The sequence below is a fragment of the Allobosea sp. genome (genome assembly GCF_017308015.1).
Classification (GTDB): domain Bacteria; phylum Pseudomonadota; class Alphaproteobacteria; order Rhizobiales; family Beijerinckiaceae; genus Allobosea.
On the sequence record NZ_JAFKFW010000015.1, the window covers coordinates 54,875 to 110,760 of the forward strand.

General features: G+C 66.4%; 52 protein-coding genes (1 of these 52 cut by a window edge). 24 read left to right on the forward strand and 28 right to left on the reverse strand.

Translation table 11 applies throughout. The features are described 5' to 3' along the window. The 4 genes from J0I42_RS14020 to J0I42_RS14035 all read right to left on the reverse strand — a co-directional run. Positions 1–61: the beginning of an alpha/beta hydrolase gene (locus tag J0I42_RS14020; RefSeq protein ID WP_291655612.1), read on the reverse strand. 779 nt of this gene lie to the left of the window's left edge; only the first 61 of its 840 coding nucleotides appear in the window; it begins with the start codon at positions 59–61; the stop codon falls past the left edge of the window. 7 nt (positions 62–68) lie between these two features. Next, entirely contained in the window at positions 69–2,267 is a 2,199-nt protein-coding gene (locus J0I42_RS14025) for a TonB-dependent siderophore receptor (RefSeq protein ID WP_291655614.1), read from the reverse strand. A 164-nt stretch (positions 2,268–2,431) separates the two neighbouring features. Then, a complete protein-coding gene (locus tag J0I42_RS14030; RefSeq protein WP_291655615.1) occupies positions 2,432–3,295 on the reverse strand; it encodes a helix-turn-helix transcriptional regulator in 864 nt (287 codons plus the stop codon). Positions 3,296–3,427: 132 nt separating this feature from the next. Then, the gene (locus J0I42_RS14035; RefSeq protein WP_291655617.1) at positions 3,428–4,006 is read right to left on the reverse strand and encodes a cupin domain-containing protein; all 579 of its coding nucleotides are present in this window, start codon (positions 4,004–4,006) and stop codon (positions 3,428–3,430) included. A 344-nt stretch (positions 4,007–4,350) separates the two neighbouring features. Here J0I42_RS14035 and J0I42_RS14040 point away from each other — a divergent pair, with 344 nt between their 5' ends. From J0I42_RS14040 to J0I42_RS14070, 7 genes are all read left to right on the forward strand, one after another. Then, positions 4,351–5,973, forward strand: coding sequence for an amidohydrolase (locus J0I42_RS14040; protein ID WP_291655618.1), 1,623 nt, complete (start codon positions 4,351–4,353; stop codon positions 5,971–5,973). Between the two features lie 15 nt (positions 5,974–5,988). Further along, positions 5,989–6,930, forward strand: a complete 942-nt coding sequence (locus tag J0I42_RS14045; RefSeq protein ID WP_291655619.1) for an ABC transporter permease — start codon at positions 5,989–5,991, stop codon at positions 6,928–6,930. Continuing rightward, positions 6,930–7,853, forward strand: coding sequence for an ABC transporter permease (locus J0I42_RS14050; protein ID WP_291655620.1), 924 nt, complete (start codon positions 6,930–6,932; stop codon positions 7,851–7,853). Before J0I42_RS14045 ends, J0I42_RS14050 begins: the two co-directional genes overlap by 1 nt. A gap of 42 nt (positions 7,854–7,895) precedes the next feature. Then, a complete protein-coding gene (locus J0I42_RS14055; protein ID WP_291655621.1) occupies positions 7,896–9,485 on the forward strand; it encodes an ABC transporter substrate-binding protein in 1,590 nt (529 codons plus the stop codon). A gap of 73 nt (positions 9,486–9,558) precedes the next feature. Continuing rightward, a complete protein-coding gene (locus J0I42_RS14060) occupies positions 9,559–10,992 on the forward strand; it encodes an amidohydrolase family protein (protein WP_291655622.1) in 1,434 nt (477 codons plus the stop codon). Between the two features lie 108 nt (positions 10,993–11,100). Continuing rightward, positions 11,101–11,277, forward strand: a complete 177-nt coding sequence (locus tag J0I42_RS14065; protein WP_156367053.1) for a hypothetical protein — start codon at positions 11,101–11,103, stop codon at positions 11,275–11,277. Between the two features lie 93 nt (positions 11,278–11,370). Further along, positions 11,371–11,967 (forward strand): SCO family protein, encoded by a 597-nt coding sequence (locus J0I42_RS14070; protein WP_291655626.1) that lies wholly within the window; start codon positions 11,371–11,373, stop codon positions 11,965–11,967. Here J0I42_RS14070 and J0I42_RS14075 read toward each other — a convergent pair. From J0I42_RS14075 to J0I42_RS14085, 3 genes are all read right to left on the reverse strand, one after another. Continuing rightward, positions 11,912–13,828, reverse strand: a complete 1,917-nt coding sequence (locus tag J0I42_RS14075) for a glycosyltransferase family 2 protein (RefSeq protein ID WP_291655628.1) — start codon at positions 13,826–13,828, stop codon at positions 11,912–11,914. The two genes, J0I42_RS14070 and J0I42_RS14075, sit on opposite strands and share 56 nt — an antisense overlap. Before the next feature lie 124 nt (positions 13,829–13,952). Further along, positions 13,953–15,170 (reverse strand): tryptophan synthase subunit beta, encoded by a 1,218-nt coding sequence (gene trpB / locus J0I42_RS14080; RefSeq protein ID WP_291655630.1) that lies wholly within the window; start codon positions 15,168–15,170, stop codon positions 13,953–13,955. Continuing rightward, the gene (locus J0I42_RS14085) at positions 15,167–15,850 is read right to left on the reverse strand and encodes a phosphoribosylanthranilate isomerase (protein ID WP_291655631.1); all 684 of its coding nucleotides are present in this window, start codon (positions 15,848–15,850) and stop codon (positions 15,167–15,169) included. The genes trpB and J0I42_RS14085 overlap by 4 nt, the downstream gene beginning before the upstream one ends. A 98-nt stretch (positions 15,851–15,948) precedes the next feature. On the opposite strand from J0I42_RS14085, the gene J0I42_RS14090 reads away from it, so the two are divergent. After that, on the forward strand, positions 15,949–17,250 hold the full coding sequence (locus J0I42_RS14090) for a TAXI family TRAP transporter solute-binding subunit (protein WP_291655632.1): 1,302 nt from the start codon (positions 15,949–15,951) through the stop codon (positions 17,248–17,250). A gap of 154 nt (positions 17,251–17,404) precedes the next feature. Then, entirely contained in the window at positions 17,405–19,228 is a 1,824-nt protein-coding gene (typA, locus tag J0I42_RS14095) for a translational GTPase TypA (RefSeq protein ID WP_291655634.1), read from the forward strand. 46 nt (positions 19,229–19,274) lie between these two features. Here the strand turns inward: typA and J0I42_RS14100 are convergent, their stop codons facing one another. Next, positions 19,275–20,114, reverse strand: coding sequence for a universal stress protein (locus tag J0I42_RS14100; RefSeq protein WP_291655635.1), 840 nt, complete (start codon positions 20,112–20,114; stop codon positions 19,275–19,277). 200 nt (positions 20,115–20,314) lie between these two features. Here J0I42_RS14100 and J0I42_RS14105 point away from each other — a divergent pair, with 200 nt between their 5' ends. Next, entirely contained in the window at positions 20,315–21,253 is a 939-nt protein-coding gene (locus J0I42_RS14105) for an aldo/keto reductase (protein ID WP_291655636.1), read from the forward strand. A gap of 9 nt (positions 21,254–21,262) precedes the next feature. On the opposite strand, the gene J0I42_RS14110 is transcribed toward J0I42_RS14105, so the two are convergent. Next, positions 21,263–21,928: a nitroreductase family protein gene (locus J0I42_RS14110; protein WP_465247680.1), complete on the reverse strand. Its 666-nt coding sequence runs from the start codon at positions 21,926–21,928 to the stop codon at positions 21,263–21,265. A gap of 94 nt (positions 21,929–22,022) precedes the next feature. Here J0I42_RS14110 and polA point away from each other — a divergent pair, with 94 nt between their 5' ends. The 5 genes from polA to J0I42_RS14135 all read left to right on the forward strand — a co-directional run bounded on the left by polA (position 22,023) and on the right by J0I42_RS14135 (position 28,379). After that, positions 22,023–25,067, forward strand: coding sequence for a DNA polymerase I (polA, locus tag J0I42_RS14115; RefSeq protein WP_291655637.1), 3,045 nt, complete (start codon positions 22,023–22,025; stop codon positions 25,065–25,067). A 515-nt stretch (positions 25,068–25,582) separates the two neighbouring features. Beyond that, positions 25,583–26,002: an AI-2E family transporter gene (locus tag J0I42_RS14120; RefSeq protein ID WP_291655638.1), complete on the forward strand. Its 420-nt coding sequence runs from the start codon at positions 25,583–25,585 to the stop codon at positions 26,000–26,002. 118 nt (positions 26,003–26,120) lie between these two features. Continuing rightward, the gene (locus J0I42_RS14125) at positions 26,121–26,480 is read left to right on the forward strand and encodes a DUF883 C-terminal domain-containing protein (protein ID WP_291655639.1); all 360 of its coding nucleotides are present in this window, start codon (positions 26,121–26,123) and stop codon (positions 26,478–26,480) included. Between the two features lie 2 nt (positions 26,481–26,482). After that, on the forward strand, positions 26,483–26,908 hold the full coding sequence (locus J0I42_RS14130; RefSeq protein ID WP_291655640.1) for a hypothetical protein: 426 nt from the start codon (positions 26,483–26,485) through the stop codon (positions 26,906–26,908). A gap of 79 nt (positions 26,909–26,987) precedes the next feature. Then, entirely contained in the window at positions 26,988–28,379 is a 1,392-nt protein-coding gene (locus J0I42_RS14135) for a sensor histidine kinase (RefSeq protein ID WP_291655641.1), read from the forward strand. 10 nt (positions 28,380–28,389) lie between these two features. Here J0I42_RS14135 and J0I42_RS14140 read toward each other — a convergent pair whose 3' ends face one another. Beyond that, positions 28,390–28,770 carry a response regulator gene (locus tag J0I42_RS14140; RefSeq protein ID WP_291655643.1) on the reverse strand — a complete coding sequence of 127 codons (381 nt, stop codon included), beginning with the start codon at positions 28,768–28,770 and terminating at the stop codon, positions 28,390–28,392. A 163-nt stretch (positions 28,771–28,933) separates the two neighbouring features. Continuing rightward, complete coding sequence (locus J0I42_RS14145; RefSeq protein ID WP_291655644.1) at positions 28,934–29,368, reverse strand: DUF992 domain-containing protein; 435 nt, start codon at positions 29,366–29,368, stop codon at positions 28,934–28,936. Positions 29,369–29,600: 232 nt separating this feature from the next. On the opposite strand from J0I42_RS14145, the gene J0I42_RS14150 reads away from it, so the two are divergent. Next, positions 29,601–29,780 (forward strand): hypothetical protein, encoded by a 180-nt coding sequence (locus J0I42_RS14150; protein WP_291655645.1) that lies wholly within the window; start codon positions 29,601–29,603, stop codon positions 29,778–29,780. 5 nt (positions 29,781–29,785) lie between these two features. On the opposite strand, the gene J0I42_RS14155 is transcribed toward J0I42_RS14150, so the two are convergent. The 3 genes from J0I42_RS14155 to J0I42_RS14165 all read right to left on the reverse strand — a co-directional run bounded on the left by J0I42_RS14155 (position 29,786) and on the right by J0I42_RS14165 (position 31,743). Then, on the reverse strand, positions 29,786–30,535 hold the full coding sequence (locus J0I42_RS14155; RefSeq protein ID WP_291655647.1) for an extensin-like domain-containing protein: 750 nt from the start codon (positions 30,533–30,535) through the stop codon (positions 29,786–29,788). A 107-nt stretch (positions 30,536–30,642) separates the two neighbouring features. Then, positions 30,643–30,807: a hypothetical protein gene (locus tag J0I42_RS14160; protein WP_291655648.1), complete on the reverse strand. Its 165-nt coding sequence runs from the start codon at positions 30,805–30,807 to the stop codon at positions 30,643–30,645. Between the two features lie 141 nt (positions 30,808–30,948). After that, entirely contained in the window at positions 30,949–31,743 is a 795-nt protein-coding gene (locus tag J0I42_RS14165; protein WP_291655650.1) for a response regulator, read from the reverse strand. Positions 31,744–32,000: 257 nt separating this feature from the next. On the opposite strand from J0I42_RS14165, the gene J0I42_RS14170 reads away from it, so the two are divergent. From J0I42_RS14170 to J0I42_RS14180, 3 genes are read left to right on the forward strand one after another with little or no spacing between them, the layout of a single operon-like run. Continuing rightward, positions 32,001–32,201: a NepR family anti-sigma factor gene (locus J0I42_RS14170; protein WP_291655651.1), complete on the forward strand. Its 201-nt coding sequence runs from the start codon at positions 32,001–32,003 to the stop codon at positions 32,199–32,201. Then, complete coding sequence (locus J0I42_RS14175; RefSeq protein ID WP_291655653.1) at positions 32,188–32,802, forward strand: sigma-70 family RNA polymerase sigma factor; 615 nt, start codon at positions 32,188–32,190, stop codon at positions 32,800–32,802. The genes J0I42_RS14170 and J0I42_RS14175 overlap by 14 nt, the downstream gene beginning before the upstream one ends. Further along, complete coding sequence (locus J0I42_RS14180) at positions 32,802–34,454, forward strand: histidine kinase dimerization/phosphoacceptor domain -containing protein (protein ID WP_291655654.1); 1,653 nt, start codon at positions 32,802–32,804, stop codon at positions 34,452–34,454. The genes J0I42_RS14175 and J0I42_RS14180 overlap by 1 nt, the downstream gene beginning before the upstream one ends. 75 nt (positions 34,455–34,529) lie before the next feature. On the opposite strand, the gene J0I42_RS14185 is transcribed toward J0I42_RS14180, so the two are convergent. Then, entirely contained in the window at positions 34,530–34,817 is a 288-nt protein-coding gene (locus J0I42_RS14185; protein WP_291655655.1) for a hypothetical protein, read from the reverse strand. A 183-nt stretch (positions 34,818–35,000) separates the two neighbouring features. Here J0I42_RS14185 and J0I42_RS14190 point away from each other — a divergent pair, with 183 nt between their 5' ends. The 3 genes from J0I42_RS14190 (at position 35,001) to J0I42_RS14200 (ending at position 38,012) form a co-directional block, all read left to right on the forward strand. After that, positions 35,001–35,756 carry a Crp/Fnr family transcriptional regulator gene (locus tag J0I42_RS14190; RefSeq protein WP_291655656.1) on the forward strand — a complete coding sequence of 252 codons (756 nt, stop codon included), beginning with the start codon at positions 35,001–35,003 and terminating at the stop codon, positions 35,754–35,756. A 124-nt stretch (positions 35,757–35,880) separates the two neighbouring features. Further along, complete coding sequence (locus J0I42_RS14195; RefSeq protein WP_366509834.1) at positions 35,881–36,675, forward strand: class I SAM-dependent methyltransferase; 795 nt, start codon at positions 35,881–35,883, stop codon at positions 36,673–36,675. 143 nt (positions 36,676–36,818) lie between these two features. Further along, complete coding sequence (locus tag J0I42_RS14200; RefSeq protein ID WP_291655657.1) at positions 36,819–38,012, forward strand: GGDEF domain-containing protein; 1,194 nt, start codon at positions 36,819–36,821, stop codon at positions 38,010–38,012. Positions 38,013–38,015: 3 nt separating this feature from the next. Here the strand turns inward: J0I42_RS14200 and J0I42_RS14205 are convergent, their stop codons facing one another. After that, entirely contained in the window at positions 38,016–38,531 is a 516-nt protein-coding gene (locus tag J0I42_RS14205; RefSeq protein WP_291655658.1) for a hypothetical protein, read from the reverse strand. Positions 38,532–38,669: 138 nt separating this feature from the next. On the opposite strand from J0I42_RS14205, the gene J0I42_RS14210 reads away from it, so the two are divergent. Further along, positions 38,670–39,599 carry a glutaminase gene (locus tag J0I42_RS14210; protein ID WP_291655660.1) on the forward strand — a complete coding sequence of 310 codons (930 nt, stop codon included), beginning with the start codon at positions 38,670–38,672 and terminating at the stop codon, positions 39,597–39,599. Positions 39,600–39,607: 8 nt separating this feature from the next. On the opposite strand, the gene J0I42_RS14215 is transcribed toward J0I42_RS14210, so the two are convergent. From J0I42_RS14215 to J0I42_RS14270, 12 genes are all read right to left on the reverse strand, one after another. Continuing rightward, the gene (locus J0I42_RS14215) at positions 39,608–41,230 is read right to left on the reverse strand and encodes an ABC-F family ATP-binding cassette domain-containing protein (RefSeq protein ID WP_291655661.1); all 1,623 of its coding nucleotides are present in this window, start codon (positions 41,228–41,230) and stop codon (positions 39,608–39,610) included. A gap of 126 nt (positions 41,231–41,356) precedes the next feature. Then, positions 41,357–41,830 carry a Cys-tRNA(Pro) deacylase gene (gene ybaK / locus J0I42_RS14220; RefSeq protein ID WP_291655663.1) on the reverse strand — a complete coding sequence of 158 codons (474 nt, stop codon included), beginning with the start codon at positions 41,828–41,830 and terminating at the stop codon, positions 41,357–41,359. Between the two features lie 19 nt (positions 41,831–41,849). Next, positions 41,850–44,288, reverse strand: coding sequence for a DNA topoisomerase (ATP-hydrolyzing) subunit B (gyrB, locus tag J0I42_RS14225; RefSeq protein WP_291655664.1), 2,439 nt, complete (start codon positions 44,286–44,288; stop codon positions 41,850–41,852). A 143-nt stretch (positions 44,289–44,431) separates the two neighbouring features. Further along, positions 44,432–46,270, reverse strand: coding sequence for a DNA helicase RecQ (gene recQ, locus J0I42_RS14230; protein ID WP_291655666.1), 1,839 nt, complete (start codon positions 46,268–46,270; stop codon positions 44,432–44,434). A gap of 60 nt (positions 46,271–46,330) precedes the next feature. Then, entirely contained in the window at positions 46,331–46,690 is a 360-nt protein-coding gene (locus J0I42_RS14235; RefSeq protein WP_291655667.1) for a hypothetical protein, read from the reverse strand. Then, a complete protein-coding gene (locus tag J0I42_RS14240; protein ID WP_291655668.1) occupies positions 46,691–47,305 on the reverse strand; it encodes a LysE family translocator in 615 nt (204 codons plus the stop codon). It lies immediately after the preceding gene. Between the two features lie 76 nt (positions 47,306–47,381). Continuing rightward, positions 47,382–48,509, reverse strand: a complete 1,128-nt coding sequence (gene recF / locus J0I42_RS14245; RefSeq protein ID WP_291655669.1) for a DNA replication/repair protein RecF — start codon at positions 48,507–48,509, stop codon at positions 47,382–47,384. Positions 48,510–48,519: 10 nt separating this feature from the next. Beyond that, positions 48,520–49,635 (reverse strand): DNA polymerase III subunit beta, encoded by a 1,116-nt coding sequence (gene dnaN / locus J0I42_RS14250; RefSeq protein WP_291655670.1) that lies wholly within the window; start codon positions 49,633–49,635, stop codon positions 48,520–48,522. Positions 49,636–49,786: 151 nt separating this feature from the next. Beyond that, the gene (gene dnaA, locus J0I42_RS14255; RefSeq protein ID WP_291655671.1) at positions 49,787–51,277 is read right to left on the reverse strand and encodes a chromosomal replication initiator protein DnaA; all 1,491 of its coding nucleotides are present in this window, start codon (positions 51,275–51,277) and stop codon (positions 49,787–49,789) included. Positions 51,278–52,086: 809 nt separating this feature from the next. Then, positions 52,087–52,353, reverse strand: coding sequence for a 30S ribosomal protein S20 (gene rpsT, locus J0I42_RS14260; RefSeq protein ID WP_047581773.1), 267 nt, complete (start codon positions 52,351–52,353; stop codon positions 52,087–52,089). A 181-nt stretch (positions 52,354–52,534) separates the two neighbouring features. After that, positions 52,535–53,518 carry a threo-3-hydroxy-L-aspartate ammonia-lyase gene (locus tag J0I42_RS14265; RefSeq protein WP_291655672.1) on the reverse strand — a complete coding sequence of 328 codons (984 nt, stop codon included), beginning with the start codon at positions 53,516–53,518 and terminating at the stop codon, positions 52,535–52,537. Between the two features lie 108 nt (positions 53,519–53,626). Continuing rightward, positions 53,627–54,400: an enoyl-CoA hydratase gene (locus J0I42_RS14270; RefSeq protein ID WP_291655673.1), complete on the reverse strand. Its 774-nt coding sequence runs from the start codon at positions 54,398–54,400 to the stop codon at positions 53,627–53,629. 1,006 nt (positions 54,401–55,406) lie between these two features. Between J0I42_RS14270 and J0I42_RS24025 the strand changes: the two genes are divergently transcribed. Beyond that, entirely contained in the window at positions 55,407–55,715 is a 309-nt protein-coding gene (locus J0I42_RS24025) for a YbhB/YbcL family Raf kinase inhibitor-like protein (protein ID WP_366509835.1), read from the forward strand. The last annotated feature ends 171 nt before the right edge of the window (positions 55,716–55,886 follow it).

The following is a 55,886-nucleotide window of genomic DNA, read 5'->3' on the forward strand; positions in this document are numbered from 1 at the left end:
GCCAGGCCTGCGGCAGCGTAACGGGGTCGAATGTGAGGTTGGCACGGCTTTCCGGCTGCATCGTCGCGTCACCAGCGATAGGACAGCGTCGCAAGCACGGTGCGGCGCAGGCCGAAGGAGCACTGCGTCGTGCCATAGCAGCCGGAGATATACTCCTTGTCGAACAGGTTCTGGGCGTTGACCTTTACCTTCCAGCCCTTGAGCGCAGGATTGGCGGCTGCGAGATCGTAGCTGATCGCGGCATCGACCAGCGCGTAGTCCGACGTGAAGAACGTGTTGCCGGGGTCGCCTGCGCCGCCGCCGATATAGCGCACGCCGGCGCCGAGCCCGAGGCCCGAAAGCATCCCCGTCCGGAAGGTGTAATGCGCCCAGAGCGCCGCGGTGTGGCGCGGCACGACCGGCGGGCGCTTGTGCAGGTCGACGCCGTTGCTCTTGGTCACCTCGGCATCGGTATAGGTATAGGCCGCGATGAGATCGAGATTGTCGAACACGGTCGCACGCGCCTCGACCTCGACGCCCCGCGCCCGGATCTCGCCGGTCTGGATCTGGAAGGTCGGGTGCGCGAGGTCCGTCGTCGTGACGTTGCTCTGGGTCAATTGATAGACCGCAGCCTGCATGAAGGCATTGGTGCCCGGCAGTTCGTATTTGAACCCGGCCTCGTATTGCTCGCCCTCTGTCGGCTTGAACGGGGTGCCGCCGAAGGCCGTGCCGGCTTGCGGCTCGAATGAGGTCGAATAGCTGGCGTAGGGCGCGAAGCCGTTGTCGAAATTGTACATCAGCGCGACGCGGCCGGTCCGCGCCGTGTCGTCCTGCTTGGTCAGGATGCCGGTCGTCAGCGCGCGGGTGCGGGCCTCGGCCCGGTCGAAGCGGCCGCCGACGAGGAGCGAGAGCCGGTCGAGCTTGATCTGGTCCTGCAGGTAGATGCCGTACTGGGCAGTCGTCTGCGTGGTGCTCGGCACGACGGGCAGGACGAAGGGCAGGCGCCCGTAGACCGGATTGGTGAAGTCGAGCGACTGCACCGTGCCGCCGGCGCCGGTGGCGGCCTTGGCGTCGGTCCAGTAGCCGTCGACGCCGAACAGGACCTTGTGGCTCAGCGGGCCGGTGCGGAAATCGGCCTGGAGCTGGTTGTCGATGCCGGCGGTGCGGGCACGTTCGTTCGAGATCGTTGCACGGCGCGTCAGCGTCTTCTGGTCGGCCGCGATGCCGCCAACCGCGACCGTGCGATTGCGCGATTCGAGATCGGAGATGCGGACGTTCTGGCGGAAGGTGAAGATGTCGTTGAAGCGGTGCTCGAAGGCGTAGCCGAGATTGGCCTGGTTGCGGCTATAGCCCTCGAAATTCGGCTCACCCGGGAAAAACTCGCTGCGGATGCGCCCGGCCCGGCTTGGCAGGACGGTGCCGACAGCCGGGATGAAGCCGTAGAATCCGGTTTCCGGATCGCGCTGGAACGAGGCCATCAAGGTGAAGGTGGTCGCTCCGTTCGGTCGGTAGGTGAGCGAGGGGGCAATGAAGATGCGCTCTTCGCGGGTATGGTCGACCTGCGTGTCGGCGGCCCGGCCGAGCCCGACGACACGGTAGAGCCAGGTCTTCTCCGGGTTGACCGGTCCGCCGATATCGAAGGCCATCTGGGCCCGGTTGTGGCTGCCGAGCTGGAACTGCACCTCGCCGTGCCGCTCCTCCTTCGGCCGCTTGCTGACCATGTTGACGATGCCACCGGGCTTCACCTGGCCGAACACCACGGAGGACGGACCGCGCAGCACCTCGACCCGTTCCAGCCCCCAGGATTCGTAGGTCGGAACCAGGAAGTTGATGCCGCGCTGGTAGCGCAGGCCGTCGAGATTGTTGACGAAGCCGGCCGAGCCGCCCGAGCCACCGAAACCGCGGATGAAGACGCTGTCATAGCGGCCCATCGAGAGGCGGGTCTCGCCGAGCACGCCGGCGGTATAGCGCAGCGCCTGGCTGACATTCTGCGCGCCCTGATCGTCCATCTGGTCGCGGGTGACGACGGTGACCGACTGCGGCGTTTCCATCAGCGGCGTATCGGTCTTGGTTGCGGTGTCGCTGCGCCGGGCGACATAGCCGTTGACCGGGCCGCCGGCGCGCTCGCCCTGAACCTCGATCGTGTCGAGGCCGATCGCGGCCGCGGCGCCGGCCTGGGGCGCCGGGGCGTTCTGCGCCAGAGCCGAGCCGGCGCCGGCTGCGATGAGCGCGGCCAGGGCCACGCCGGCCCGTCCCATCGCGCGATTGCTGCTGTTGATCCCGATCATACCCGTAATCCTGCCCCTGGCGCCTGCGCGCCCTCGTCTCCGGGGTTCTTTCAGGAAGGCAGCGGGGCCGGCAACGCGCTTGGCTTTCGATCGCGGCAGTATTTCTTTCGGTCGCGTTTCGAATGCGTCCAAGCAAGAACCAGAGGGCTGATTCATCGCCTGAATCAGCGCAGGGCGCTCGGGGCGATGCCGAAACGCTTGCGGAACAGCCCCGAGAAGTGGGCCGGGCTGTAGCCGACCTGGAAGGCGGCGACGGCTACGCTGGCCTCTCCGCTCGCGATCAGTGCATAGGCCTGCTGCAGGCGCTGCTCCTGCAGATACTCGAAGACGCTGGCACCGAACTCGGTCCGGAAGGCGGAGGTGAGTTTGGTCGGGTTGAGCCCGCTTTCGCGCGCCAGCTCCGCCAGGCTGAGAGGCTCCTGCAGGGTTTCGAGCAGGCGATCGCGTGCCGCGTGGACCTGCTCGCGCAGACGTGGAGCGAGCCGTGCCGGGCGGACAGGTCGCTCGCCGAGCATCCGGTCGAGCACCAGCGCCCCGAGCTCCAGCGCCTTGCCGGCGAGATAGAGCGGGCGCAAGGCTTCGCCGACCGGGCATTCCGCCATCTGCAGTGCGAGCGAGCGGATCGGAGCGTCGGCCGGGCGCACCCAGACGCCGGCATCGTCGGAGCAGGCGAGGCGCGCGGCCTTGGCGACATCCGGCCCGAACTCGCGAGCGACGAAATCGAAATCGAACTGCATCAGCGCGCAGCGCAGCGCGCCGTCGGCAAGGCCGGTCCGTTGCTGCGTATGGTCGCCGCCATTGGCCGCGACGAGGATCGTCGGCCCGTCGAGCAGCACGGCCGGGCGATCGTCGAGCACCAGCGCCTGCCGGCCCTCGAGCATGACCGCGACCTTGAGGCCGGGCCGCATCGGACCGACGATCCGCTGGCCTTCCTCAATCGCGAACGTGCCGGCCGAGAGCGAGAGATTGCGCGAGAACAGCTCCAGGGTCGTCGCGGATTTCTGGACTGAGCTGGAGCCGGCTTGCATCGCGACCTCTGGGGGAAGAGGTGGCTCTATCTGAAGATGCAATAAAAATCAAATAATATCAATAGTTTAAACGAATTCTAAGGTTCAGAGGCATTGCGGTGCAAGTGCCGGCATACCTGGGCCGCCGCCATGTCAGAGATAGGGCGGCGTGCAGGCGCTGACGACGATGCAGCGTTCCGTCCCGATATTGCGGTAGCGATGCGGGATGCGGCTGTCGAAGAGATAGGCATCGCCCGGCTTCAGCACCTTGATCTGGTCGCCGACCGTGACCTCCAGCTCGCCGGCCAGCACGACCCCGCCCTCATGGGAATCATGCTTGAGCATGGCGATGCCGGTATCGGCGCCGGCCTCGTAGGATTCGTGCAGAATCTGCAGATTATGGGCCTGGGCATCGCCGACCTGGCGGAAGGACATCTGACCGCGGCTTTCTCCGCCATTGACCTGATGAAGGCGCGAGGTCAGGTCCAGCAGGTCCGAGGCCTCGAAGAAGACCTTGTCGCGCGGTGTCCGTTGCTCGTCAAAAAAACTCACCATCGTCATCGGGATACCGTCGAGAATCTTGCGCAACGACGCGACGGAGGGACTGTTCCGATTCTGCTCGATCAGCGAGATCAGGCTATGGGTCACGCCGGAGCGCGCCGCGAGTTCGCGTTGGGAAAGCCCGGCCGCGACCCTGATCTCCTTCAGCCTTCCGCCGACGTCAAAGCTCATTGTCGCTCCGTTTCCCCATTCCGCGCGCCTTGTCTTTCCTGCGCGTTACGCAGGGCCGCCTGCTCGGCGGCCCTTGCCATGTTCAATATCCTGAGCAATGCTGACGAAAAGCCAACAAGAAAATGGTGTTACGGGGAACCGGCGGAGCGGCATGTTTTGGCGTTAGAAGCCCACCGTCCAGACTAATCCCCATTCGATACGATACGACCGCATGGACGCGCGCTGCCGCGTGCATGGGGCAGGAGATGCTTGCCGAAGACTATCGTCTCGCCAATGCCTCGCGGCGAGAATTCAACAGGGAAAGCAGGGTAATCCGGGCGATGACGCATGCTGAGACCGTTTTGTTGAATGGCCGCATCTTCTGCGGCTTGGCGGAAGGCTTCGTGGAGGCGTTGGCGATCCGGGATGGCAAGGTCCTGGCTGCTGGCACGGCTATCGAGATCGCCGCCTTGCAGGGCCCCGTGACGAAGGTTGTCGACCTTGCCGGCCGCGTCGCCATTCCCGGCCTGAATGACGCGCATATGCATCTGCTGCCGCTTGGCCTCGCCATGAGCGAGGTCAACCTGCGCCCCGAGGAGGGTGTCAACAGCATCGACGAGATTCTGCGCCGCGTCGCTGCGGCTGTTAAGGGCAGGAAGCCGGGCGAATGGGTCATCGGCCGCGGCTACGACCATAACGAGCTGGCCGAGGCCCGCCATCCCACGGCCGAGGAGCTTGACCGCGTCTCGCCGGATAATCCCGTCTATATCAAGCGCACCTGCGGCCATGTCGGCGTCGTCAACAGCCGCGCCATGACGGCGGCCGGCATCGGCCATAACACCCCGAGCCCCGATGGCGGCCTGATCGAGCGCCGCGACAACAAGCTGACCGGCCTCCTGGCCGAAAGCGCCATGCGCCTGGTCGTCCAGGCGATGCCGCGCCCGAGCGCGGCCGAGCTCAAGGCCGCGATCGAGAAGGCCGGGCACTACATGCTCTCGCAGGGCTTCACCAGTGTGATGGACGCCGGCGTCGGCATGGGCGCGGGCATGGCCGAGATCGAGGCCTATGAAGAGGTCGCGCGCGCCGGCACCCTGCCGGTCCGCACCTGGGTCTGCATCTACGGCAATGCCGACGGTATCGGCGACGAGGCCTATGCGGCGGGCTTCCGCTTCGGCCGTGAGACCGGCCTCCTGCGCTACGGCGCGATGAAGGTCTTCGGCGACGGTAGTGCCGGCGGTCTGACCGCCGCGATGAGCGAGCCCTACCTCGTCGGCGACCCCGATAACCGCGGCATCTTCATCTATTCCGATGCCGACATGCATCGTTATCTCCGGCACTACCACGAGCTCGGCTATCAGCTCGCGATCCACGCGATCGGTGATGCCGCGATCGAGCAGGTTCTCTCCGGCATGGAGAAGGCGGACAGCCCCGCGCATCCGATCAAGGGACGGCGCCACCGCATCGAGCATTGCGGCTTCCTCACCGACGGCCAGCTCGCCCGCATGGCCGCCGCCGGCATCGACCCCGTGCCGCAGCCGGCCTTCATCTACGAATTCGGCGATCTCTACGTGATCAATCTCGGCGAAGAGCGTGCCGGCGCCTCCTATCCGATGCGCAAATGGCTCGATGGCGGCCTGCATGCCGCGGCAAGCTCGGATGCTCCGGTCTGCGCCACCGACCCGTTCAAGAACCTCTTCACCATGGTTACCCGCCAGACCAAGCGCCATACCGAGATCGGCGGCGCCGAGAAGCTGAGCATGGAGGAGGCGGTTCACGCCTATACCTTGCTCGGCGCCTATACCCAGTTCGCCGAGGAGAGGCTCGGCCGGCTCGTGCCGGGCCAGTTCGCCGATATCGCGGTGCTCTCGCACGACATCTTCGCGATCCCCGTCGGCGAGGTCGAGAACGATGTACGCTGCGACCTGACCCTGCTCGGCGGCGCGGTCGTCTTCGACCGTCACGGCCAGTTCGCGGCTGCCGCGCAATAGGCGGGGAGCCGCTTCATGCTCAAGCATACGCTGCAAAGGCTGCTGCTGGTCCTGCCGGTCCTGCTCGGCGTGCTGCTGATCGGCTTTCTGCTGATGCAGGTGGTGCCGACCGATCCGGCGCAGGTCCGCGCCGGCCCGATGGCGACGCAGGACGTCGTCGAGGCGATCCGCCAGGAACTCGGGCTGAACCAGCCGCTCTGGAAGCAGTTCGCGATCTATATCGGGCGCCTGGCGCAGGGCGATCTCGGCGTCTCCATCATCAACAATGTCCCGGTTACCCAGGAGCTCGCCAACACGATCGGCCCGACGCTGGAGCTGATGCTGGCCTCGCTGGTCTGGGCGATTCCGCTCGGCATGTTCCTCGGCACGGTTGGTGCCTATTATCGGGGCTCGCTGATCGACCGCGCGATCATGGCGGTCTCGGTCGCCGGTGTCTCGCTGCCGGTCTTCTTCCTCGGCCTCGGGCTGATCTGGCTCTTCGGCTTCTATTATCCGATCCTACCCTTCACCGGCCGCGCCGGCCCGCTCTGGACCTGGGAGGGGCTGCAGGGGATCATCCTGCCGGCGATCACGCTGGGCGGCGTTTTCGTCGGCCCGGTCGCTCGCATGACCCGCACTTCCGTGCTCGACGAGCTCGGCGCCGACCATGTCCGCACCGCCCGCGCCAAGGGGCTCAGTGAGAGCAGGGTCGTGCTGCGCCACACCCTGCGCAATGCGCTCGTCCCGGTCGTCACGCTGATCGGCCTGCAGATCGGCTTCCTGCTCGGCGGCGCCGTCGTCACCGAGACCGTGTTCTCCTGGCCGGGCATCGGCCGGCTCGCGGTGGGCGCCATCCTGTCGAGCGATCTGCCGATGGCGCAGGGCACGATCATCATGCTCTCGCTCGGCTTCATCCTGGTCAATCTCGCGGTGGACGTCCTCTATGCCGTGCTCGACCCGCGCGTGAGGGGCACCTGATGAGCTCCCCCATGAAGCTCGAACGCAATGCGCTCCAGCCCGGCGCCAAGACCGTCGAGGCCGCCGTGAGCGTCGCCGCGGCCGCGCCGGTCCGCCGGAAGACCGTCTTCCGGATGCTCCTCTCCGATGTCGGCTCCTGTGTCGCGTTGGCGCTCGTCGTCCTCGCCATCCTCTGTGCGACCTTCGCGCCCTGGCTCGCACCGACCGATCCCTTCGGCAACGATCTCGCCAACACCCTGAAGCCGCCGGGCGAAATGGGCCTGCTCGGCACCGATGGGCAGGGTCGCAGCATGATCACGCGCCTGCTGTTCGGTCTGCGCACGAGCTTGCTGATGGGTCTCGCCTCTGTCGCCTTCGGCTGCACGATCGGCGGCGTCATCGGTTTCGCCGCGGCCTATTATCCGAAGGCATCGGGCGTGCTGATGCGGTTCATGGACATCCTCCTGTCCTTCCCCGCGATCCTGTTCGGGCTGGCTATTGCCGCGATCTTCGGGCCGGGCCTGCCGGCGGTGATCATCGCGCTGACGATCGCGACGGTGCCGCTGATGGCCCGCGTGGTCCGCGGCTCGGCGCTGGTCGTGCTGCAGCAGGGCTATATCGAGGCTGCACGCTCGCTCGGCCTGAGCGACCTGCGCATCATCATCCGCTATGTCCTGCCGAACTGCCTCTCGGCAATCTTTGTCTTCGTCACCCTGCGCTTCGGCCAGGTGATCCTGCTCGGCGCGGCGCTGTCCTTCCTCGGTCTCGGCGCCCAGCCGCCGACGGCCGAACTTGGCGCCATGGCGGCGGATGGCCGCAACTTCCTGTTCTTCGCGCCGCATGTCTCGGTCCTGCCGAGCCTGGTGATCTTCGCGGTCGTGCTCGCCTTCAACGTACTCGGCGACTCCCTGCGGGACGCCCTCGATCCGAAGCTGCGCAAATAGCAGCCGATATCAACCAAGAAGCGTGAAAAGGGGATTTGCTCGATGCTGAAACTGTCAACTCTGCTTCTCGCGGGCGCGGCCGCCGCGACCTTCGCGGCTGTGCCGGCCGTCGCCCAGCAGAAGGCGCCGCTCTCGATCCTGCGCATCATCGATGCCGACAATTACGATCCGATCCGCTCGACCGCGACGGCGGCGGCCGAGGTCATGTACATGCTGGCCGACACGCTGGTGACGGTCGATTTCGACATGAAGACGATCAAGCCCGGCCTCGCCGAGAGCTGGACGATCTCGCCGGACGGCATGACCTACACCTTCAAGCTGCGCAAGGACGTCAAGTTCTGCGACGGCCGGCCGATGACGGTCGACGATGTCGTCTACTCGCTGAAGCGCTGGATCGACCCGGCCAGCAAGTCGCCTGTCTCCTTCCGCGCCGGCCCGGTCAAGGATATCCGTGTCGATGGCGATTCCACGCTGATCTATGAGCTGAAGGAACCCTATAGCGATCTGATGTTCCAGCTCGCCTTGTCCTTCGCCTCGGTGGTCGACAAGAACACGGTCGAAAAGCTCGGGCCGAATTTCGGTGTTCAGGGCTTCAACGGCACCGGCCCCTATTGCTGGTCGAAATGGACCCCGCGCCAGGAGCTGGTGCTCAAGAAGAACCCGCATTATTCGTGGGGCCCGCCGATCTACAAGGACCCGAAGCCGCAGATCGACGAGATCGTCTGGAAGGTCATCCCCGAGTCGAACACGCTGATGGCGGCGATTCAGGCCAAGCAGGCGGACGTGACCTATTACATGCCCTATATCGCGCTCGACACGATGCAGCGCATCCCGGGCATGACGGTGCAGCGGCAGGAAAACTACATCTACGACGTCTTCATGGGCTTCAAGGTCGACAAGCCCGTCGCGAAGGACAAGGTCATCCGGCAGGCCGCCAACATGGCGACCAACAAGGAGGCGATCGCCAAGGCGATCTTCTTCGGCAAGGGGCAGACCCTGCCCTCGCTGCTGAACCCGGCCGTGCTCGACTACGACAAGTCGTCAGCCGACAAGATGCCGAAATACGACCCCGCCGGCGCTGCCAAGCTGCTGGACGAGGCCGGCTGGAAGCCGGGTGCCGACGGCATCCGCGAGAAGGACGGCCAGAAGGCGACCTTCACCGTCTACGGCATCCGCAACGATTCCAACCCGCGGATTTCCGAGGCGATGCAGGCGGACCTGCGCAAGGTCGGCATCGACATGAAGATCCAGCTCTGGGACGCGACCGTCGCCTGGGGCAAGCTGGCGACGCAGGAATTCGACGCCTTCCTGATGTCCTATCCCTATGTGACGGCGACGGAGGCGATGAGCCTCTACTTCCGCAGCCAGCAGGTTCCGACGCCGAACCGGATGAACTGGAAAGACCCCAAGACGGACGAGCTGCTCAAGTCCGCGGCGACCGCCACGGACGCCGACAAGCGCAAGCAGGCCCTGGCCGAGGTCCAGACCCAGCTCACCGAGGCGAATGTCTGGGTGCCGCTGGTCTCTCAGCCGCTCTGGGTCGTCGCGACCGACCGGGTCGAGGGCGCGCGTGCTCACGGCCTCTATGGAGCCGGCCTCTACAAGGGGCTCGATCTCAAGCTGAAGCGCTAGGCTTCACCGGTGCCGCGCGGCGAGAACCGCGCGGCACGTTTCTGCACGACGCCTGCGGGGGAGGGAAAACACCATGACGATCACGGTCATCAGGAATGCCGACATCGTTGTCGCCTGGGATGCGGAAGCCTCCCGACACGTCTATCTGCACGGAGCCGATGTCGCATTCGAGGACGGCACGCTGCGCTATGTCGGGCCTCGCTACGAAGGGCAGGCCGACGAGACCGTCGACGGCAGCGGGCGCATGGTCATGCCCGGCCTCGTGAATATCCATTCGCATCCGTCCAGCGAGGCGCTGAACAAGGGCTTCCTCGACGAGCTCGGCTCGCCGGCGCTCTACAATTCGTCGCTTTACGAGTTCATGCCGATCCTGCGGCCCGATGCCGAGACCGTGCCGGACTGCGTGCGGGTCTCCTATTCCGAACTGCTGCTCTCCGGTGTCACCACGCTCGCCGATCTCTCGGTCGCGCATCCCGGCTGGCTCGACCTCGCAGCGAATAGCGGCCTGCGCGTCTGCGTCTCGCCGATGTTCCGCTCGGCCCGCTGGTACACCAAGAACGGCCATGTCGTCGAATATGAATGGGACGAGAAGGCCGGCGCCGAGGCCATGGCAACCGCCTTCGACGTCATCGAGAAGGCGCAGAAGCACCCCTCCGGCCGGCTCTTCGGCATGGTCTGCCCGGCGCAGATCGATACCTGCAGCGAAGGCCTTATCAAGGACAGCCACGCCGAAGCGAAGCGCCGCAATCTGCCCTGGCAGATCCACGCCGCCCAGTCGACGGTCGAGTTCCACGAGATCACCCGCCGCCATGGCATCACCCCGATCCAGTGGCTGGAGAAGCTCGGTGTGCTCGGCAAGACGAGCATCGTCGGCCACGGGATCTTCCTGGACGACTATCCGCGCCTCGGCTGGCACAGCCGCCGCGATCTCGCGCTGCTCGCCGAGACCGATACGGTCGTCGCCCATTGCCCGACTGTCTTCATGCGCCGAGGCATCGCGCTCGACGATTTCGGACGCTATCGCCGTGCCGGTGTCCGGATCGGCATGGGTACCGACACCTATCCGCACAACATGCTCGAGGAGATGCGCCATGTCGGCTATGTCGCCCGGCTGATGGCGGAGAACCCGCGGACGCTCACCACCACAGACATCTTCGAGGCCGCGACCACGGCTGGTGCCGCCGCGCTCGGCCGCGACGACATCGGCCGACTCGAAGCCGGCTGCAAGGCCGACCTCGTCATGGTCGACCTCGAGCATCCGATGATGCAGCCGCGCCGCGACCCCGTGCGCAGCATGGTCTATGCCGCCGCCGAACGCGCCGTCGACCGCGTCTATGTCGACGGCAAGCTCGTCGTTCGCGACGGCACCGTGCTGACCATGGACTATCCTGCCGCGGCCTTGCGTCTCCACGAAGGCCAGAAGCGGACGGAAGCGGCCGCGCCGGGCAATGACTGGATCAAGCGCCCGGTGACGGACTATTCGCCGCTGACCTTCCCGGTGAAGTAAGCAGCCGCCGACGATGCGCCCCATTCAGGGGCGCGCATCGCTGCATCGTGAGCCCCTGCGTCACGCCGCCCGCTTTCGGACGGCGTGATCCGGCGATAGGTTGTGCCCATGTCGCAGGCAGACGAGACAACGCAGACAGAGGCCGGCTCTTCGAGCCGTCTTGGCCTCATGCTGATCGGCGGAGGCTTCTTCGCCCTGTTCCTCACCGGCCTGCTGCTCTGGTGGCGCGAAGGTGACCGGCTGTTCACCGACGGGCTGATCGCCGCCATCGTGGCCTGTTTCTAGGCATCGGCCCAAAAAGCGGGAACCGGTTTTCGGACCGGCCGATGCACGGAAAATGATCTATCGCGGCTCGCGCCGCCTGCTGGGAATTGATCCGTGAACCGTCGTCTCGTCCTGCCCCTCGTCGTCTTCCTGGCCGGGGCGCTCGCGCTCGCCGCCGCCGCGATCCTGACCTTCTCGCCCGGCCGCCAGGGCGGTGGCAGCGGCACGGCCAGCGTCGGTGGCCCCTTCACGCTGACGACGCAGGAGGGCAAGCCGCTCTCCGATGCCGATCTGAAGGGTTCGCCCTTCCTGGTATTCTTCGGCTTCACCCATTGCCCTGACATCTGCCCGACCAAGCTCTTCGAGATTTCGGAGGTTTTGCGCGCGGCCGGCGACGGCGCCAAGGCGAAGGGGCTGAAGGCCCTGTTCATCACGGTCGATCCCGAGCGGGATACGCCGGACGCGATGAAGAGCTATCTCGGCTCCTTCGATTCCCGCATCGTCGGCCTGAGCGGCGACCGGCCGGCGATCGACGCCGTCATCAAGGCCTATCGCGCCTATGCCAGGAAGGTTCCGCTGAAGGACGGCGACTACACGATGGACCATACGGCACTGGTCTATCTGATGGGCAAGGACGGCTCGTTCGTCGGCGCCTTCAATATCGAGCAGCCTCCGGCTCAGGCGGCAGCGGAATGGCTGCGCCATTCGTAGGTTCCGCGATCGGCGCGCGCCGGCGCGCCAGCCCGTGCTCCGTCTTGTTCCAGGCGAAGCGGCGGTTGAAATAGTCGTAGAGCGCCATCCAGGCGGCGATGGAGACCAGCGCATAATAGAGCGGCAGCAGCGGCACGAGCAGGAGCAGGCCCGGTGAGCCCCGGCGCAGCGCACCGACGATCGGCGGCGCGAACAGCGCGACGCTGCCGAGCAACCAGACGCCGAGCGCGATGATCGAGGTCAGCGTCGCGGCGGTGCCGACCGGCTCCAAGAGCGAGCCGTCCCAATAGGAGATCAGGGCGGCGACGGCGAAGGCCGGATAGCCCAACGCCGTCGCGACGGTGCCGAAGACAAGCGACAGGAAGGCGAAGGTTGCAGCGAAGCCGGCTTCGCGCACCAGCCGCAAGGGCGCACGCGAATGCGTCACCAGCGTCTGGATATAGCCTTTGATCCAGCGCGAGCGCTGCTTGAGCCAGGCGAGGATCGAAACCGGCGCCTCTTCGCGGGTGTTCGAGGGCAGGTCGCCGATGCGATAGCCCGCGCGCACCAGCCGGAAGCCGAGATCGGCATCCTCGGTGACGTTCCAGGCATCCCAGCCGCCCACGATGCGCAGCGCCTCCGTGCGGAAATGGTTCGATGTGCCGCCCAGCATGATCGGCAACTGGAACTGCAGCAGGCCGGGATTGAGCACCTCGAACAGCCCGGCATATTCGAGCGCGAACAGGCCGGGCAGCACGCCCTCCTCGGCATGGTCGATCACGAGTCTCGCCTGCAGGCAGCCAAGCTCCTTGGGGCCGCCGAGGAAGCGCGCCGCCGCCATGCGCAACTGCTGCGGATCGGGGATATCCTCGGCGTCGAAGATCGTGAAGAGCGCGCCGCGCGCTTCGAGCAACGCCAGGTTCAGCGCACGCGGCTTGGTGCGCGGCATGCCGGGCGGGACAATGGTCACTGAGAAATGCGCAGGCAGCGTCATTTGCGCCAGCGCATTGCGCATGGCGCTGTCGTCGGCTTCGATCAGCAGGCGGATATCGAGCTTGGCCGGGGGGTAGTCGAGCGCGTCGAGCGCATCGGTCAACTGCCGGAGTACGGCCAGCTCCCGATAGAGCGGCACCGCCACCGTGTAGACGGGCAGGCGGGCGTCGTCGATCCGCCAGCGATGGCTGCGCCAGAGGTCGGGCGCGGTGCGCTCGATCGAGGCCGCGAGCCGCAGCAGGATCAGGCCGAGGAAGAGCGGTCCGAGCAGCAGCGCGAGCCCGAAGAAGGTTTCGAGCGGGGCGAAGATGCTGCCGAGCGCGGCAACGGCGACGCCGCAGCCGGTAGCGATCACCTGGCCCCGGCTGGCGCCGGTCCGGGCGCTGTCGCGTGCAAGTCCGGCGGAGTCGAGACCGGCGGCCTGCTCTGCGAGCGTGTCTGCATTGCTGTGACGCAGGGCTTCGGCGAAGCGGCGCGGGGTCGTTACCGCGATATCGCGGCGGTTGCGCGGTCCGGCTTCGAGCATCCGCCGCAGGGCCATGCCTTGGGGCGCGAGGATGAAACGGAAACACCCGTCGTCGTTGGTTGGCGCGATGCCCGCGCGCAGGATCGCATCGTGGCCGCCGCCCGCTTGCAGGCTCGGCGGCTCCGGCAGGAAAGCCAGCTCCATCTCGATGGCCAGCGCGCGGTAGAAGCTGGTTTCGTCGATCAGCGCGAGCGCGATCGCCTCGCGGACGGGCTCGCTGCGGTTGCGCGTCGATCTGGTGGCCGCATCGACGAGGCGCGAAGGTTCGAGGCCATGCCGCATCAGGAAGGCGAGTTCGACCGGCAGGCCGGCTATACCGGTCCGGACTTCGACCGGGATGTCGTCGTTACCGTCGCCCCCCAATGGCCCGGCCCCGCTCCACGCAACAATGCCCGGTGCGGATGCGCCGGAGGCAGCCCATGGTTGTCGTTGACGTAGCGGAAGTCGAGAGGGGCCGCCTAGAACTTTGGGCGTGGCGGCCCGGGCGTCAGCGCGCCGCCAGGATCTCCGCGACCTGCGGGATATCCTTGTCACCGCGACCGGAGAGATTGACCACCATCAGATGATCTTTCGGCTTCTGCGGAGCGAGATCGGCGACGCGGGCGAGCGCATGCGCGGATTCCAGCGCCGGAATAATACCTTCCAGCCGCGAGATCAGCTGGAACGCCTCCAGCGCCTCCTCGTCGGTGGCGGAGAGATAGGTCGCCCGGCCGATGTCATGCAGCCAGGAATGCTCCGGGCCGATACCGGGATAGTCGAGCCCCGCTGAGATCGAATGGGCATCCTTGATCTGCCCGTCATCGTCCATCAGCAGGAAGGTGCGGTTGCCGTGCAGCACGCCGGGGCGCCCGCCGGTCAGCGAGGCCGCATGCAGCCCGCTTGCGATGCCATGGCCGGCGGCCTCGACGCCGTAGATCTCGACCGAGGAGTCGTCGAGGAAGGGGTGGAACAGCCCCATCGCGTTCGAGCCGCCGCCGATGCATGCGATGAGCGAATCCGGCAGGCGGCCTTCGGCCTCCTGCATCTGCTCCCGGGTCTCCTTGCCGATGATCGACTGGAAATCGCGCACCATTGCCGGATAGGGATGGGGGCCGGCGACCGTGCCGATGCAGTAGAAGGTCGTCGCGACATTGGTCACCCAGTCGCGCAGCGCCTCGTTCATCGCGTCCTTGAGCGTCTTCGTACCGGACTCGACCGGCACGACCGTGGCGCCGAGCATCTGCATTCGGAAGACGTTCGGCGCCTGCCGGGCGACGTCGACCGCGCCCATGTAGACGATGCATTCCAGGCCGTAGCGGGCGCAGAGCGTCGCGGTCGCGACGCCGTGCTGGCCGGCGCCGGTCTCGGCGATGATGCGCTTCTTGCCCATGCGCCGCGCCAGCAGGATCTGGCCGAGCACGTTGTTCACCTTGTGGGAACCGGTATGGTTCAGCTCCTCGCGCTTCAGGTAGATCTTGGCGCCGTTGAAATGGTCGGTCAGGCGCTCGGCGAAATAGAGCGGCGAGGGGCGGCCGACATAGTGCTTCAGCCCGCTGGTCATCTCGGCGTGATAGGCCGGGTCGGCCTTGGCGGCTTTGTAGGCCTCTTCCAGCTCGAGGATCAGCGGCATCAGCGTCTCGGCGACGAAGCGGCCGCCGAACAGGCCGAAGCGGCCGTTCTCGTCGGGGCCGTTGCGATAGCTGTTCGGGGTCGAGGGGGCGTTCATGCCGTCAAACCTTCTTGCAGTGCCGCGGCGGCCTTGCGGGCCGATGCGATGAATTTTGCGATCCGGTCGGGATCCTTGACCCCCGGCGCGCTTTCGACGCCCGAGGAGACATCGACGCCCGCCGGCTTCGTGATGCCGATGGCCTGCGCGACATTCGCCGGATCGAGCCCGCCCGATAGCATGAAGCGCTGGGAAGGGTCGAGGCTGGCGAGCAGGCCCCAGTCGAAGGTCTTGCCGTGCCCGCCGGGAAAGGTCGCGTCCTTCGGCGGCTTGGCGTCCAGCAGGATGAGATCGGCGGCATTGCGATAGCCTGCGACCGCCTCGAGGTCCTCGCCCGTCGCGATGCCAAGCGCCTTCATTACCGGTCGCCCCACGGCACGGCGCAGGGCGGTCGTCTGTTCGGGCGTTTCCCTGCCATGGAACTGGAACCAGTCTGGCTTGAGTTCCGCAGCGAGTTCCGCTGCCCTTTGCGCGCTCCAGTCGACGACCAGCGCGACGATTTCCGTTTTGCCGCGCGCGATTGCCGCCAATTCCCTGGCGCGTCCCGGCGGCACGTAGCGCGGGCTCTTCGGGTGGAAATTGAGCCCGATCATGTCGGCGCCGGCCGCGAGCGCAGCCTCCAGCGTCTCGGGCGTCGAGAGGCCGCAGATCTTGATCAGGAAGGGCGAACCATTGGACATGGCCCGGCGTTTAGCACGGTCCGTTCGCGGGCGCATGCCGTACTTGCGACATGATGGCGAAGGAAGCCATTCTGCGGGGACGAAGATGGGGGCGTTGATTGATCCGGCTGGGCATGGGCAGGCGTGGGCTGGCGATGGCGGCAGGGCTTCTGGCCGTGACCGGCCTCGTCGTGGCGGTATTCTACTATATCGGCCAGCCGCGGACACTGCGCCTCGCCGTCGGGCCGCTCGGCTCCGAGGATGCCCGCATGGCTGCCGCCTTCGTGCAGGGTCTCAATCGTGACAAGGCCTCGGTGCGGCTGCGTCTCGTCCTGACGGAGGGCTCCGAAGACAGCGCGAAGAAGATTGATGCGGGCCAGGCCGATCTCGCCATGCTGCGCGCCGACATCGCGATGCCCTCCACCGCCGACACGGTCCTGATCACGCGCCGGACCTTTCCGTTCTTCATCACGCGGGCCGGGACGGCGATCGGCCGCATCGCCGAATTGCGCGGCCGCAGGATCGGGGTTTCGCGCAATCCGGCTGGTAATATCGCCCTGCTGAAGCGGGTGCTGGCGCAATACGAGGTCCGGCCCGAGGAGGTCGAGATCGTCAGGCTCAGCCAGGAGGAGATCGTCCCGGCGGCGAAGGAGAAGCGCATCGACGTCTTTTTTTCGATCAATGCCGTCGGCTCGCACACCAATAACGACAGCTTGCGCCGCCTGCGCGAGGGCTGGGGCAACGACCCCGTGCTGATCCCGGTCCGCGAGGCGGATGCGCTCGCGGCGCACTATCGTGGGATCGAAGCCGGCGAGATCGTGCGCGGCGCCCTTGGCGGCGACCCCCCGCGCCCGGCCGAAAGCCTGCAGACCATCTCGATCACCTCGCGTCTCGTCGCGGCACAGAGTCTCGACGACAACCTCGTCGGCGAGCTGACCAAGGACATTCTCGGCCTGCGCCTTACGCTGGCGTCGGAACTGCCGGCCGTGCAGGCGCTCGAGACGCCCTCGACCGACAAGGATGCGCCCCTGCCGGTCCATTCCGGCGCCGCCGCTTATATCGACGGCGAGCAGGAGAGTTTCTTCGATCGTTATGGCGACTGGTTCTATATCGGCGTGATGGCCTTGTCGGCGCTCGGCACCGGCGGTGCCGCCATCCTCAGCCGTGAAAGTGCCAATCGCCGCCGGCACGCCATGTCCGGCCTCGACGAATTGCTGGAGCTTCTGGCGGTGATCCGCGCCTGCGAGGACGAGGCGGAGCTGACGCGGCTTGGCCGCGAGGCCGACCAGATCCTGACGCGCGTGCTTGCCGATTACGCCAAGGGTGACCTCGATACGGCGGCGCTCGCTGCCTACCGGCTCGCCATCGATCAGGTCGGCCGGGCCGTCGCCGAACGGCAGCGCGCATTGGCGGAAGGGTGAGCGCATTTACTTTTCGGCAGCGTCCGCGGTTGCCGAAAAGCCCGTCAGCGTTTATGTGCAGCGCAACGAACTCCAGATTCACGTGAAACAGGCTGCGCCGGCAGGGCTTCGAACCTGGCCGGCTCGTGGCCTTGAAAGCAAGGCCCAGACCCGCATGTCCCTGCGCAACATCGCCATCATCGCGCACGTCGACCATGGCAAGACCACGCTTGTCGACAAGCTGCTGCAGCAGTCCGGCGCGTTCCGTGACAACCAGCGCGTCGCCGAGCGCGTGATGGACTCGAACGACATCGAGAAGGAGCGCGGCATCACCATCCTGGCCAAGGCGACCTCGGTCGTCTGGAAGGACACGCGCATCAACATCGTGGACACCCCCGGCCACGCCGATTTCGGCGGCGAGGTCGAGCGCATCCTGAACATGGTCGACTCGGCCATCGTGCTGGTCGATGCCGCCGAAGGCCCGATGCCGCAGACCAAGTTCGTGGTCTCGAAGGCGCTGAAGCTCGGCCTTCGTCCGATCGTCGCGATCAACAAGGTCGACAAGGCGGACGCCCGCACCCAGGAAGTCATCAATGAGGTCTTCGACCTCTTCGCCGCGCTCGACGCCACCGACGAGCAGCTCGACTTTCCGATCCTCTACGGCTCGGGCAAGCAGGGCTGGATGGCGCACTCGCCGGAAGGCCCGCAGGATCAGGGCCTGGCGCCGATGTATGATCTCATTCTCAAGCATGTGCCGGCCCCGAAGGTCGAGGACGGCCCGTTCCGCATGATCGGCACGCTGCTGGAGGCCAATCCCTATCTCGGCCGCATCATCACCGGCCGCGTCACCTCTGGTACGGCCAAGCCGAACCAGACCATCAAGGTGCTCTCCGGCGACGGGACGACCGTCGAGACCGGGCGCATCTCGAAGATTCTCGCCTTCCGCGGCATCGAGCGCCAGCCGATCGAGGAAGCTGTCGCGGGTGACATCGTCTCGATCGCGGGCCTGGTGAAGGGCACCGTCGCCGACACCTTCTGCGATCCTTCCGTCACCGAGGCGATCAAGGCACAGCCGATCGATCCGCCGACGGTGTCGATGACCTTTGCGGTCAACGATTCCCCGCTTGCCGGCACCGAGGGTGACAAGGTCACCAGCCGCATGATCCGAGACCGTCTCTTCAAGGAGGCGGAGGGCAATGTCGCGCTCAAGGTCGAGGAATCGACCGATAAGGATTCCTTCGTGGTTTCCGGGCGCGGCGAGCTCCTGCTTGCGATCCTGATCGAGACGATGCGCCGCGAGGGCTTCGAGCTCGGCGTCTCGCGCCCCCGCGTCGTGCTGCAGCGTGACGCCAGCGGCCAGCTTCTGGAGCCGATCGAGGAAGTCCTGATCGACGTCGACGAGGAGCATTCCGGCGTCGTCGTGCAGAAGATGTCGGAGCGCAAGGCCGACATGCTGGAGATGCGTCCCTCCGGCGGCAACCGCCTGCGCCTTGTCTTCCACGCTCCGACCCGCGGCCTCATCGGCTATCAGGGCGAGTTGCTGACGGACACCCGCGGCACCGCGATCATGAACCGCGTCTTTCACGAGTACATGCCCTACAAGGGCGAGATCGCCGGCCGCCGCAACGGCGTGCTGATCGCGATGGAGACCGGCGAGGCCGTCGCCTATGCGCTGTGGAACCTCGAGGATCGCGGCCCGATGATGATCGAGCCCGGCTGGAAGGTCTATCAGGGCATGATCGTCGGCGAGCACACCCGCGAGAACGATCTCGAGGTGAACGTGCTCAAGGGCAAGAAGCTCACCAATATCCGCACCACTTCGAAGGACGAGGCGGTGCGCCTGACCCCGCCGATCCGCATGACGCTGGAGCGTTCGCTGGCCTGGATCGACGACGACGAGCTCGTCGAGGTCACGCCGAAGTCGATCCGCCTGCGCAAGAGCATCCTCGATCCCAACGAGCGCAAGCGCTCGCAGAAGCAGAAGGCCGAAGTGGCCTGAGGAATTGGGCCGCCGGATAGGGCGGCCCTTTTCATGTCTGGCTGGCTCAGTGGCTCATCAGGAGCGGGAGCGGCGTCGATTTCAGCAGCGACTGCGTGACGCCGCCGAGCAGCCATTCGCGCAGCCGCGAGTGCTTGTAGGCGCCGCAGGCGACGAGGTCGGCGCCGAAATGGGTTGCCGCCTGCCGTATCGTCTCGGCTACGTCGTTCCCGCCGGAGACGGCGACGTTGCGCACGGAGACGGCAGCGCCGTGTCGCGACAGATGCGGCGCGAGCTCGGCGCCGGCCACGAGGCGCGACAGATCCTTCTCGCCCGTGACGGACAGGATCTCGACCTCGGCGCCCGGCAGGAATGGCCTGAGCTCGGCCACGGTGCGGGCCGCGCTGGCACTGCCGTCCCAGGCGATCAGGATGCGCTTGGCGGCGAAGGCTTCGCAGCCCGGCGGGACGATGATCACCGGGCGGCCGCTGTCGAACAGCGCGGCCTCAATCAGGCCGCGGTCGCGTTCGGCGGCGTCCGTTTCGAGGTCGAGCACGCTGAGGTCGTGGACACGGGCATGGCTGACCAGGCGATCACCGAGTTCGGCATAGACCAGGTGAGGTGTCTCGATCGTGCTGGTGACGCCGGCAAGGTCGGCACTCGTCCGCGCGAGTTCGGCAAAGCGCTCCGCCAACGCGTCGATGCGCCGGTTCTCGGCATGGACGAAGGCGACGCCGAAATCTCCGACCAGCGAGGCCGGAACCGCATAGCGCATCGCGGCAGCCTGGATCGTCAGATGTGCGCCCGCCTTCTGTGCGAGCGACAGGGCGTAGCCCAGTGCGGATTCGCGTTCGCCCTGACCTTCCTCGGTGTAAGCGGTAAAGACGCTCTTGATCGACGGGGCCATCGAAATCTCCGGTTGTTGGTCACTCTCGGGGACAGGTTTGCCCAATCATCGGGTTCTCGCCTTGCGCTGCGTCAAATACCTTGGGAAGCCGGTGATGCGCTTCGTCCTGCGTGGAGCGCAGTGCTCGGGTGACGATGGCCGCGCTTGTCGCCTGTCGCCCGGTCTGATCCTGTTGCGGCTCTTGGAGAAGGATCACCACCATGCAGTTCCGCAATCTCGGCCGCTCCGGCCTGCGCGTCTCGCTCGTCGGGCTGGGCTGCAACAATTTCGGCGGCCGCATCGATCTCGACGCGACGCGCAAGGTCGTCGATGCCGCGATCGAGCATGGCATCACCCTGTTCGACACCGCCGATATGTATGGCGAGCGCGGGGGCTCCGAGACGGCGCTGGGCGAGGTGCTGGGCGCGCGGCGCAAGCAGATCGTGCTCGCCAGCAAGTTCGGCATGGACATGGATGCCGAGGGCGTGAAGAAGGGCGGCTCGCGCCGCTACATCATGACCGCCGTCGAGGATTCGCTCCGGCGCCTCAAGACCGACTGGCTCGATCTCTACCAGCTCCACCGGCCCGACCCGCTGACCCCGATCGAGGAGACCCTGCGTGCGCTCGATGATCTCGTCCGCCAGGGCAAGGTCCGCTATATCGGCTGCTCGAACCTCGTCGCCTGGCAGGTCGCCGATGCGCACTGGACCGCGCGCGATCTCGGCATTCCCGGTTTCGCCTCGGCGCAGGACGAGTACAGCCTGCTGAAGCGCGGTGCCGAAAAGGATCTGATCCCGGCCATCGCCCATTACGGCATGGGCCTGCTGCCCTATTTCCCGCTCGCCAATGGCGCGCTTACCGGAAAATACAAGCGTGGCGCGGCGATGCCGGAAGGCGCGCGACTGACCAAGCTGCCGCAGCGCGCCGGCGAAATCTTCAGCGAGGATAACTGGCGCCGCATCGAGGGCCTGACCGCCTTCGCCGAGCAGCGCGGCCATACGCTGGTCGAGCTCGCCTTCTCGTGGCTCGCGGCGCAGCCCGTCGTCTCCAGCGTCATCGCCGGCGCGACCAGGCCGGAGCAGGTCGCCGCCAACGTCAAGGCGGCCGACTGGGTGCTGAGCGCGGAAGACCTTGCCGAGATCGACAAGATCACGGCGTAAGCCGCCCCTTCAGAGAAAGGTCGCGATCTCCTCCAGCGGCTTCTTGCCGATGGCCGGGACGCGGCAATCCTCCCGGGGATAGCCGACGACGAGCAGGATCAGTGCCTTCTCGTTGTCGGGCCGTCCGCAGATCGCGTTGAGGAAATTCATCGGCGCCGGCGTATGCGTCAGCGTCGCGAGGCCCGCGTCGTGCAGTGCCGCGATCAGGAAGCCGGTGGCGATGCCCACCGATTCCGGCACGTAATAGTGCTTGATCCTGTTCCCCTCCGCATCGACGCCCCAGCGCTGGGCGAAGATCGCGATCAGCCAGGGCGCGGTCTCCAGGAAGGGTTTCTTGTCGTCCGTCCCGAGATGGGCGAGCGCGTCGAGCCATTCCTCTCCGGCACGGCCGGCGTAGAATGCGCGCTCCTCCTCTTCCGCGCCTTCGCGGATCAGCGTCTTGCGCTGTGGGTCGGCAATGCAGACGAAGCTCCAGGGTTGCTGATTGGCGCCTGAAGGGGCGGTGCCCGCGACGCGGACCGCCGTCTCGATCAGTTCCCGCGGCACCGGCCTGTCGGAGAAGTCACGCACGGTGCGGCGTTTGCGCATGCGGGCGAGGAAAGCGTCCGCACGTCCCTGCATCTCGGCTTCGGGAACGCCCTCGAAGGCGAGGGGCATGGTGACATAGGGGCTCACGACACTTCGCTCCTGACGTGTTTTGGCCAGCTTGCTGCGAATAGCGGGCCGGATGCAATGGACCCGTTGCGCCAGCCCGCCTATGGTCCGCGCCATGAGCGACAAAGCCACGACCGCCCCCGCCCTGAAGCCCGGCGACCATCTCTTCCTGGTCGACGGCTCGAACTTCATCTTCCGGGCCTATTTCCAGTCGATCAATCAGGACCGGAAGTACAATGCCCGTTCGGACGGGCTGCCCTCCGGCGCCGTCCGGCTCTTCGCGACCAAGCTGTTCCAGTTCGTGCGCGAGGGCGTGCTCGGCGTCCGGCCGACCCATCTCGCCATCGTCTTCGACAAGTCGGAGAACTCGTTCCGCAAGGCGATCTACCCGGCCTACAAGGGCAACCGCTCCGACCCGCCCCCCGATCTCATTCCCCAGTTCCCGCTGATGCGCGAGGCCGTGCGCGCCTTCGGCCTCATCCCGGTCGAGCAGGATGTCTACGAGGCTGACGACCTGATCGCGACCTATGCGAAGCAGGCTCGCGAGGCCGGCGCCGACGTATTGATCGTCTCCGCCGACAAGGATCTCATGCAGCTCGTGAAGCCGGGCGTTGCCATGTACGATCCCGCCTCCGGCGACCAGAAGAAAGGCGCGGGCTTCCGCGCCGAGCGCAGGATCGGCGAGCCCGAGGTCGTCGAGTATTTCGGCGTCATGCCCGACAAGGTCACCGATGTGCAGGCGCTCGCTGGCGACGCCACCGACAATGTGCCGGGCGCTCCCGGCATCGGCATCAAGACGGCGGCCCAGCTCATCGGCGAATATGGCGACCTCGAAACCCTGCTGGCGCGCGCCGGCGAGATCAAGCAGCCCAAGCGCCGGGAGACACTGACCAATCCCGAGGTGGTCGAGAAGGTCCGCATCTCCCACAAGCTCGTCAGCCTCGTCGACGACGTGAAGGTCGAGACGCCGCTGGAAAACCTGACGCTGGAGCAGCCCGATCCGGCCAGGCTCATCGCCTTCCTCAAGGCGATGGAGTTCACCACCATCACCAAGCGCGTGGCCGAGGCCTATGAGGCGGATGTCGGCGCCGTCGATGCCGATCCGGCTCTGGCTCCCGGCGGGGCGCGCGCGGCCGAGTTGAAGGCCCTCTATGCCGGCGCCGACGCCGCCGGGACTGTGACGCCTGCCTCTGCTCCGGCCGCCTCTTCCGCGCCTGCCGCCAACGCTTCAGTCGCGGCCGGCGGCGAGGACGGCTGGATGAAGCCGGCCGATCTCGCCGCCGCCCGCAGGAGCGAGGCGATCGCCGGCAAGATCGACCGCTCCAAATACGAATGCGTGCGTACGCTCGCCGATCTCGATCGCTGGATCGGCTGGGCTTATGAGGCTGGCCATGTCGCGCTCGACACTGAGACCACCTCGCTCGATGCGATGCAGGCTGATCTCGCCGGCATCTCGCTCGCCGTTGCGCCGGGCCGTGCCTGCTACATCCCGCTCCAGCATCGCGGCGGCGACGGCGGGCTCTTCGACGAGGGCCTGCTGGCCGACCAGATTCCGCTGGCGCAGGCCGTCGCGGCGCTCAAGCCCCTGCTGTCGGACGCAGGTGTGCTCAAGATCGGCCAGAACCTGAAATATGACCTGCTGGTGCTGGAGCGCCATGGCCTCAGCGTGTCCCCGATTGAGGACACGATGCTGATCTCCTATGCGCTCGATGCCGGCAGCAACAGCCATGGCATGGACAAGCTCTCGGAACTGCATCTCGGTCATGAGACGATTCCGTATGCGCAGGTCGCCGGGACCGGCAAGAACCAGATCACCTTCGACAAGGTGCCGCTCGACAAGGCGACGGATTATGCCGCTGAGGATGCCGATATCACGCTCAGGCTCTGGCTGGCGCTGAAGCCGCGCCTCGTGGCCGAGAAGAAGACGGCGGTCTACGAGGTTCTGGAGCGGCCGATGGTGGAAGTCCTCGTCCGCATGGAGCGCCGCGGCATCGCGATCGACCGGCAGATCCTCTCGCGGCTTTCCGGCGATTTCGCGCAGGGTCTGGCCCGGCTGGAGGATGAGATCTACGAGCTCGCCGGCGAGAAATTCACCATTGGCAGCCCCAAGCAGCTCGGCGACATCCTGTTCGGCAAGATGGGGCTGGAAGGCGCCAAGAAGACCGCGACCGGCCAATGGGCGACCGGCGCCGGCGTGCTCGAAGACCTCGCCGAGCAGGGCCATGCGCTGCCCTCGAAAATCCTGGAATGGCGCCAGCTCGCCAAGCTGAAATCGACCTATACGGATTCACTGCCGGGCTATGTGAACCCTGAGACCAACCGGGTTCACACCTCCTATGCGCTCGCGGCGACGACGACGGGCCGGCTCTCCTCGTCGGAGCCGAACCTGCAGAACATCCCGATCCGCACTGAGGCCGGCCGCAAGATCCGCACCGCCTTCGTCCCGGAGAAGGGCTTCAAGCTGGTCTCGGCCGACTACAGCCAGATCGAATTGCGCCTGCTCGCCCATATCGCCGAGATCCCGCAGCTCCGGCAGGCTTTCGCGGATGGCATCGACATCCACGCGATGACGGCGTCCGAGATGTTCGGCGTGCCGGTCCAGGGCATGCCGAGCGAGGTGCGCCGCCGCGCCAAGGCGATCAATTTTGGCATCATCTACGGCATCTCGGCCTTCGGCCTCGCCAACCAGCTCGGCATCGGCCGCGAGGAGGCGAGCGCCTATATCCGCAAGTATTTCGAGCGCTTCCCCGGCATCCGCGACTACATGGACCAGACCAAGACGCATGTGCGCGCCCATGGCCAGGTCACCACGATCTTCGGCCGTGTCTGCCATTTCCCGGCGGTCGCCTCGAAGAATCCCTCCGAGCGCGCCTTCGTCGAGCGTCAGGCGATCAACGCCCCGATCCAGGGTTCGGCCGCCGACATCATCCGCCGGGCGATGACCCGCATGGACAATGCGCTCGCCGCGAACCGCCTCAATGCCCGCATGCTGCTGCAGGTCCATGACGAGCTCGTCTTCGAGGTGCCTGAAGCCGAAGTCGAGAAGACTCTGCCGATTATCGAGCAGGTGATGGTCGATGCGCCGCATCCGGCCGTGCAATTGCGCGTGCCGCTCGCGGTCGAGGCCCGCGCTGCCGACAACTGGGACGAGGCCCACTGAGAGCCGGACGGCACGGCGCCTTCGCGCCCTTGTCCTGGGGAGTGTGGCAAAAGCTCGTGTCTCGAAGGATGCTCCAGTTGTCGCCGGAGCCTCCCGAGCATCCCCCGAGATGCCGCTGGTGCGGCTCCACGGGATGAGGGCTGTGATGGTTTCGTTTGGGCCATGATCCAACCGGAACCCGGCCGATCCCGCTGACGTTGATCCTGCCGACGCGCCAGGGCGGAGCGGTTCGTGCGTTGGAAACATCCCATGCTCAGCTCATCGGCCTGGCGGCCCTTTCCGCGCGACATGGCGGAGCCGGACCCGGTGGAGGACAGCCCAGAGGTCACGGCCGACGAGCATGACCTCATCGTCCACTACGCCATCGTCAGTATCTTCGTCATCCTGGCGACGGGATCGCTGTCCTTGGCCAGGGTCATCGCCATGCCTGTTACGGCGGGCGTCATCTTCGGCCTCGTGCTCGGACCGCTCGTCGATTGGCTGGCGCGTTACCAGGTGCCGCAGCACGCGGCTGCATGGCGATCGCCCGGCTTGCGGGGCTGCCCTTCCCGGTCTTCTGGGGGGCGCTCGCCTTCCTGCTCAACTATCTGGCCTTCATCGGCCCGGTCATCGTGGCGATCCTGCTACTGGCGGGCGCGCTGCTCGATGCATCCTCGATCCTTGCCGCGCTTTGGCCGGCGTCGGCCTGCTATATTCTGCACCTGATCGAGGGCAACGCGGTCACGCCCGTGTTCGTCGGCAATCTCCTGATGATCTCGCCCTTCCTCGTCTTCATCGCCTTCATCTTCTGGCTCTGGCTGTGGGAGCCTGTGGGCGCCGTGCTCTCGACGCCGATCGTCATCGTGGCCATGGTCGCGCAGGAGGAGTTCGCGCGCTATCGCCGCGATCAGGCGAAGGCCGATGCCGAGGAGGCCGGGGAAGTTCAGGCCGCCTGAACGCCGTTTCCGGAACAGAACGCGCGCATAAGCGTTGCCCGATCGAGCGGTGGCCCTTGCGGTCGCCGCGCCTCCTCGCCACCATCCGAATTTCCATCAGCGACAGGACGACACTGCCATGGCCACAACGACACCCGCGAAACGTCAGGCCGCTGCCGCCGCCAGGCGTGCGAAGGCCGAGGTCGAGGCTGGCGCCGAGGAGATCGCGGCCGAGACGCGGCAGGCAGGAGCCCGCGCCCGGCGCCAGGCGAGTGCGCTTGAGGACACCCTGACCCGCAGCGCGGAGGATATCGCCGCGACCGTCAGCGAACGCCTGCGCGCCGTCGGCGTGGACACCGACAAGATGGTCGACGTCGCCAAGGAGCAGGCGACCGAGTTGCAGCGGCTGATCGAGGACGAGATTCGCGAGCGGCCCTTGCGCGCGCTCGGCGTAGCGGCCGCCATCGGCCTGTTCGTCGGCTTCCTGTCGGCTCGCTGATCATGTTCGGGGGGATCGGATCCTTCATCGCCTCGGAGGTGTCCGGGGTGGTGAGGCGCAATGTCATCGTCTACGGCCTGTTCGGCCTCGCCGCGCTGCTCATGTTCTGCGCTGGCGGCTATGCGCTGAATGCCCTGCATACCGTTCTGGCGCTGCAATACGGCGCTGTTGCCGCCAGCCTCTGGATTAGCGGGGGTCTTTTCCTCGCGGCCTTGCTGGCGCTGGGCGTGGCCGCCATCGTCAAGGGCCGGCGCCGGGCGCCGCGCCCTGCGGCGACGGCGGCTCTTGCGGCTGCGCCGCTCGCCGCAAAGCTCATCGGCTCGCGCCTGAGCTGGCGCATCGCGCTGGCCGGCGGGATTGTCGTGCTTGGCGCGATTCTGGGTCGCCAGATAGTCGCGGGCGGCTCGGATGACCAAGGGGAAGCCTGATTCCGCGCCAAGCGGCGGCATTTACGAGGCATGTCTTTTTACATAGGGATGTCGTCATGCGTCCCTTAACAAGACCTGCATGTCTGCTCAGGTGAGGCCTCGCAACCGCCTTCCGATCCCGGTTCTTCCGGTCATCGGCGCGCGCTTTCGCTCGGCGTCGACCACGATCATCGCGATTGGCGTCGTGGCGGCGGCGGTCGTCCTGGCCGCCTGGATCAACCAGCAGGCGCGACAGACAGCGGACCGTGTCTCCCACGCGATCGAGATCCGCGAGCGGGCCGAGCGCTTCCTCGGCCGGATGCGCGATGCCGAGACCGGGCAGCGCGGCTTCCTGCTGACCGGCGAGGCCGACTATCTCGAGCCTTTCACCGAGGGGCGGGCTGCGGCGGGCCCCGAGCTCGATATTCTGGCCGCGCTGGTCGATGCCGATCCGGTCCAGAAGGAGCGGGTCGCGACGCTGCGCACGGACATGGCCGTCAAGTTGGCGGAGCTCGACCAGACGATCTCGCTGGAGCGCGCCGGCCGCCGGACGGAGGCGCTGGAGCTGGTTCGCAGCGAAAGCAGCATCGCCGCCATGGACCGGCTGCGCGATACCGTCCAGGCAATCCAGCTAAGCGAGAATATCCGGTTGAGGTCGCTTTACGGCCGGGAGGAGCGCCGCCGTCTCTGGGGCAGTACCGGAATCGTCATCGCGCTCGCCGGCCTCGCCTTCGCCGCCTGGCAGCAATTGCGTCGCCGCCAGCGCCGCAGCAATGCGCTTGCGATCAGCAACGCCGAGCTCGAGCGGATCGTCGGCGAGCGCACCAGCCAGCTCGAAAGCGAGCGCCTGCGCATCGAGGCGCTGCTGCGCGACGTCAATCACCGGGTCGGCAACAACCTCGCCATGGTCTCGGCCCTGCTCAATGTCCAGAGTCGCCAGACGCGCGAGCCCGCGGTCAAGGCGGCGCTGGCGCAGGCCCAGTCACGTATCCAGGCGATCGCTGCCGGGCAGCGTCGCCTGCGCCTGGACATCGAGACCGACGAGATCGATGCCCGGCCCTATATGGAAGACCTGCTCGCCGAGATCGGCAAGTCGGCAGAAGGCCGGCCGATCCGGATCGAGCTCGACATGGAATCGATCCGCCTGCCCGGGCGCGATGCGGTTTCCTTCGTCGTCATCGTCAACGAACTCGTGACCAATGCCATCAAGCATGCCTTCCCCGACGGCCTGTCCGGGCAGATCGTCATCCGCTTCGCGCCGACGGATTACGAGGGCGAGCCCGCGCTTGCGATGACGATCGAGGATGATGGCGTCGGCATGCCCGCGGAGACTGTCAGCAAGGGGCTGGGCCAGACGGTGATCGCAAGCCTGCTGCGCAGCATGCGGGCGATGATGACCTCGCAGCCCCTGCACCCGGAGCAGGCTGAGCGTCCGGGTACGCGGGTGGTGATCGTCTTTCCGAAGCGGGAAATCCTTCCGGCTCAGGCCTGAAGCCGCCGCGTCAGCCTTGCAGCGCCTTGAGGCGCGGCGAACCCACGGCGCTTTTGACAAAGGCCGCGACCTCGCGTGTCGAAAAGGGCTTGCGCAGGAAGCGGACGCCGCGCAGAGCCGTGGGCACCTCATGCGGCGCCGACCCGGAGACGAAGGCGAAGGGTGTTCCGGTTTCCTGGAGGGTGCTCGCGACATCGAAGGTCTTGCCGCCGACGACGTCGATGTCGAGCAGGGCGCAGGCAAACTGCTTCGTCGTCATCCGCCGCGCCTCGGCCACGGATTCGACCACGATCAGTTCCACTCCGTCGCCGAGCTGCTCGGCCACGGCACTCTCGATGTCCATCGCGATGAACGGGTCGTCCTCGACGATGAGTACGCGGATATCAGCCATCGACCGGCTCTCTCACTCACTGCAATCCTGTTACGCGGTCTCAACGTGACAGGATTGGCGATGTTCCTGCTCTGGCGCCCCAGCATGGCGGAAAGCTTTGGATTTGAGTCGATTTTGAGCGGTCAAGGTTAGCAAAAGGTAATTGCGTCTTCGTTTCGCAGCGTCACCGCCGGCGTCCCGGTTGGACGAGTGTCAATTCGAGAGCAGTCACGCCGATCGCGACATTGATGCCCCGATTGCCCTGTATCGGCAACGGCAGCAAGGTTGCTTCATTGTCCTTGCCGCCGGAAAGTGCGTTGCCCGGAGAGGATGGCGCGGTCACGCTGCCGCTCTTGTAGGGCCCGCTCAGCGCGCCCAGCGGCGCGCGCGCATAGGGGCCGTAGACGCGCCAGACCATGGTCGCGGTCCGGACCGCGCCGAGATCCAGGCTGAAGCTGCGCACGACACCCGTATAATGCTGTGTCGGCCCGCGGCGCGGCCTGAACCGGCACTCGGTCGGGCGCTGCGACTTGGTGATGGCGGCGAAATTGCTGCCGACGGTGCAGGACAGGCGCCCCGTCGGGGGGCCGGAAGGCTGCGCGGCGGCAGGCTCGTACATTCCTATAAGGCCGGCTAAGGCGAGAGCGGCTAGACAGGATCGGGAATGCCCTCGGCTCATCGCGAATGTTCCTCGTGAACTGGCGGGACAAACGCCCCAAGAAACCCATAGTTCCGCGCTAGGGAACCGGGAGGAGTTTGTAGCGTTGGCGTTTCATCTTGGCATGGGAATGTCGATGTCCGTGAGTCGTCCGCTTGGGGAAACCCCCACAATAATCGATCCCGATTTCGTGATGGCCCTGCCGCCATTCTGGGAGCTCGAGGATCTGATCGCCACGGGCCTCGATCGGGAGGCTGCCCTGGCGGTGATGGCTGCGCGTCGCAGCGGCTTGCGGTTGGTCGGCGAAATCGCTTTGTCGGGCGACGTGCAAGGCTTTCTTCTGCATTTCGGGACGGACGCGTTTCCGCGCTGATTCCGCTATTGGCAGAAGCGGGACGCACGAGAGCGGCGCTCCTGGATATCCACATGAAGATGATTGGCATGGGCGGCGTCCGAACCCGGCCCCAGCGTCGTCATGAACGCACCGCAGGCCGATTGCCTGACGGCATCGAGGAAGCGGTTCTGCGCCAGGCCTCCGGGCTTCTCCACAACGACCTCTGACGCGTTACCGCCGCTCCCCAGCTTGAAGGCGAAGATGTCCAGAGCCTGACCGGTGGCATGCTCGCTGATCGGTCCCGCCGAGGCACGGTTGCGGCGCCGGCACTCATGGCCGCCGCCGACGCGCAAGGCCGCAAGATCCCGGTCGAAATGCCCGCGCACCAGCGGCTGGACGCTGCGATCGAGCCAGTCGGCCAGCGTTCTCGCCATGGCGCAACTCAGCAGCGGAGGCGGTTCGAAGGATACGGTCACGGCTCCACCCGATCCCGTGACGGCAAGAGCTCCGACGCGGACGGGCTCGCTGATCCGGCATGCGGAATCGGTATCCCCCGCGGCTGGGGCGGCGGCGTTGACCCGGTTGCCGGGGATGGCGGCCAGGATCGACAGGCAGGAGCTCTGCGTCGGTGGTGCGGTTGAGCCGCCGCTATTCGCAAGAGCCGGCGCCCCGCTCACCGGTTCGGGCTTTGCGGCTCCATCCGGGACCGAGGGGCGCAACTCTGGCGGCCGCGGCGGAGGGCGCTGCGTGGAGAATGGTGCCGTTACGGGTGCGGCCGTGCTCGCTAGGGGCACGACCCAGAGTCCGATGGCAGTAAGCGTGGCCGCAATGCTCCGTCCTGTCCGGTGCGCCGCGCGGATGGCCCTTGACGGCGTTGGGACGAGGCTGGGCGAGGGGCCGGCTAGCTGTCCAGGGCCGAGGCGCTCGCGATCGTGATGCTGGTCAGGCCGGCGAGCGCGAGGGACAGGATTTCCGCGCTCGGCGCCCCCGGTTGCACGATTCCGGTGAACAGCGCCCCTCCGATCGATAGAGCCGCGATAGCGGCCGAGAAGCAGGTCGTCGCCATGATCCACGCCCTCCTCAACTGCAAACGAAACCGTCATTCCTCGCGCAACGCATCATTTCCGTCCGGGTTCCCGGATGGCAAGGAAAAAGGCCCGCGGGCAGGTGCCGCGGGCCTTGATCGTCTTCGACTGGAAGCGAAGCGTCAGGCGGCCTTGCGGCCGGCGCGGCGGTCGAAGAACAGGGCCTGGCTGATCGCGGCCTTCACGGCCTCAGGCTGGAACGGCTTGGTGATCAGGAAGGCCGGTTCCGGCCGGTCGCCGGTGAGGAGCCGTTCGGGATAGGCCGTGATGAAGATTACAGGCACGTCGATCGAGGACAGGATCTCGTTGACGGCATCGAGGCCCGAGCTGCCATCGGCGAGCTGGATGTCGGCGAGCACGAGGCCGGGCCGCTTCTTGGCGACGAGCGCGATCGCCTCGCGCTGAGTGCGTGCGACGCCGGTGACGGTATGTCCGAGCTCCTCGACCATCGTCTCGATGTCGAGCGCGATGATCGGCTCGTCCTCGATGATCAGCACTTCGGTTGCGACTTGCTCGGCGATTTCCTGGCCTGCGGTCTGGATCAGCGTCGAGGCTTCCGCTGCTGTGATGTCCATCACTTTTGCGACGTCGTCGATCGGGAAGCCCTCCACCGTCCGCAGCAGGAAGGCCTGGCGCGGGCGCGGCGTCAGCGCCTCGAGATTGCGCTCGGCGGGCGCGCGCGCGAGCTCGACCACGGGCGCTGCGGCATCGACGCTGGCCGACGACCAGAGCTTCAGGAAGGTTCTGTAGAGCCCGATGCGCGGATCGAGATCTCGCGGGAAGCCGGAGGGGTCTGCGACCAGTGCTTCGAGCATGGCGACGACATAAGTATCGCCACTCGGCTGGCTGCCGCAAAGCGCGCGCGCGAAGCGGCGCAGGTAAGGAAGATGAGGCGCAATTTCTTTTGCAATCGACATGAACGCGTCCCTTTTAGCACGTTGAAATAATGGCTTAGGCTGCACAAGAGACAAGAAATTTATTTTTGCGGAAGTGCGGAACCTTGTTGAGGCAAGGCTGTTATTAAGGCGCATTGGTGTCGCCATCGCGACGTGGTTCGGCATTGCCGGTGGGACATGGCGAGGCCGGAGATGGCGGGATTTGGAGATACGGGACCGGCTGGAAAAGCCGGCCCGGCGGTGTTGCGAGGGCTGACATGAACAGGTTGGATGCAGCGATGACTGAACCGGACGATCCCGACGAAGGTTTCGATCTCGTTATGGACCCGAAGGTGCAGGAATCGATCGGCCGCTCTCTCAAGGCCCATTACGACGACATCGTGAACGCGCCCGTGCCCGACAAGTTTCTCGTGCTGCTCGCGCAGCTTGAAGCGACAGAGCAGCGTGTATCCGGAGTGTCGCGCGATGAGTCCCAGTGATACTGCGCTTGCCGGTCGGACCGAGACACTGGCCCAGGAACGCCGGACCGAAGATTTCAAGGACGGGCTGATCCGCGAGATCCCGAATCTGCGGGCTTTTGCAGCCTCGCTCTCCGGCTCTATCCAGTTGGCCGACGACCTGGTTCAGGACACGCTGCTGAAAGCCTGGGGTAATTCGGACAAGTTCGAACCGGGAACCAGCCTGCGCGCCTGGCTTTTCACCATCCTGCGCAACACCTATTATTCCTTGTACCGCAAGCGCGGCCGCGAGGTGCAGGATAGCGAGGGCACCTATGCCGAACGCATGGCGACCCATGGCAATCAGGAGAGCCATCTCGATCTCGCCGATTTCCGCAAGGCGCTGGCGAAGCTTCCGGAGGAGCAGCGCGAGGTGCTGATCATGGTCGGCGCCACCGGTTTGTCCTACGAGGAGGCGGCCGAAATCTGCGGCGTGGCGATCGGTACGATCAAGAGCCGGGTCAATCGTGCCCGCACGAAGCTGGCCGAATTGCTGTCCATCGGCAGCGTCGATGACCTCGGGCCGAGCCACACCAATGCGGCTGCGATGCAGAGGGTTGGTCCCGAATCCGTTGGATCCTGATGCGTTTGCGGCGTTTCAGCACTGTCAGGACACGTCTGCTGGCATTGCTGGTCGCGATCGCCGTTCCCATAGCCTGCGCCTCGGCCTTCGCGGCTTACGCGACCTATCGGGCCGCGATCGTCGCGATCGAGGCCGCACAGGCCCGGGCCGCTGATGATTTCGCGGTACGCACCCGCGTCTGGTACCGCGGAATGTCGCGTGCCTTGCTCGCCTTCGGCACCACGGCAGCCGAGTTCGGCCTCGATACCCCCGGCTGCCGGGACGCCGGTATCAAGGCGATAGAGCGGGCCGCGGGGTTCCGCGCTTTTTTCCTGCGGCAGGGGGATGGGAGGCACTGCAGCGGCACCCTCGATCCTGCCCTGACGGCTGAAACGCTGAACGGCCTCGCCGCCCAGCTCGCGCAGCGTTCAGCCGTCGGGATGTGGAACGGCGCCGATCTCGGCAGGATGCGCTATGATCAGGTGACTGCGGGGGGGCGCCGTTATCTCGCGATCCTCGCCTCTGATCTTGCGGGCCCGGATGGCGGTTTGCAGCAGGCGCTTCTGCTCGTCGCACCGGAGCTGCTCGAAAATGTCTTCGCCCTTGGTGAGGAAGGGCAGGTTCAGAATGTCGCGCTGATCGGGCGCGATGCCGGCGTCGTCGCAAGCCGGGGGGAAGATCGCGACCTGTCATGGCTGCCGCGCACCGATCTGATCCCCGAGAAGCACGCACGCTGGACCGGCCTCAACCGGGGCGGCGAGGACAGCGCTTTCGCCACCCGCATGGTCGCCGAGCCGGATTTCTACATCGTCGCGAGCTTCGACGATCGTCCGGCCGAGGCGGCCCGGCTGCAATTTGCCGTGCTGCTGCTCGCACCGCTCCTGACGCTCGCCCTGCTCTGCCTCGTCTGCATGCGGGCGATCGACAAGCATTGCTTGCGCTGGCTGCGCGGCATCGAGGTTGCCGCCCGGTCGAGAACCGCCAATAACCGGGTTCGCGCCGTGGTGGCGGAGGACATGCCCAGCGATATCCGCAGTGTCGCGGAGGCCTTCAACGGCATGGTCGAGGAGCAGGAAGTTCGCCAGCGCCGCCTTCAGACGGCGCTGGACGACAATCGTTTCCTCGTCCGTGAACTGCACCACCGGGTCAAGAACAGCCTTCAGGTCGTGCAAAGCTATATCGGCCTGAGCAAGCGCGATCATCGCGACGAGGCGCGCCTCGCATTGGCCGATGCCGAATGCCGGGTGCATGTGCTGTCGGCGGCCTATCGCTTCACTCTTGCCGATGGCGAGATGCAGCCGGTCCGGATCGATCTCTTCCTGGACGATGTCGTCACCATGATCTCGAATCTGATCCGCAGCCGCGATCAATGGGTGACGAGCCGGATCGAGACGGCGGCGACGCTCTCCGTCGACCGGATCATACCCCTCGGCTTCCTTGTCGCTGACGTGGCGTCGCGCGCCCTGAGGGGGACGCCCGGCGTGCGCATTATCGTCGAGGTCGTCGATGTCGATGCCTCTGCGATCGAAGTCAGTCTCGAAGCCGATCGCGATATCGAGCACAGCGCGCCGCCACGGCTCTTCGCGGGGCTGCTTACCCAGATCGAGGCCGTGCAGACCCAGGAGCCTCATGGTCGCAGTCTGGGCCGCTGGCGGATCAGCCACCATTCCTGAAGCGTTCGGCTTTAAACGGAAACACGTCGGCAGCCGGTGGACTGGCGACGTGTTTGCTGGAAACTGATTGGAGCGTCAGCGCACGATATGCGTGGCCGGCCCGCCTGCCATTGCCTGCTGCGACGGTGACGCGATCGCGCGCTTCGCGGTGCTGCGCGAGCGATCGGCATGGTCGACGGCGGCAACCTGCAGGCTCTCGGCATAGCCGCGCTCGCTTGCACCCTTGGCAAGCGCGATCGTCGTCGAACTCTGGTCATCCGGCGTTTGAAGCCGGGCCCCCAGGGTCAGGCCTGCGACGGCCGTGCCCATGAGGCCGAAGAAGACGATGGCGCGCATGGCCGGCGCGAGGCTGGACTTCGGCATGGTTGTCTCCGGGCTGACCGGTCGATTGACCGGCTTTCGGGAGAGAAAACGCTCCAAACACGGCTTGGGTTCCGAAAGTGCGCGCAGTGGCGGGCCTTTCCTGTCGTCGCGGAACGGGAAGCGTCCTTGTCGCGTTGTTCCGAGGCCGGCTTCCCGCCGGCTATCGGGGGATCGCATTCGACCATGAACATCGCCAACCGGCCGGCACGCCTCGGCACGCCCTGCCTTGCCTGTCCCTTGCGGCTGAAGCCGGCCTTTCGGGACAAGACCGATGACGAAATCCGTTTCATCCAGACGATGAAGATCGACCACCGGGCGCTGCGTGCAGGCGCGGACATCATCCATCCCGGCCAGGAAGATGCCGAACTCTTCACACTCTATTCAGGCTGGGCCTTCCGCTACAAATCCCTGCCGGACGGGCGTCGCCAGATCCTGAACTTCCTGCTGCCGGGCGATCTCGTTGGCTTGCAGGCCTCGCTGCTCAGCGCGGCCGAGCATGGCATCGAAGCCCTGACCGACGTCGAGCTCTGCGTCTTCCCGCGCAAGCGTCTGTGGGATCTCTTCGTGCGAATGCCGACGCTGGCCTATGAAATCTCCTGGCTCGGCTCGCGCGAGGAATGCATGGTCGACGACAATCTGACTTCGGTCGGGCAGCGCAGCGCGGCCGAGCGCCTCGCCGCGCTGATCATCTCGCTCTATCACCGGGCCGATGCGCTCGGGCTCGTCACCAATGACGGCTTCGACTTTCCCCTGTCGCAGCAGCAGATCGCCGATGCGCTCGGCCTCTCGCTTGTCCATACCAGCAAGACCTGGTCGCGGCTGCGCCGGGAAGGGCTGTTCGCGCTGTCTGCAGGCAGACTCACCTTGCTGAATCCGCGCCTGACGGCGCGAATGGCCGCGGCCTATGAGCAGATCACGGCACCGCGGCCGCTGATCTGACCGCTGCTTTTGCTGCGGATGTGCAGGAAAAGGCTTGGCGAAGGCCCGCTCTTGACCCCATATGCCGCGCAGGTAACGTTGATTTGCGTCAGACGCGTCGTCTCTGCGGCGTTCAAGGGGTGTCATGTCTTCGACGGTTCGTCATCGCCCGCCGCGTGCCGCTTCGCTGGCGGCTCGTCTTGGGCAGTCCCGCGTGGCGACGCGGATCGAGGGCGAGGTGCGCGTCACCGCAGCCGATCTCGTCGATCGCGTGGCCGAGGCGAAACTGAAGGTCGCGGCCGTCCGCTACAAGGTCGAGGGCGAGGTCCGCAACACCGCGGAAAAACTGAAGAGCCGCGTCAGCGAGGCCAAGGCGAAACTGGGCGACGAAGCGCGCTTCATCAAATCCTGGATCGACGATCCCCGTCGGACCGGCTCGGTCACGCCGTCGAGCCCGGCGCTCGCCCGGCGGATGGCCTCCTTCGTCGACCCCGCGCAACCCGGTCCGGTGATCGAGATCGGTCCCGGCACCGGTCCGGTCACGGAGGCGCTGATCGAGCGTGGAATCGACGAGAGCCGCCTGATCCTCGTCGAGTACAGCCCGGAATTCTGCGAATTGCTGAGCAAGCGCTTTCCGCGGGCGACCATCGTGCAGGGCGATGCCTACGCCCTCTCGACCACCCTCGCAGGGCATCTCGGGGAGAAGGCGATCGCGCTGGTCTCAAGCCTGCCGCTGTTCAACCGTCCGCCGGCCACGCGTTCGGCGCTGGCGCGCGAGGCTTTCCCGCTGCTGGTGGAGGGCGCGCCCTTCATTCAGTTCACCTATTCGGTGATCTCGCCGATTCCGCGCAAGGGGTCGGGGCTCAAGGCCTTCGTGTCCGACTGGGTGCTCCGCAACATCCCGCCGGCGCGTGTCTGGGTTTATCGTCAAATTCGTTGAATTTCGGCAGAGTTGGCGCCGCTACATCGTACGGCATCGTTGATTTTGGCTGTTTCCATACCAAATCGTAAGACCTAGCTGTTAGGCAGCGCTCGCGATCGGGTACCTGCTGGCCTGCTCGCCAGCAGGAGCCCTAACAGCCGATGAGTGGCGCAGTCCTCCGCTACAGTTTGCCCCGTTGGCGCGTGACGCGCTGGCTGGCGGATGCCGGACCGGATGTTCCGCCCGAGATTCGGGTCGCGCTGATCGCCAGTCTCTACGGCACGCTGCCGATCTTCGCGGGCGGAGTCATCAATTCGCTTGCGGTCTCCTTCCTGATTGCCTGGCGCATCCCGACCCTGCCCTTCATGCTCTGGTGCGCGTTCGAGGTGATCTGCTGCGGGATCCGCCTGGTGGTGCTGATAGCGGCCCGCCGCCGGGCTGCGCGGGGTGCCCCGACCCCCACGGATCTCTATCTGCTGCTCGGTGTCGCCTGGGCAGCGGGCATCGGCGCCGGCACGTTCCTCAGCCTGAGCAGTGGCGACTGGGTCGCGGCGACGCTGGCCTGTCTCTCCGCCGGAGCGATGGTCGGCGGCATCTGCTTCCGCAACTTTGCCGCGCCGCGCATGGCCGGCTTGATGATCGGGCTGACATTGGGTCCCTGCGTGATCGCGGCGCCCTTCCTGTCCGAGCCGATCATGCTGATCACCTTCATGCAGATTCCATTCTACCTCTTCAGCATGGCGGTCGCTGCCTACAAGCTGAATGCCATGCTGATCTCGACCATGCGTGCCGAGCGCGAGAATGCCTTTCATGCGCGTCACGACATGCTGACCGGCCTGTCGAACCGGGCGGGGCTGACCAAGGCCTTCACGGCCCGTTTCGAGAGCGAGGCCACCCCACGGGGTCTCGCGCTGGTCTATCTCGATCTCGACGGCTTCAAGGCGGTGAACGACAATTACGGTCACATGGCGGGCGATGCCTTGCTCCAGCTTGTCGCGGAGCGCTTACGCGGTCTCGTGCGCAGCTCCGACATCGCGGCGCGCATCGGCGGCGACGAATTCGTCGTGCTCTCCGAGCAGACCGAACGCACGCAGCTCCAGCGTTTCGGCGAGCGGATCGTCCGCGAGATCTCGGCACCCTACGAGCTCGACAGCGGTCATCGGCTCAATATTGGTGCCTCCGTCGGTATCGCGCTCGCCCCCGAGCATGGCCGCGATATGAACAGCCTGATGTCGGCGGCCGATGCGGCGCTGTATCAGGCGAAATCGCGCGGCAAGTCGCTCTGTGTCATCGCCGGGCAGCGCTCCGTCCTGGACGCGCGTGGCTCGAGCGGGCGCGCCCTGCGGTTGCAATAACCGCTATTCGATCTCGCAGGCATCCTTGGCCGGCATCAGGCGCCAGAGCCCGTCATCGGGCTTTGCCAGGATTTTCACCGCATTGTCGGCAATCTCCTCGGCATCGTAGGGGTTGGGATTGGCGACGATCCCGCCATTGCGGATATCGAGTGCGCCTTGCGGCCCGCTCTCCAGTTGCCAGTTTCCGGCCTCCCATTCCGGCACGCAGCGCAGGCCCTTGCCCTGCGGCTTGCAGAAGCCGCCGAGCTGGTAGTCGAACCGGTTCGTGGTCGTGCGCTGCCGGAGGTTGAAATAGAGTGCGACATAGATCGCGGCATGCGGCTCGGCCTGCCAGTTGCCGGGCTTGTGCACGAGGCGGATCTTCGTGACCTTTTGCTGCGGGTGCGCCTTGAGATGGGCCTCGTCGTAAGTGCGCTCCCAGCAGGCATCCCGTTTCGGCGGCAATTCGCTTTCGAGCGGACGGGCCAAGGTCGGCAAGGCTGCAACCAGCACAACGGAAACGACGGCGGCGCGGCGCATTCTGGTGGCCTCCGGCTTCGGAACGCCAGATCATCGCAGTTTCGGTCACGCCGCAACGGTTTTCGCGCGGGCGCTTGACCCCGGCCGCAGCCTGGGGCTTGGCTGTCGCGCCGAGACGGAACAGCCGGGGCGGGAAGCGTGACGGATATCGGGCGGCTGGTCCGCGACATCGCCGAGGAGATGCGCGGCGCGCAGGAGCGCGGCGAGGTCGCGACCTATATCCCGCCGCTCGCTCGTATCGATCCCCGCCAGTTCGGGCTCTGCGTCGTGACGGCCGATGGTGAGGTCCATGCCGCCGGCGACAGCGAGGAGTCCTTCTCGATCCAGAGCGTCTCGAAGGTTTTCGCCCTGACCCAGGCGCTCGGCAAGGTCGGCGACACGCTTTGGCGCCGGGTCGGGCGCGAGCCATCGGGCACGCCCTTCAACTCGATCGTCCAGCTCGAGCGCGAGCAGGGCGTGCCACGCAATCCCTTCATCAATGCCGGCGCCCTCGTCGTCGCCGATATCAACCTCGCCGGCCACGAGCCGCGCGTTGCCATCGGGGAGTTGCTGCGCTTCATGCGCTATCTCGCCGATGACGAGACGATCATCATCGACGAGGCCGTGGCGCGGGCCGAACAGGCGACGGGCTTCCGCAATATCGCGCTCGCCAATTACATGAAGGCCTTCGGCAACATCACCCATCCGCCGGAACTGACGCTCGGCGTCTATTTCCATCAATGCGCCATCGCCATGACTTGCCGCCAGCTCGCCATGGCCGGGCGTTTTCTGATGCATGGCGGCTACCACGAGCCCGGCGGGCCGCGCGTCGTCTCGGGCCAGCGGGCGCGCCGGATCAACGCGCTGATGCTGACCTGCGGCCATTACGACGCCTCGGGCGATTTCGCCTTCCGGGTCGGCCTGCCCGGCAAGTCGGGCGTCGGCGGCGGCATCCTGGCGATCGCGCCGGGCAAGGCCGCGATCGCGGTCTGGTCGCCCGGCCTCAACGCCAACGGCAATTCCCTGCTCGGCACGCTGGCGCTGGAGCGCCTGACCGAGGCGACGGGCTGGTCGGTTTTCGCGCGGTAAGGCAGCGACTAGCCCCGCAACCCCGGCGCTTCCTGCCCGGTGCGGGCGACATATTCGGTATAGCCGCCACCATAGGCATGGACGCCCTCAGGGGTCAGCTCCAGCAGCCGGTTCGACAGCGCGGCGAGGAAATGCCGGTCGTGGCTGACGAAGAGCATCGTGCCCTCGTAGTTCGAGAGCGCGGTGATCAGCATTTCCTTGGTGGCGATGTCGAGATGGTTGGTCGGCTCGTCCAGCACCAGGAAATTCGGCGGATCATAGAGCATCATCGCCATGACGAGCCGCGCCTTCTCGCCGCCCGAGAGCACGCGGCAGCGCTTCTCGACATCGTCGCCCGAGAAGCCGAAGCAGCCGGCGAGCGAGCGCAGCGAACCCTGCCCGGCTTGCGGGAAGCGATCCTCCAGCGCCTCGAACACGGTGCGCTCGCCGTCGAGAACCTCCATGGCGTGCTGGGCGAAATAGCCGAGCTTGACGCTGGCGCCGATATTGACCGTGCCGGCATCGGGCTCCGTCGTGCCGGTGACGAGCTTGAGCAATGTCGACTTCCCGGCGCCGTTGACGCCGAGCACACACCAGCGCTCCTTGCGCTGGATCTGGAAGTTCAGCCCGTCATAGATGCTGCGGCTGCCATAGGCCTTGTTCACGTTCTTGATGCTGACGACGTCGTCGCCGGAGCGCGGCGCCGGCTGGAATTCGAAGGCGACGGTCTGGCGCCGCCGCGGCGGCTCGACACGCTCGATCTTGTCCAGCTTCTTGACGCGGCTCTGCACCTGCGCGGCATGCGAGGCGCGCGCCTTGAAGCGTTCGATGAAGGCGATCTCCTTGGCCAGCATCGCCTGCTGGCGCTCGAACTGCGCCTGCATCTGCTTCTCGGCCAGCGCCCGCTGCTGCTGGTAGAATTCGTAATCGCCGGAATAGCTGGTCAGCGCGCCGCCATCGATCTCGATGATCTTGCCGACGATGCGGTTCATGAACTCGCGGTCATGCGAGGTCATCAGCACGGCGCCGTCATAGTTCTTCAGGAAGGATTCCAGCCAGATCAGGCTTTCGAGGTCGAGATGGTTCGACGGCTCGTCGAGCAGCATCGCGTCGGGGCGCATCAGCAGGATGCGGGCGAGCGCGACGCGCATCTTCCAGCCGCCGGAGAGGCCGCCGACATCCCCCTCCATCATCTCTTCGCTGAAGCCTAAGCCCGCGAGCACCTCGCGCGCGCGCCCGTCGAGCGCATAGCCGTCGAGCTCCTCGAAGCGGCCCTGCACCTCGCCATAGCGGGTGATGATCTGCTCCATCTCGTCGGCGCGGTCGGGGTCGACCATGGCGGCTTCGAGTTCGGCGAGTTCGGCCGCGACCGTGCTGACCGGGCCGGCCCCGTCCATCACCTCGGCGACGGCGCTGCGCCCGGCCATTTCGCCGACATCCTGGCTGAAATAGCCGATGGTGATGCCGCGATCGGTCGAGACCACGCCTTCGTCGGGCGCCTCCTCGCCGGTGATCATCCGGAACAGCGTGGTCTTGCCGGCGCCGTTCGGCCCGACCAACCCGACCTTCTCGCCCTTCAGAAGCCCTGCCGAGGCCTCGATGAAGACGATCTGCTTTCCGTTCTGCTTGCTGATGTTCTCGAGGCGGATCATGGAATCGGGGAACCTTGAAGCGGTGTGCCGGCTGCCCTCCGCGCAATGGCAGGGTGGCGATCCGAACTTTCTGGAGAGCGCTCTACGCGATCGCGGCGACCGGGGAAAGACGGTGCGAAGCTGCGATTATGCTGAGATGACAACGCTGCGGGCATGGGCCGCGCTCAGGAGATCGGCGGGGGCGAGTGCGATCTGCAGGCCGCGCTGGCCGCCATTGACATAGACCAGCACCTCGGAAGAGGCCGGCTCGTCCACGATCGTCGGCAGCTTGCGCTTCTGGCCGAAGGGGCTGACCCCGCCGACCTTGTAGCCGGTCAGGCGCTCGGCATCGGGCACTGGCATCATCGCCGCAGCCTTGCCGCCGAAGGCAGCCGCGACCTTCTTCATGCTGGCCTCGCGGTCGGAGGCGAGAACGATGCAGACCGGCTTGCCGTCGACCTGCGCGATCAATGTCTTGAGCACGCGATGGGGCGGTTCGCCCAGCGCCTCCGCCGCCTGCAGCCCGACGCGCTCGGCATGCGGGTCGTAGGTGTAGCTGTGCAGCTCGAAACGGATTCCGAGCTGCTTCAGCGCCAGCGTGGCGGGGGTCGTCTGGGCCATCGTCCCGTTGTCGCGACGATCAGATATCGACCGTCGCGTTCAGCGCGTTGGTCTGGATGAACTCGCGCCGCGGCTCGACGACATCGCCCATCAGCTTGACGAAGAGATCGTCGGCCTCGTCGTTCTGGTCGTTCTTGACGCGCAGCAGCGAGCGCACGTCGCGGTCGAGCGTGGTTTCCCAGAGCTGGTCTGGGTTCATCTCGCCCAGGCCCTTGTAGCGCTGCAGCGAGACGCCTTTCTTCCCGATGGCCGAGACCGCCTCGAACAGGTCGCTCGGACCGTTGACGATGAAGGTATCGCCCTTGCGGCTGAGCACGCCGGGCTTCGCATAGGCCTCCTGGAGGGACGTCGCGGCAGCGTCGAGCTTGCGGGCCTCCGCACTGGCGAGAAGGCCGGCATCGATTGTCGCCGCCTGCTTCACGCCACGGATCATCCGCGAGAAAATGAAGCCACCCTCGCTGACCTTGCCTTCCCAGCCGCGCTCCAGCTCGTCGGAGATCGCGTCGAGCCGGCGCGCGACGTAAGCGGCCGCTTCGTTGGATTTCGGGTCGTCATCCTCGCCGATCGGGCGCAGCACACCGGCGATCGCCATCTGCTCGACGACGCGGCGGTCATAGCGCGAGTGCAGTTGCGCCAACGCATTGCGGACGTTGCGGGCTTCCTCGATCAGGACGCGCAGATCCGCACCGGCGCGCTCGACGCCCTCGCTGGTGCGGAAGGTCGCGCCGTCCAGAGTCGAATCGACGAGATATTCCTCCAGCGCCCGTTCGTCCTTGAGATAGACGTGGCTCTTGCCGCGCGTCGCCTTGTAGAGCGGCGGTTGGGCGATGAAGAGATGGCCGGCATCGATCAGCTCCGGCATCTGCCGGTAGAAGAAGGTTAGCAGTAGCGTGCGGATATGGGCGCCGTCGACGTCGGCGTCGGTCATGATGATGATCTTGTGGTAGCGCAGTTTCGCCAGGTTGAAGCCGCCCTGCTCGGCATCGGCGCGGCCGATGCCGGCGCCGAGTGCCGTGATCAGCGTGCCCACCTGGTCCGACGAGAGCATCTTGTCGAAGCGCGCGCGTTCGACGTTCAGGATCTTGCCGCGTAGCGGCAGAACCGCCTGGTATTCGCGGGCGCGGCCCTGCTTGGCGGAACCGCCGGCCGAGTCGCCCTCGACGATGAAGAGTTCGGACTTGGCGGGGTCGCGCTCCTGGCAGTCCGCGAGCTTGCCTGGCAGCGAGGCAATGTCGAGCGCGCCCTTGCGGCGGGTCAGGTCGCGCGCCTTGCGCGCGGCCTCGCGCGCGGCGGCAGCTTCCGCCACCTTGCCGACGATGGTCTTGGCCTCGTTCGGGTGCTCTTCCAGCCATTCCGACAGGGCGTGGTTGACGACGTTCTCGACGACCGGGCGGACTTCCGAGGAAACCAGCTTGTCCTTGGTCTGGGAGGAGAATTTCGGATCGGGAACCTTGACCGAGACGATCGCGGTCAGGCCCTCGCGGCAATCGTCGCCGGTGAGCGAGACCTTCTCCTTTTTCGAGATGCCGGAGCTTTCGGCATAGCCGGTGATCTGGCGCGTCAGCGCGGCGCGGAAGCCGGCGAGATGGGTGCCGCCGTCGCGCTGCGGGATGTTGTTGGTGAAGCAGAGCACGTTCTCGTGGTAGCTGTCGTTCCACCACAGCGCGACATCGACGGTGATGCCGTCCTTTTCCGAGACCAGCATGATCGGCTTCTCGATCACCGAGGTCTTGGCGCGGTCGAGATAACGCACGAAGGCCTCGACGCCGCCTTCGTAGACCAGCTCTTCCCGCACGACTTCGGCATGGCGCGCATCGGTCAGGACGATGCGCACGCCCGAGTTCAGGAAGGCGAGTTCGCGCAGACGGTGCTCCAGCGTCTTGTAGTCGAACTCCACCATGGTGAAGGTCTCCTGCGAAGGCAGGAAGGTCACCTCGGTGCCGCGCTTGTCGCCCTGCGGGCCGACGATGGCGAGCGGCGCGACCGCCTCGCCATGGCGGAATTCCATGTAGTGCTCGTGTCCGCCGCGCCAGATACGCAGCTTGAGCGAGATCGAGAGCGCGTTGACGACGGAGACGCCGACGCCGTGGAGGCCGCCCGAGACCTTGTAGGAATTCTGGTCGAACTTACCGCCGGCATGGAGCTGGGTCATGATGACCTCGGCCGCCGAGATGCCTTCCTCGCTGTGGATATCGGTCGGAATGCCGCGCCCGTTGTCGGTCACGGTGACCGAGCCGTCGGCATTGAGCGTCACCGTGACGATGTCGGCATGTCCCGCCAGCGCCTCGTCGATCGCGTTGTCGACGACCTCGTAGACCATGTGATGCAGGCCCGAGCCGTCATCTGTGTCGCCGATATACATGCCAGGCCGCTTGCGCACCGCGTCCAGGCCCTTGAGAACCTTGATGGAATCGGCGCCGTAGTCGTCGGGCTGGGCGCTGGGCGCGGCATCGGTCATGAAGTGGTTCCTGAACGGGCGAGCGAGCGCCCGCGATGATCCTGATTCGAAACGACAATATAGGGGCAGACGATGGCTTTTTCACGCGCCTACGCGTGCGTGCGCGGGAAGGAGGCCTATCGGGCGGTAATTCGCCTCGATGCTCAGCCGCGGAATTCCGAGATCGCCTCGACGAAGGCCTCGCCGTATTGCGCGAGCTTGCGTTCGCCGACGCCTTCGATCGCCCGCATCTCGTCCAGGCCCAGCGGCCGTTCCCGCGCCATGGCGATCAGGGTGCGGTCGGTGAAGATGATATAGGCTGCGACGCCTTCCTCGCGGGCGATCTGGAGCCTGAGCTTGCGCAGGTGCTCGAACAGGCCGGCGGTGCCCTCGTCGAGCCCGTCGGCGCGCGCCGCATCGCGCTCGGAGCGGCGGGAGCGGCGTTCCGCGAAGGGGTCGGCCCGGAGTGCGATCTCCTCCCGCCCGAACAGGATGTCCTCGCCCTTCGGCGTCAGGCGGAAGCCACCATGCTCGGCGCTGGCCTCGGTCAGCGCGCCCGCTGCGAAGAGCTTGCGCGTCAGCCCCATCCAGGCGGCCTTCGGCTTGTCGGCGCCGACGCCGAAGGTCTTCAGGCCGTCATGATTCTGGCGGCGGACGACCTCGGTCGTGGTGCCCGTCAGGATGTCGGCGAGATGGCCGGCGCCGAAGCGCTCGCCCGAGCGGATCACCGCCGAGAGCAGCTTGCGCGCGTCGAGCGTCGCATCCTGCAGGGCCGGCGCCTCCGCGCCGCAGAGATCGCAGCGGAACGGCGCATTGCCATGCCGGCACGGCGGCGTCTCCTCGCCGAAATAGGCGAGCAGCGCGCTGCGCCGGCAGAGCGCATTCTCGCAGAGATCGATCATCGCGTTCAGCCGCTTGTGCTCGATGCGCCGGCGCTCGTCGTCGATCTGTTTCTCGTCGATCTGGCGGCGCCGGAGCGACATGTCGTCGACGCCGTAGAGGGTCAGCGTATCCGCCGGCAGTCCGTCGCGCCCGGCGCGGCCGATCTCCTGGTAATAGCCCTCGATCGAGCCGGGCATGTCGGCATGGACGACGAAGCGCACATCCGGCTTGTTGATGCCCATGCCGAAGGCGATGGTGGCGCAGACGACGACGCCGTCCTCTTGCAGGAAGATGTCCTGGTTGCGGTTGCGTGTCTCCTGTTCGAGCCCGGCATGATAGGGCAGGGCGTTCCAGCCTTTTTCGCTGAGTGCTGTGGCGAGGCGCTCGGTCTTGCTGCGCGAGGAGCAGTAGACGATGCCGGAGCCGTTGCGGTGCCGGCGCAGAAAATCGTCGATCTGACGGCGCGGCTGCTCCTTCGGCGCGAAGGCGAGCTTCAGGTTCGGCCGGTCGAAGGAATGCACCACCATCCGCGGCGGCTGCGGGAACAGTTGCTGGGCGATATCGGCCTGGGTCTGCCGGTCGGCGGTCGCAGTCAGCGCCGTCACCGGCACGCCGCCCAAAGCTTCGCGCGTCTTGGCGAGCAGGCGGTATTCCGGGCGGAAATCATGGCCCCATTGCGAGACGCAATGCGCTTCGTCGATGGCGAGCCGATTCACGCCGAGGCGTTTTAGCCGCGAGACCAGCCGCTCGCCGGCCAGCCGTTCCGGCGATACGAAGAGCAGCCTGAGATCGCCGGAATTCAGTCTGTCCCAGGCCTGCGCCGCCTCTTCCTCGGTATTCATCGAGTTGAGTGAGGCGGCCGAGACGCCGGCCCGCACGAGCTGCCCGACCTGATCGCGCATCAGGGCGATCAGGGGCGAGACGACCAGCGTCAGCCCGCCCGCGACCAGCGCGGGCAACTGGTAGCACATCGACTTGCCGGAGCCGGTTGGCATCACCGCGAAGACGTCCTCGCCGGCAAGGGCGGCGGCAATCACCTCCCATTGGCCGGGGCGGAAATCGTCATAGCCCCACACCGATTTGAGGATGGCGCGGGCGTCTGATTCGCGGGATGGCGACATGGACAAGCGGTGTGCCGCAGCCGGGCGCACTTGGCCAGCCTTTCGCCGGATATCCTGTGCCTAGACCCGCACGGCGAGCAGATGAACCGCTGCGGCGAGCGCGAAAACCGCCGTGATCAGCTTCGAGGGCCAGGGTTTGAGGTCGAACCAGATGAATTGCAGTGCGAGCCTCAAGCCCCAGAAGGCCGCGCCTGTGAGAGGCAGTACAGGATGCACGTTTCCCTGCCCGGCCTGCCAGATCAAACTCGCGCCATAGGCCAGAAAGACGAAGATCAGCATCGCGTTGAGCGTCTGCGTGATCGCCGTGTTCAGGCTGCCGGAAGGCGCAAGCCGCTCCGGCCAGCCGAACAGGCGCCGGAACGCGGCGTGGAACAGCGCGAAGCCGAGATCGATGAGCCCCGCCGCCAGAGCCAAGACCATTCAGCTCCGCGTCGCGATCGCGGCGGCCGCGCCCGCCATCACGCCGCCGGTCGTCCGGTTGATCCAGCGCATCGCGCGCGGGCTGGCGACGAGGCGCCGCGCCCGGTCGGCGGCATAGGCATAGGCCATCAGCGTTCCCGTGATGATCGGGGCGATCAGCGCGGCGACCTCGACGAAGGCGAGCGTGCTCATCGCGTTGAGATCGATGACCAGCGGCAGGATCGAGAGGAAGAAGACCATGACCTTGGGATTGCCGAGCGTGAGTGCGATGCCGCCGAGAAACAGGCGCATGCCCTCGCCGCGCGCGGCGGGAGATGGCTTCGGCGCCTCGGCCGGGGCCGTCCAGGCCTTGTAGGCGAGGAAGACGAGATAGGCGCAGCCGGCATATTTGATCGCGACGAAAATGCCGTGGAAGCTCTGCATGAGGACGCTCAAGCCCAGCGCCGTGAGCGTGAACCAGACGAGATCGCCCGCGACGATGCCGGCAAGGAAGGGCAAAGAACGTCGGAAGCCCGCGGACAGGGAGCGCGCCACCAGCGCCGCGATGGCCGGGCCGGGCGAGGCGACGGCGAGGAAATAGACGCCGGCGAACAGCGCAAGGCTGGAGATGTCCATAGAAAGCCTCCGAGACTGCACGCGAGACTAGCAGGAACGCAGCGAGGCGTCCCATCGCAAGCCGTGGCCCGACCGATCAATCGAGCGGATCGATCCGCCCCGGTGTCACCGCGAAGCGCTGCGCGCCGGCCGGCAAATCGCCGAACAGGGCTGCATCCGCCCCGGTCATCCAGACTTGGCAGCCGAGCCCGGTCAGCCCTTCGTAGAGCGCCCCGCGCCGACGCGGATCGAGATGGGCAGCGATCTCGTCGAGCAGGACGAGCGGCGCGATACCGCTCATCGCCGCGACGAGCCGGGCATGGGCGAGCACGAGCCCGATCAGCAGGGCCTTCTGTTCGCCGGTCGAGCCTTGACCGGCGGGAATGTCCTTCGGCCCGTGGCGAACCTCCAGATCGGAGGCCTGTGGTCCCGCCAGCGTGCGTCCGGCTGCCCGATCGCGATGGCGGCTCTTGCGCAGCAGCTCGCGATAGGCGTCCTCGGCATCGAGGGCCGGCAGGCGTGCGACGAGCGCGTCGATCTCGCCGGAGAGCGCGATATCGGCGAAGGGGAAGGGCGAGGCCTCGTCGCGCGTCTCGGCGATGATGGCTGAGAGTCGAGCCACGGTCTCGGCCCGCGCGGCGGCGACCGCGATGCCGAGCTCGGCAACCTCACGTTCGACCGCGTCGAGCCACTGACCCTGACCGGGGCTCTCCTCGAGGATGCGGTTACGTGAACGCAGGGCCCGCTCCAGCGCGTTCGAGCGCGTCGCATGGCTTGGATCGATCGCCAGCACCAGGCGATCGAGGAAGCGCCTGCGATCGCCGGCCGCTCCCCGGAACAAGCCATCGAGATCGGGCGTCAGCCAGACAACCCGCAGATAATCGCTGAAGGCCAGCGCCGAGCCGACGCTGGTGCCATCGATCCGCGCGAGCCGCGGCCGGCGTCCCTCGGCATCGGTCGGCCCCAGCCCGATGCCGAGCCGGCCCGCCTCATCAACCAGGGTTATGGAGGCGGCGAAGGAGCCGTCGCCGCCTTGCCGCGCCATCGTGGTGATCTCGGCGCGACGCAGGCCGCGCCCCGGCGTAAACAGCGAGAGTGCTTCGAGGATATTGGTCTTGCCGGCTCCGTTCTCGCCCGCGAGCGCAACGATTTGGCCCTCGACCGGAAGATCGAGGGCCTCGTAGGAACGGAAATCCTGCAGGATCAGGCGCGCGACGGCGGCCATGATCGCCGGATCAGACGCGCATCGGCATCAGCACATAGAGCGCGGAAGCGCCTTCGCGATCCTGGATCACGGTCGGCGAGCCGGGATCTGCAAGCTTGAGCAGTGCGGTGTCGCCGTCGAGCTGGGCAGCGATATCCATGAGGTAGCGGGCGTTGAAGCCGATATCGAGCGGGCTCGCCGCGTAATCGACCTCGATCTCCTCGGTCGCCGAGCCCGAATCCGGGTTGGTGACGGAGAGTGTCATGCGCCCGTCGGCCATCGAGAGCTTCACGGCGCGACCACGCTCCGACGAGATCGTCGAGACGCGATCGACCGAGGCCGCGAAGTCGCCCTTGTCGACGGTCAGGTGCTTGTCGTTCCCGCTCGGGATGACGCGCTGGTAATCGGGGAACGTGCCGTCGATCAGCTTCGAGGTCAGTACGACGCTGGCCGTGGCGACGCGGATCTTGGAGCCGGAGAGCTCGACCGCGACCTCGCTATCGCCGTCCTCCAGCAGCTTCTGGATTTCGGACACGGCCTTGCGCGGCACGATCACGCCGGGCATGCCGACCGAGCCCTGCGGGGCGGCGGTGTCGACCCGGGCGAGGCGGTGGCCGTCGGTCGCAACCGCGCGCAGGACGGGGCGGCCGTCGACATCGATGGTGTGGAGATAGATGCCGTTGAGATAGTAGCGCGTCTCCTCGGTGGAGATCGCGAACTGGGTCTTGTCGATCAGGCGCTTCAATTCGCCGGCCGGCAGCACGAAACGGTGCGCCATCTCGCCCGCGGTGATGTCCGGGAAATCGCTTTCCGGCAGCGTCTGGAGCTGGAAGCGCGAGCGGCCGGAGCGCAGCACGAGGCCGCTGTCACCGGTCGTCTCCAGCGAGACCTGCGCGCCGTCAGGCAGTTTGCGGACGATGTCGTAGAGGGTATGGGCGGGAACGGTCGTTGCGCCGGGCTCTGCCGCGTCCGCAGGGATCGTCTCCACCACCTCGATGTCGAGGTCCGTCGCTTTCAGCCGCAGGCCGTTCTCGGAGGCCGAGAGCAGCAGGTTCGACAGGATCGGGATCGTGTTGCGGCGCTCCACCACGCGATGGACGTGGCCAAGCGACTTGAGCAGCGTGGAACGTTCGACCGTGACCTTCATGATTGTCTAGTCTTCTGGCGCTGGCCGCCCGCACGCGAGCGCGCGAGCCGAATGAATGGCCAGCGACATTGCCGGACGCCGGGCGGGGGCGCAAGGCCTGCCCGCTCCGGCAACCACAGTCATTTTACGCGGGATGAAGCCCCCGGGGGTCTCACTCCTGCAGCATGCGCTTCAAGAGATCGACTTCGTCATGCAGCGAACGGTCCTCGCTGATCGCCTTCTCGATCTTGCGCACGGCGTGCAGCACCGTCGTGTGGTCGCGCCCGCCGAAGCGGCGGCCGATCTCGGGCAGCGAGCGCGGAGTCAGCGCCTTCGACAGATACATGGCGATCTGGCGCGGCTTCACCACGGCCGCGGTGCGGCGCTCCGAGAGGATATCGGCGCGGCTGACATTGTAGCGCGTCGCGACCAGCTTCTGGATGTCCTCGATCTTGACGCGGCGCGGCTCCCGGGTGCGGACCAGGTCGCGGATGGCCGCTTCCGCCGTCTCCAGCGTCACGAGCTGGCCCGACAGTGTCGCATGGGCGAGCAGGCGGTTGGCGGCGCCGTCGAGATCGCGGCCATTGGTCGCGACGACGCGCGAGACATAGGCGACGACATCGGGGCTGACCTGGAAATTCGGATGCGCGGTCTGCAGCGCCTCCAGCCGGCTGGAGAGGATCGTGGCGCGCAGCGTCTCGTCGAGTTCTCCCACTTCGACCACCAGGCCGCCGCCGAGCCGCGAGCGGATGCGCTCGTCGAGCGCCTCGAGTTCCCCGGCCATGCGGTCCCCGGCGACGACGATCTGCTTGCCGGCATCGAGCAGCGCGTTGATCGTGTGACCGAACTCCTGCTGGATCGATTTGCCCTGGATGAACTGCACGTCGTCGACGACGAGCAGGTCGATGCCGCGCAGCTTCTCCTTGAAGGCAAGCGCCGTCTGCGACTTCAGCGCAGCGACGAAGCCGTACATGAAGCGGTCGGCGGTGAAATAGGCGACGCGCTTGCCTTGGCGGCGTGCTTCCTGGGCGATCGCCTGCAGGAGATGCGTCTTGCCGAGGCCGACCCCGGCATGGAGATAGAGCGGGTTGTAGGGGCTTTGTCCCGCGGGCGCCGCAGCGATGCGCTCGGCCGCTGCGAAGGCGAGCTGGTTCGACTTGCCGACGACGAAGCTCTGGAAGTTCATGCGCCGGTCAAGCGCTGTGCCGCAGGCGTCGACGAGGTCGCTCTCACTCGCCGGGGAGAGGCTCGCGACAGGGCGGCCTGCTTCGGCGGGGGCGGGGCTCGCCACGGTGGCCGTGCGGTTGCGCAGGGCCTCGATCTGCGGCTGGGCGGCGGGATCGCGCGACACGGTGCGTACCGACAGCATCACGCCGTTCGGCGCCGGCAGCTCGGCCATGCAGTTGACCCGCAGACGCTCGGTATAATGCGCTTCGAGCCAACTCTTCAGGAAGCGGGTGGGGACGGTGAGGTAAGCTACGCCCTCGACGATTCCGGCGATCTCCAGCCGGCCGAACCAGCTCGAGAACACATCCTCGCCGAGCTCTGCCCGCAGGCGCCGGCGCACGCGCTCCCATGCATCCTGAATCGAAACCTCCCCGACCTGGACGACGGCGGGCTCCTCCGCGGCAATCGTCACCACCACCGACGTCGTCTCGACCATGTCCCCGAAATCCTGCCGCTCGAACATCAATGGCCCCGTTCTTTGAAAATGCGCGCAGCTTGGGTTCGGTGGCCGCTTCCTGGCCGCCGTCCCGGTGCTGCTGCTCCGGTCAAAATGGTCCCGGTCCTGACGAGCGCAACGCGCCGCCTCAGGTTCCGGTCCCTGCTCTGTTGATTACGCTTGGAAGGCTCGCCGAGGGACGATGCCACCCTTCATCTCGATCAAGAAAGACAAAGGGTCACATTCTCCAACCTCCATGGTCGCGAGCCAAAACGCTGATCATCTATGGAAATCCCGCGGCGGTCATTGCTGTCCGCCCGGCGATGAGAGGGACCTTACAAGGCGCCCTCGACGGGCTGCAACACCCCTTTCAGCCGGCTTCCGAGACTCGCTGCTCGCCCGGTGTCGCGGCGACTGGGGATGGGCGTCGCAATTGGTTGGGGAACTTAAGATTTTCTTCATGCCGGCCCTTTCCGGGAGGCCCGAATCTTTTTTTGCTCCGCTCCGAAAAGCTTGCCGCAGAGTCGCCGCGATTCCGCCGCTTAAATTCCTTTGCCCACTAAAGTCATGAAAAATCATGCCTTTTTATGTGCGGCAGAGTCTGTCGCGGCGCCCGATTTTGCGCCCTGAACGGCGTCCGAGAGTCAAGTCCGCAAGGTCGTGGAAAGCTTGCGAAAATGGCTTGAAAGCCGGGTTGTTTTGTTCATCCGAAGGCTGTGGCGAGTGCGCCACAGGGAGGGGTGAAGCCAACGAAAAAGCCCGGCCTTGCGGCCGGGCTTTCCGTCGTCGAAACGATCAGGATTTTTGACTCAGGACGCCAGGGCGCCGATCCGGTGCGCCAGGCGCGAGACCTTGCGCGAGGCGGTGTTCTTGTGAACCACGCCCTTCTGCGCGGCGCGCATGATTTCCGGCTGGGCGGCCTTCAGGGCCTCGGCGGCGACCGCCTTGTCGCCGGAGGCGATCGCCTCCTCGACCTTGCGCAGGAAGGTGCGCATCCGCGAGCGGCGCGCCTTGTTGACCTCGGTGCGGCGAGCGATCTTGCGCGTAGCCTTCTTGGCCGACGTCGTATTGGCCATCGAAACGTCCTCGTCTCTTCATCGCGTCCGGGCGCCTGGCGTTATTGCCGGCGGGGCTGGCCGCATCCTTGCTGGAAAAACGTGCGCGGCGGCCGAGCTTGCGCGGGCCGCCGCGAGTGGTCGGGCTATAGTCGCTTGCCGGCGCTACGTCAACGCCGGAATCGTGCCTGCACTGCCGAGCTCACGCGGACGGCGCGATAAAGCGCGCGAAACTCGCCAGATCGACATTGCCGCCGGAGAGGATGATACCGACGCGCTTGCCCTCGACCGGCACGGCGCCGCTGAAGGCTGCCGCCGCCGCAAGGCACCCGGTCGGCTCGACCACGAGCTTCATCCGCTCGGCGAAGAAGCGCATGGCATCGACGAGCGCGGCGTCGCTCACCGTGACGATATCCTCGACCTCACGCTGGATGATCGGGAAGGTCAGGTCGCCGAGGAAGGCGGTCTGAGCGCCGTCGGCGATGGTCTTGGGCACGCCGATCGCGACGATCTCGCCCTTGCGCAGCGATTGCTGGCCATCGTTGCCGGCCTCCGGCTCGACGCCGAAGACGCGACAGCCCGGGTTCAGCGCCTTCGCCGCCAGCAGCGCCCCGGCGAGCAGGCCGCCGCCGCCGAGCGGCACGAGCAGGATGTCGAGCGGGCCGGCATCCTCGATCAGTTCCTTGGTCGCGGTGCCCTGGCCGGCGATGACGTCAGGATGGTCGTAGGGCGGGATGATCGTCAGCCCGCGCTCGGCCGAGAGCTTGTTCCCGATCTCCAGCCGGTTCTCCTTATAGCGGTCATAGCGCACGACCTGCCCGCCATAGCCCTCGGTCGCCGCGACCTTCGCCGCGGGAGCATCGTTCGGCATGATGATCGTGGTCGGCACGCCCAGAAGCTGGCCCGCATAGGCGATGGCCTGGGCATGGTTGCCGGAGGAATAGGTGACGACACCCGCCTTCTTCTGCTCAGGGCTGAGCGAGGCGATCGCGTTGTAGCCGCCGCGGAACTTGAAGGCGCCCATGCGCTGCAGGTTCTCGGGCTTGAAGACGAGGCTGGCTTGCGTCCGCCGGTTGGCGGTGGCCGAGCTCATCGCCGGCGTGTGATGGGCGATGCCCTTGAGGCGTCCGGCCGCAGCCTCGACATCGGCATAGGTCGGGAGGGACGGTCCGGTCTGGGCGTTCATCGCGAGAAATCCTGCTGGCGAAAGAGGAAAGCTATCTGTCAGCAGGAGCGTCGTTTCATCAAGGCGGCGCCGCTCGACGCCGCCATGCGGCAGGCGATGGCCGGCCGCTCAGGCGTTCTTGAAATCCGGCTTCCGCTTCTCGGCGAAGGCGGACATGCCCTCCTTCTGGTCGGCGGTGGCGAAGAGCGAGGAGAAGACGCGCCGTTCGAAGCGCAGGCCTTCCTGCAGCGTCACCTCGAAGGCGCGCTCGACCGATTCCTTCGCCATCAGCACCGAGGGCAGCGACTTCGCGGCGATCGCCTCGGCGGCCTTCAACGTCTCGGCCAGGAGATCGGCGAGCGGCACGACGCGGGCGACGAGGCCGGAGCGCTCGGCTTCCTCTGCGCCCATCATCCGGCCGGTGAGGATCAGGTCCATCGCCTTGGCCTTGCCGACCGCCTTGGTCAGGCGCTGCGTGCCGCCGGCGCCGGGGATGACGCCGAGATTGATCTCGGGCTGGCCGAACTTGGCGTTGTCGGCGGCGATGATGAAGTCGCACATCATGGCGAGCTCGCAGCCGCCGCCGAGCGCGAAGCCCGCGACCGCCGCGACGATCGGCTTGCGGCGCTGGCCGATCCGGTCCCAGTCCGCGAACTTGTCGTCGAGATAGGTGCCCGGGAAGGTCCGGCTCTGCATTTCCTTGATGTCGGCGCCGGCGGCGAAGGCCTTCTCCGAGCCGGTCAGGACGACGCAGCCGATGCCGGCATCCTTCTCGAACCCGTCGAGCGCCTGGTTGATCTCGCCGATGAGCTGGCCGTTCAGCGCGTTCAGCGCCTGCGGGCGATTGAGCGTGATCAGCCCGACCTTGCCCTTCGTCTCGACGAGAATGGTCTCATAAGCCATGGCGGCCTCCCGGATGCTCCTGTGCCGCCAGCTTTAGCGGGCGGCGTGAGAGCGGTCCATGCGCGTCGCACGCATCCGCGCATTCGCGCGGCCTCCCCGCTGATCACCGTCATGGTCGGGCTTGTTCCGGCGATCTCGTAACGAGAAGGCGCCGGAACCGTGGGGAACCCCTCTCCCGTGTGGGAGAGGGGCAGGGGTGAGGGCAGGACGGAAACCGCTTTAGCCGTACCTCGTCGCTGCTGCCGTTAGCTTTGCGCCTCGCTGGTCCATGGGCCGACACCTCACCCCTGCCCCTCTCCTTACAGGAGAGGGGTTCCGCGTTGCGGTTACCGCGCATGCGTCTTCATTCGCCCGCGTCGTCGCCGCGTGCGTTCATCGGTGAGGGGCAGCGGAGCGCCGCGAGGCGCGGTGTATAGAGAGCCGCTTCCGTTGAGCCAGGATGCGGCGCGGAAGGATTGAGCCACCTTCCGCACGCCCCGTGGCGCTCCGCTTGCCGGCGATTTGAAAGCCACGGGCCGCGCTTCCGTTGGGCGGAGCGTCGATCGCGGACGGATAGGATGCGCCAGCTTCCCTCAACGGGTCGTCGCGCGCCTGCCGCCTCCCAACCGCCGCGCCGCCTCTCCTAGCGAGGCTCCTCGCGCAGGGGCCGTAGTACCCCCAGGGCGGTTCCCGCAGCCTCCCGAGTCCGGGTTGCAAACCCGGCCGCAGGGCGCCGCCCCCGCCCCGCCATGCAGCTTGCCTCCGGATGGCAGCCCCTCGGGGTGAGGTGGGCCGAGAATAGGCATGGGTCGCACGGGCGGGGATTAGTTTTGAGCGATGTCCGCTCTCCACCCGTTGCGCTCCACCAAAGCAGTCCCTCTAATCGCTGCGGCGGCCGAAAATGGCCGTGACTGGGAAGGAAACTGGGATGATCAAGTTCGCCGTCGCCGTTGGGATCATGGCCTCCGTTCTCGCTGGTTGTAATGAAAGCCGCCCGGGTGCTGCGCAGAGCACTGCTCTATCGCAGATGTCCGTCGCATTCGCCTGGTGCCAGAACGCGTCGCCCTCATTCAAAGTCGGTCAGATACCGGCCGGCACGAAGTCTCTTCGCCTGAAAATGGTAGATCGTGACGTTCCCACGTGGAGCCATGGCGGCGGCGATGTTCCGATCAGTGGTCCGACGGCCAATGTCCCGTGTGGAGCGATTAGCGGAGCCTATAACGGACCGAATCCGCCAGCCGGGCAGGTCCATACTTACGAATGGACAGTCACTGCCTTGGATGGCTCTGGCAACGCCCTCGCAGTCGGAACCGCATCCAAGAAATACCCGCAATAGCGGGTCACCAGCGCAGGCTTTTGACCGATTTTGTTGAAAAAGCCTGTGTTGCTGGAAGCTTGAGGTTCTGATTCAGTCGCCCTTGCGGAGGGCGACGCGATGATGGGTGAGCGGACGGTTGCGCAGGAGGCGCTGTTCTACGAGTTCAGCGTTGAGCGGCATGTCCCGGCC

Bases quoted from the DNA above. Each gene is read 5' to 3' on its own strand.
- J0I42_RS14235 (WP_291655667.1), bottom strand. From the start codon at position 46,690: ATGGTCTTGGCTCTGGCGGCGGGGCTCATCGATCTCGGCTTCGCGCTG.
- J0I42_RS14125 (WP_291655639.1), top strand. From the start codon at position 26,121: ATGGCCACAACGACACCCGCGAAACGTCAGGCCGCTGCCGCCGCCAGG.
- J0I42_RS14060 (WP_291655622.1), top strand. From the start codon at position 9,559: ATGACGATCACGGTCATCAGGAATGCCGACATCGTTGTCGCCTGGGAT.
- J0I42_RS14035 (WP_291655617.1), bottom strand. From the start codon at position 4,006: ATGAGCTTTGACGTCGGCGGAAGGCTGAAGGAGATCAGGGTCGCGGCC.
- J0I42_RS14180 (WP_291655654.1), top strand. From the start codon at position 32,802: ATGCGTTTGCGGCGTTTCAGCACTGTCAGGACACGTCTGCTGGCATTG.
- J0I42_RS14120 (WP_291655638.1), top strand. From the start codon at position 25,583: ATGGCGATCGCCCGGCTTGCGGGGCTGCCCTTCCCGGTCTTCTGGGGG.
- J0I42_RS14130 (WP_291655640.1), top strand. From the start codon at position 26,483: ATGTTCGGGGGGATCGGATCCTTCATCGCCTCGGAGGTGTCCGGGGTG.
- J0I42_RS14105 (WP_291655636.1), top strand. From the start codon at position 20,315: ATGCAGTTCCGCAATCTCGGCCGCTCCGGCCTGCGCGTCTCGCTCGTC.
- J0I42_RS14240 (WP_291655668.1), bottom strand. From the start codon at position 47,305: ATGGACATCTCCAGCCTTGCGCTGTTCGCCGGCGTCTATTTCCTCGCC.
- J0I42_RS14055 (WP_291655621.1), top strand. From the start codon at position 7,896: ATGCTGAAACTGTCAACTCTGCTTCTCGCGGGCGCGGCCGCCGCGACC.
- J0I42_RS14175 (WP_291655653.1), top strand. From the start codon at position 32,188: ATGAGTCCCAGTGATACTGCGCTTGCCGGTCGGACCGAGACACTGGCC.
- J0I42_RS14170 (WP_291655651.1), top strand. From the start codon at position 32,001: ATGACTGAACCGGACGATCCCGACGAAGGTTTCGATCTCGTTATGGAC.
- J0I42_RS14045 (WP_291655619.1), top strand. From the start codon at position 5,989: ATGCTCAAGCATACGCTGCAAAGGCTGCTGCTGGTCCTGCCGGTCCTG.
- J0I42_RS14050 (WP_291655620.1), top strand. From the start codon at position 6,930: ATGAGCTCCCCCATGAAGCTCGAACGCAATGCGCTCCAGCCCGGCGCC.
- J0I42_RS14205 (WP_291655658.1), bottom strand. From the start codon at position 38,531: ATGCGCCGCGCCGCCGTCGTTTCCGTTGTGCTGGTTGCAGCCTTGCCG.
- J0I42_RS14265 (WP_291655672.1), bottom strand. From the start codon at position 53,518: ATGAACGCCCAGACCGGACCGTCCCTCCCGACCTATGCCGATGTCGAG.
- J0I42_RS14270 (WP_291655673.1), bottom strand. From the start codon at position 54,400: ATGGCTTATGAGACCATTCTCGTCGAGACGAAGGGCAAGGTCGGGCTG.
- J0I42_RS14135 (WP_291655641.1), top strand. From the start codon at position 26,988: ATGTCTGCTCAGGTGAGGCCTCGCAACCGCCTTCCGATCCCGGTTCTT.
- J0I42_RS14200 (WP_291655657.1), top strand. From the start codon at position 36,819: ATGAGTGGCGCAGTCCTCCGCTACAGTTTGCCCCGTTGGCGCGTGACG.
- dnaN (WP_291655670.1), bottom strand. From the start codon at position 49,635: ATGAAGGTCACGGTCGAACGTTCCACGCTGCTCAAGTCGCTTGGCCAC.
- J0I42_RS14185 (WP_291655655.1), bottom strand. From the start codon at position 34,817: ATGCCGAAGTCCAGCCTCGCGCCGGCCATGCGCGCCATCGTCTTCTTC.
- J0I42_RS14140 (WP_291655643.1), bottom strand. From the start codon at position 28,770: ATGGCTGATATCCGCGTACTCATCGTCGAGGACGACCCGTTCATCGCG.
- gyrB (WP_291655664.1), bottom strand. From the start codon at position 44,288: ATGACCGATGCCGCGCCCAGCGCCCAGCCCGACGACTACGGCGCCGAT.
- J0I42_RS24025 (WP_366509835.1), top strand. From the start codon at position 55,407: ATGTCCGTCGCATTCGCCTGGTGCCAGAACGCGTCGCCCTCATTCAAA.
- recQ (WP_291655666.1), bottom strand. From the start codon at position 46,270: ATGTCGCCATCCCGCGAATCAGACGCCCGCGCCATCCTCAAATCGGTG.
- J0I42_RS14085 (WP_291655631.1), bottom strand. From the start codon at position 15,850: ATGTCCAATGGTTCGCCCTTCCTGATCAAGATCTGCGGCCTCTCGACG.
- J0I42_RS14030 (WP_291655615.1), bottom strand. From the start codon at position 3,295: ATGCAAGCCGGCTCCAGCTCAGTCCAGAAATCCGCGACGACCCTGGAG.
- J0I42_RS14160 (WP_291655648.1), bottom strand. From the start codon at position 30,807: ATGGCGACGACCTGCTTCTCGGCCGCTATCGCGGCTCTATCGATCGGA.
- J0I42_RS14065 (WP_156367053.1), top strand. From the start codon at position 11,101: ATGTCGCAGGCAGACGAGACAACGCAGACAGAGGCCGGCTCTTCGAGC.
- ybaK (WP_291655663.1), bottom strand. From the start codon at position 41,830: ATGGCCCAGACGACCCCCGCCACGCTGGCGCTGAAGCAGCTCGGAATC.
- J0I42_RS14025 (WP_291655614.1), bottom strand. From the start codon at position 2,267: ATGATCGGGATCAACAGCAGCAATCGCGCGATGGGACGGGCCGGCGTG.
- J0I42_RS14165 (WP_291655650.1), bottom strand. From the start codon at position 31,743: ATGTCGATTGCAAAAGAAATTGCGCCTCATCTTCCTTACCTGCGCCGC.
- J0I42_RS14190 (WP_291655656.1), top strand. From the start codon at position 35,001: ATGAACATCGCCAACCGGCCGGCACGCCTCGGCACGCCCTGCCTTGCC.
- J0I42_RS14215 (WP_291655661.1), bottom strand. From the start codon at position 41,230: ATGATCCGCCTCGAGAACATCAGCAAGCAGAACGGAAAGCAGATCGTC.
- J0I42_RS14100 (WP_291655635.1), bottom strand. From the start codon at position 20,114: ATGGCCCCGTCGATCAAGAGCGTCTTTACCGCTTACACCGAGGAAGGT.
- J0I42_RS14195 (WP_366509834.1), top strand. From the start codon at position 35,881: ATGTCTTCGACGGTTCGTCATCGCCCGCCGCGTGCCGCTTCGCTGGCG.
- rpsT (WP_047581773.1), bottom strand. From the start codon at position 52,353: ATGGCCAATACGACGTCGGCCAAGAAGGCTACGCGCAAGATCGCTCGC.
- dnaA (WP_291655671.1), bottom strand. From the start codon at position 51,277: ATGGTCGAGACGACGTCGGTGGTGGTGACGATTGCCGCGGAGGAGCCC.
- polA (WP_291655637.1), top strand. From the start codon at position 22,023: ATGAGCGACAAAGCCACGACCGCCCCCGCCCTGAAGCCCGGCGACCAT.
- J0I42_RS14150 (WP_291655645.1), top strand. From the start codon at position 29,601: ATGGCCCTGCCGCCATTCTGGGAGCTCGAGGATCTGATCGCCACGGGC.
- recF (WP_291655669.1), bottom strand. From the start codon at position 48,509: ATGGCCGCCGTCGCGCGCCTGATCCTGCAGGATTTCCGTTCCTACGAG.
- trpB (WP_291655630.1), bottom strand. From the start codon at position 15,170: ATGAACGCCCCCTCGACCCCGAACAGCTATCGCAACGGCCCCGACGAG.
- J0I42_RS14145 (WP_291655644.1), bottom strand. From the start codon at position 29,368: ATGTACGAGCCTGCCGCCGCGCAGCCTTCCGGCCCCCCGACGGGGCGC.
- typA (WP_291655634.1), top strand. From the start codon at position 17,405: ATGTCCCTGCGCAACATCGCCATCATCGCGCACGTCGACCATGGCAAG.